This is a genomic window from Streptomyces sp. NPDC097981, assembly GCF_040302565.1.
GTDB lineage: Bacteria > Actinomycetota > Actinomycetes > Streptomycetales > Streptomycetaceae > Streptomyces.
The window spans coordinates 1-54,469 of record NZ_JBEORW010000041.1; the positions used below are offsets into that span (position 1 = coordinate 1).

The 54,469-nt window shown below is 71.0% G+C and carries 62 protein-coding genes and 3 pseudogenes (1 of these 65 cut by a window edge); 30 read left to right on the top strand and 35 right to left on the bottom strand.

What is annotated here, in order from left to right; genetic code table 11:
- On the top strand, positions 1-396 hold a 396-nt coding region (locus tag ABTY04_RS30895; protein WP_352216725.1), incomplete at its 5' end, for a transposase.
- A gap of 184 nt (positions 397-580) precedes the next feature.
- Here ABTY04_RS30895 and ABTY04_RS30900 read toward each other — a convergent pair.
- The 6 genes and pseudogenes from ABTY04_RS30900 to ABTY04_RS30925 all read right to left on the bottom strand — a co-directional run bounded on the left by ABTY04_RS30900 (position 581) and on the right by ABTY04_RS30925 (position 4,480).
- Complete coding sequence (locus tag ABTY04_RS30900) at positions 581-1,246, bottom strand: nitroreductase (protein ID WP_352216726.1); 666 nt, start codon at positions 1,244-1,246, stop codon at positions 581-583.
- Positions 1,207-2,445, bottom strand: coding sequence for an IS3 family transposase (locus ABTY04_RS30905; RefSeq protein WP_352216727.1), 1,239 nt, complete (start codon positions 2,443-2,445; stop codon positions 1,207-1,209). Before ABTY04_RS30905 ends, ABTY04_RS30900 begins: the two co-directional genes overlap by 40 nt.
- Positions 2,384-2,641 (bottom strand): transposase, encoded by a 258-nt coding sequence (locus ABTY04_RS30910; protein WP_352216728.1) that lies wholly within the window; start codon positions 2,639-2,641, stop codon positions 2,384-2,386. The genes ABTY04_RS30905 and ABTY04_RS30910 overlap by 62 nt, the downstream gene beginning before the upstream one ends.
- Before the next feature lie 71 nt (positions 2,642-2,712).
- Positions 2,713-3,232: pseudogene (locus tag ABTY04_RS30915) on the bottom strand (response regulator transcription factor); the annotation flags it as partial.
- A gap of 115 nt (positions 3,233-3,347) precedes the next feature.
- Positions 3,348-3,989 carry a CBS domain-containing protein gene (locus ABTY04_RS30920; RefSeq protein WP_352216729.1) on the bottom strand — a complete coding sequence of 214 codons (642 nt, stop codon included), beginning with the start codon at positions 3,987-3,989 and terminating at the stop codon, positions 3,348-3,350.
- A complete protein-coding gene (locus ABTY04_RS30925; RefSeq protein WP_352216730.1) occupies positions 3,956-4,480 on the bottom strand; it encodes a cyclic nucleotide-binding domain-containing protein in 525 nt (174 codons plus the stop codon). Before ABTY04_RS30925 ends, ABTY04_RS30920 begins: the two co-directional genes overlap by 34 nt.
- A gap of 188 nt (positions 4,481-4,668) precedes the next feature.
- Here ABTY04_RS30925 and ABTY04_RS30930 point away from each other — a divergent pair, with 188 nt between their 5' ends.
- Together ABTY04_RS30930 and ABTY04_RS30935 are read left to right on the top strand one after the other, a co-directional pair.
- On the top strand, positions 4,669-4,941 hold the full coding sequence (locus tag ABTY04_RS30930) for an SHOCT domain-containing protein (RefSeq protein WP_352216731.1): 273 nt from the start codon (positions 4,669-4,671) through the stop codon (positions 4,939-4,941).
- Positions 4,942-5,116: 175 nt separating this feature from the next.
- The gene (locus ABTY04_RS30935; RefSeq protein ID WP_352216803.1) at positions 5,117-5,590 is read left to right on the top strand and encodes a pyridoxamine 5'-phosphate oxidase family protein; all 474 of its coding nucleotides are present in this window, start codon (positions 5,117-5,119) and stop codon (positions 5,588-5,590) included.
- A gap of 61 nt (positions 5,591-5,651) precedes the next feature.
- On the opposite strand, the gene ABTY04_RS30940 is transcribed toward ABTY04_RS30935, so the two are convergent.
- Positions 5,652-6,641, bottom strand: coding sequence for an Acg family FMN-binding oxidoreductase (locus ABTY04_RS30940; protein ID WP_502996750.1), 990 nt, complete (start codon positions 6,639-6,641; stop codon positions 5,652-5,654).
- A 174-nt stretch (positions 6,642-6,815) separates the two neighbouring features.
- On the opposite strand from ABTY04_RS30940, the gene ABTY04_RS30945 reads away from it, so the two are divergent.
- Together ABTY04_RS30945 and ABTY04_RS30950 are read left to right on the top strand one after the other, a co-directional pair.
- Positions 6,816-7,328: a hypothetical protein gene (locus ABTY04_RS30945; RefSeq protein ID WP_352216732.1), complete on the top strand. Its 513-nt coding sequence runs from the start codon at positions 6,816-6,818 to the stop codon at positions 7,326-7,328.
- Between the two features lie 27 nt (positions 7,329-7,355).
- Positions 7,356-7,778 carry a hypothetical protein gene (locus ABTY04_RS30950; RefSeq protein ID WP_352216733.1) on the top strand — a complete coding sequence of 141 codons (423 nt, stop codon included), beginning with the start codon at positions 7,356-7,358 and terminating at the stop codon, positions 7,776-7,778.
- Between the two features lie 330 nt (positions 7,779-8,108).
- Here the strand turns inward: ABTY04_RS30950 and ABTY04_RS30955 are convergent, their stop codons facing one another.
- A complete protein-coding gene (locus tag ABTY04_RS30955) occupies positions 8,109-8,921 on the bottom strand; it encodes a hypothetical protein (protein ID WP_352216734.1) in 813 nt (270 codons plus the stop codon).
- Here ABTY04_RS30955 and ABTY04_RS30960 point away from each other — a divergent pair.
- Positions 8,914-9,231, top strand: a complete 318-nt coding sequence (locus ABTY04_RS30960) for a hypothetical protein (RefSeq protein WP_352216735.1) — start codon at positions 8,914-8,916, stop codon at positions 9,229-9,231. The genes ABTY04_RS30955 and ABTY04_RS30960 overlap by 8 nt on opposite strands.
- An 84-nt stretch (positions 9,232-9,315) precedes the next feature.
- Here the strand turns inward: ABTY04_RS30960 and ABTY04_RS30965 are convergent, their stop codons facing one another.
- From ABTY04_RS30965 to ABTY04_RS30980, 4 genes are all read right to left on the bottom strand, one after another.
- Positions 9,316-9,930 carry a CBS domain-containing protein gene (locus tag ABTY04_RS30965; RefSeq protein ID WP_352216736.1) on the bottom strand — a complete coding sequence of 205 codons (615 nt, stop codon included), beginning with the start codon at positions 9,928-9,930 and terminating at the stop codon, positions 9,316-9,318.
- 10 nt (positions 9,931-9,940) lie between these two features.
- On the bottom strand, positions 9,941-10,072 hold the full coding sequence (locus tag ABTY04_RS30970) for a hypothetical protein (RefSeq protein ID WP_352216737.1): 132 nt from the start codon (positions 10,070-10,072) through the stop codon (positions 9,941-9,943).
- A 100-nt stretch (positions 10,073-10,172) separates the two neighbouring features.
- Entirely contained in the window at positions 10,173-10,409 is a 237-nt protein-coding gene (locus tag ABTY04_RS30975) for an MBL fold metallo-hydrolase RNA specificity domain-containing protein (protein WP_352216738.1), read from the bottom strand.
- 332 nt (positions 10,410-10,741) lie between these two features.
- A complete protein-coding gene (locus tag ABTY04_RS30980) occupies positions 10,742-11,209 on the bottom strand; it encodes an MBL fold metallo-hydrolase (RefSeq protein ID WP_352216739.1) in 468 nt (155 codons plus the stop codon).
- Positions 11,210-11,412: 203 nt separating this feature from the next.
- Here ABTY04_RS30980 and ABTY04_RS30985 point away from each other — a divergent pair, with 203 nt between their 5' ends.
- The 11 genes from ABTY04_RS30985 to ABTY04_RS31035 all read left to right on the top strand — a co-directional run bounded on the left by ABTY04_RS30985 (position 11,413) and on the right by ABTY04_RS31035 (position 23,099).
- Positions 11,413-11,715, top strand: a complete 303-nt coding sequence (locus ABTY04_RS30985) for a pyridoxamine 5'-phosphate oxidase family protein (RefSeq protein WP_352216740.1) — start codon at positions 11,413-11,415, stop codon at positions 11,713-11,715.
- Between the two features lie 525 nt (positions 11,716-12,240).
- Entirely contained in the window at positions 12,241-14,652 is a 2,412-nt protein-coding gene (gene ppsA / locus ABTY04_RS30990; RefSeq protein WP_352216741.1) for a phosphoenolpyruvate synthase, read from the top strand.
- 85 nt (positions 14,653-14,737) lie between these two features.
- Entirely contained in the window at positions 14,738-15,193 is a 456-nt protein-coding gene (locus tag ABTY04_RS30995) for an Hsp20/alpha crystallin family protein (protein ID WP_352216742.1), read from the top strand.
- Positions 15,194-15,314: 121 nt separating this feature from the next.
- Complete coding sequence (locus ABTY04_RS31000) at positions 15,315-15,701, top strand: flavodoxin domain-containing protein (protein WP_352216743.1); 387 nt, start codon at positions 15,315-15,317, stop codon at positions 15,699-15,701.
- A 95-nt stretch (positions 15,702-15,796) separates the two neighbouring features.
- Positions 15,797-16,366 carry an Rv1733c family protein gene (locus ABTY04_RS31005; RefSeq protein WP_352216744.1) on the top strand — a complete coding sequence of 190 codons (570 nt, stop codon included), beginning with the start codon at positions 15,797-15,799 and terminating at the stop codon, positions 16,364-16,366.
- A 121-nt stretch (positions 16,367-16,487) separates the two neighbouring features.
- Positions 16,488-19,253, top strand: a complete 2,766-nt coding sequence (locus tag ABTY04_RS31010; protein WP_352216805.1) for a cation-translocating P-type ATPase — start codon at positions 16,488-16,490, stop codon at positions 19,251-19,253.
- On the top strand, positions 19,250-19,909 hold the full coding sequence (locus tag ABTY04_RS31015) for a potassium channel family protein (protein ID WP_352216745.1): 660 nt from the start codon (positions 19,250-19,252) through the stop codon (positions 19,907-19,909). The genes ABTY04_RS31010 and ABTY04_RS31015 overlap by 4 nt, the downstream gene beginning before the upstream one ends.
- A complete protein-coding gene (locus tag ABTY04_RS31020) occupies positions 19,906-20,562 on the top strand; it encodes a potassium channel family protein (RefSeq protein WP_352216746.1) in 657 nt (218 codons plus the stop codon). The genes ABTY04_RS31015 and ABTY04_RS31020 overlap by 4 nt, the downstream gene beginning before the upstream one ends.
- Before the next feature lie 307 nt (positions 20,563-20,869).
- Entirely contained in the window at positions 20,870-21,595 is a 726-nt protein-coding gene (locus ABTY04_RS31025) for a hypothetical protein (RefSeq protein ID WP_352216747.1), read from the top strand.
- Positions 21,596-22,047: 452 nt separating this feature from the next.
- Entirely contained in the window at positions 22,048-22,515 is a 468-nt protein-coding gene (locus ABTY04_RS31030; RefSeq protein WP_352216748.1) for a hypothetical protein, read from the top strand.
- Positions 22,512-23,099, top strand: a complete 588-nt coding sequence (locus ABTY04_RS31035; protein ID WP_352216749.1) for a cytochrome b N-terminal domain-containing protein — start codon at positions 22,512-22,514, stop codon at positions 23,097-23,099. Before ABTY04_RS31030 ends, ABTY04_RS31035 begins: the two co-directional genes overlap by 4 nt.
- Here ABTY04_RS31035 and ABTY04_RS31040 read toward each other — a convergent pair.
- From ABTY04_RS31040 to ABTY04_RS31085, 10 genes are all read right to left on the bottom strand, one after another.
- Positions 23,088-23,720, bottom strand: a complete 633-nt coding sequence (locus ABTY04_RS31040; protein WP_352216750.1) for a V-type ATP synthase subunit D — start codon at positions 23,718-23,720, stop codon at positions 23,088-23,090. The two genes, ABTY04_RS31035 and ABTY04_RS31040, sit on opposite strands and share 12 nt — an antisense overlap.
- Positions 23,721-23,725: 5 nt before the next feature.
- Complete coding sequence (locus ABTY04_RS31045) at positions 23,726-25,108, bottom strand: V-type ATP synthase subunit B (protein ID WP_352216751.1); 1,383 nt, start codon at positions 25,106-25,108, stop codon at positions 23,726-23,728.
- Positions 25,105-26,883 carry a V-type ATP synthase subunit A gene (locus ABTY04_RS31050; protein WP_352216752.1) on the bottom strand — a complete coding sequence of 593 codons (1,779 nt, stop codon included), beginning with the start codon at positions 26,881-26,883 and terminating at the stop codon, positions 25,105-25,107. Before ABTY04_RS31050 ends, ABTY04_RS31045 begins: the two co-directional genes overlap by 4 nt.
- Entirely contained in the window at positions 26,871-27,398 is a 528-nt protein-coding gene (locus tag ABTY04_RS31055) for a V-type ATP synthase subunit E family protein (RefSeq protein WP_352216753.1), read from the bottom strand. Before ABTY04_RS31055 ends, ABTY04_RS31050 begins: the two co-directional genes overlap by 13 nt.
- Positions 27,395-27,616, bottom strand: coding sequence for a V-type ATP synthase subunit F (locus tag ABTY04_RS31060; RefSeq protein ID WP_352216754.1), 222 nt, complete (start codon positions 27,614-27,616; stop codon positions 27,395-27,397). The genes ABTY04_RS31055 and ABTY04_RS31060 overlap by 4 nt, the downstream gene beginning before the upstream one ends.
- A 2-nt stretch (positions 27,617-27,618) precedes the next feature.
- Complete coding sequence (locus tag ABTY04_RS31065; protein WP_352216755.1) at positions 27,619-28,041, bottom strand: ATP synthase subunit C; 423 nt, start codon at positions 28,039-28,041, stop codon at positions 27,619-27,621.
- Complete coding sequence (locus ABTY04_RS31070) at positions 28,038-29,444, bottom strand: V-type ATPase 116kDa subunit family protein (protein ID WP_352216756.1); 1,407 nt, start codon at positions 29,442-29,444, stop codon at positions 28,038-28,040. The genes ABTY04_RS31065 and ABTY04_RS31070 overlap by 4 nt, the downstream gene beginning before the upstream one ends.
- Positions 29,431-30,282 carry a hypothetical protein gene (locus ABTY04_RS31075; RefSeq protein ID WP_352216757.1) on the bottom strand — a complete coding sequence of 284 codons (852 nt, stop codon included), beginning with the start codon at positions 30,280-30,282 and terminating at the stop codon, positions 29,431-29,433. The genes ABTY04_RS31070 and ABTY04_RS31075 overlap by 14 nt, the downstream gene beginning before the upstream one ends.
- A 77-nt stretch (positions 30,283-30,359) precedes the next feature.
- Positions 30,360-30,665, bottom strand: coding sequence for a hypothetical protein (locus tag ABTY04_RS31080; RefSeq protein ID WP_352216758.1), 306 nt, complete (start codon positions 30,663-30,665; stop codon positions 30,360-30,362).
- Positions 30,666-31,064: 399 nt separating this feature from the next.
- A complete protein-coding gene (locus ABTY04_RS31085; protein WP_352216759.1) occupies positions 31,065-31,511 on the bottom strand; it encodes an OsmC family protein in 447 nt (148 codons plus the stop codon).
- 190 nt (positions 31,512-31,701) lie between these two features.
- Here ABTY04_RS31085 and ABTY04_RS31090 point away from each other — a divergent pair, with 190 nt between their 5' ends.
- Positions 31,702-32,583, top strand: a complete 882-nt coding sequence (locus ABTY04_RS31090; protein ID WP_352216760.1) for a universal stress protein — start codon at positions 31,702-31,704, stop codon at positions 32,581-32,583.
- A 158-nt stretch (positions 32,584-32,741) separates the two neighbouring features.
- Here the strand turns inward: ABTY04_RS31090 and ABTY04_RS31095 are convergent, their stop codons facing one another.
- The 4 genes from ABTY04_RS31095 to ABTY04_RS31110 form a co-directional block, all read right to left on the bottom strand.
- On the bottom strand, positions 32,742-33,764 hold the full coding sequence (locus ABTY04_RS31095) for a 1-phosphofructokinase family hexose kinase (protein ID WP_352216761.1): 1,023 nt from the start codon (positions 33,762-33,764) through the stop codon (positions 32,742-32,744).
- Between the two features lie 244 nt (positions 33,765-34,008).
- On the bottom strand, positions 34,009-34,722 hold the full coding sequence (locus ABTY04_RS31100) for a CBS domain-containing protein (protein WP_352216762.1): 714 nt from the start codon (positions 34,720-34,722) through the stop codon (positions 34,009-34,011).
- Positions 34,723-34,730: 8 nt separating this feature from the next.
- Entirely contained in the window at positions 34,731-35,201 is a 471-nt protein-coding gene (locus ABTY04_RS31105) for a Crp/Fnr family transcriptional regulator (RefSeq protein WP_352216763.1), read from the bottom strand.
- Between the two features lie 94 nt (positions 35,202-35,295).
- Positions 35,296-36,714 carry an MBL fold metallo-hydrolase RNA specificity domain-containing protein gene (locus tag ABTY04_RS31110; RefSeq protein ID WP_352216764.1) on the bottom strand — a complete coding sequence of 473 codons (1,419 nt, stop codon included), beginning with the start codon at positions 36,712-36,714 and terminating at the stop codon, positions 35,296-35,298.
- A 153-nt stretch (positions 36,715-36,867) separates the two neighbouring features.
- Between ABTY04_RS31110 and ABTY04_RS31115 the strand changes: the two are divergent.
- The 3 genes and pseudogenes from ABTY04_RS31115 to ABTY04_RS31125 form a co-directional block, all read left to right on the top strand.
- Positions 36,868-37,005: pseudogene (locus ABTY04_RS31115) on the top strand (hypothetical protein); the annotation flags it as partial.
- 36 nt (positions 37,006-37,041) lie between these two features.
- Complete coding sequence (locus ABTY04_RS31120) at positions 37,042-37,248, top strand: hypothetical protein (RefSeq protein WP_502996752.1); 207 nt, start codon at positions 37,042-37,044, stop codon at positions 37,246-37,248.
- A gap of 42 nt (positions 37,249-37,290) precedes the next feature.
- Complete coding sequence (locus tag ABTY04_RS31125; RefSeq protein WP_352216765.1) at positions 37,291-37,791, top strand: flavodoxin domain-containing protein; 501 nt, start codon at positions 37,291-37,293, stop codon at positions 37,789-37,791.
- Positions 37,792-38,151: 360 nt separating this feature from the next.
- Here ABTY04_RS31125 and ABTY04_RS31130 read toward each other — a convergent pair whose 3' ends face one another.
- The 6 genes from ABTY04_RS31130 to ABTY04_RS31155 all read right to left on the bottom strand — a co-directional run bounded on the left by ABTY04_RS31130 (position 38,152) and on the right by ABTY04_RS31155 (position 42,361).
- Positions 38,152-38,403, bottom strand: a complete 252-nt coding sequence (locus ABTY04_RS31130; protein ID WP_352216766.1) for a hypothetical protein — start codon at positions 38,401-38,403, stop codon at positions 38,152-38,154.
- Positions 38,404-38,557: 154 nt separating this feature from the next.
- Entirely contained in the window at positions 38,558-39,436 is an 879-nt protein-coding gene (locus ABTY04_RS31135; protein ID WP_352216767.1) for a universal stress protein, read from the bottom strand.
- A gap of 101 nt (positions 39,437-39,537) precedes the next feature.
- The gene (locus tag ABTY04_RS31140) at positions 39,538-40,137 is read right to left on the bottom strand and encodes a CBS domain-containing protein (RefSeq protein WP_352216768.1); all 600 of its coding nucleotides are present in this window, start codon (positions 40,135-40,137) and stop codon (positions 39,538-39,540) included.
- Positions 40,138-40,149: 12 nt separating this feature from the next.
- Positions 40,150-40,752 carry a CBS domain-containing protein gene (locus ABTY04_RS31145; protein ID WP_352216769.1) on the bottom strand — a complete coding sequence of 201 codons (603 nt, stop codon included), beginning with the start codon at positions 40,750-40,752 and terminating at the stop codon, positions 40,150-40,152.
- 41 nt (positions 40,753-40,793) lie between these two features.
- Entirely contained in the window at positions 40,794-41,663 is an 870-nt protein-coding gene (locus tag ABTY04_RS31150; protein WP_352216770.1) for a universal stress protein, read from the bottom strand.
- Positions 41,664-41,695: 32 nt separating this feature from the next.
- On the bottom strand, positions 41,696-42,361 hold the full coding sequence (locus ABTY04_RS31155) for a CBS domain-containing protein (protein ID WP_352216771.1): 666 nt from the start codon (positions 42,359-42,361) through the stop codon (positions 41,696-41,698).
- A 265-nt stretch (positions 42,362-42,626) separates the two neighbouring features.
- Between ABTY04_RS31155 and ABTY04_RS31160 the strand changes: the two genes are divergently transcribed.
- The 4 genes from ABTY04_RS31160 to ABTY04_RS31175 all read left to right on the top strand — a co-directional run bounded on the left by ABTY04_RS31160 (position 42,627) and on the right by ABTY04_RS31175 (position 49,066).
- Entirely contained in the window at positions 42,627-43,535 is a 909-nt protein-coding gene (locus ABTY04_RS31160; RefSeq protein ID WP_352216772.1) for a universal stress protein, read from the top strand.
- Positions 43,532-44,395 carry a universal stress protein gene (locus ABTY04_RS31165; RefSeq protein ID WP_352216773.1) on the top strand — a complete coding sequence of 288 codons (864 nt, stop codon included), beginning with the start codon at positions 43,532-43,534 and terminating at the stop codon, positions 44,393-44,395. Before ABTY04_RS31160 ends, ABTY04_RS31165 begins: the two co-directional genes overlap by 4 nt.
- A 7-nt stretch (positions 44,396-44,402) precedes the next feature.
- On the top strand, positions 44,403-47,252 hold the full coding sequence (locus ABTY04_RS31170) for an HAD-IC family P-type ATPase (RefSeq protein ID WP_352216774.1): 2,850 nt from the start codon (positions 44,403-44,405) through the stop codon (positions 47,250-47,252).
- Positions 47,253-47,338: 86 nt separating this feature from the next.
- Entirely contained in the window at positions 47,339-49,066 is a 1,728-nt protein-coding gene (locus tag ABTY04_RS31175) for a sensor histidine kinase (RefSeq protein WP_352216775.1), read from the top strand.
- A 53-nt stretch (positions 49,067-49,119) separates the two neighbouring features.
- Here ABTY04_RS31175 and ABTY04_RS31180 read toward each other — a convergent pair.
- Positions 49,120-49,508 (bottom strand): annotated as a pseudogene (locus ABTY04_RS31180) (Crp/Fnr family transcriptional regulator).
- Between the two features lie 284 nt (positions 49,509-49,792).
- Between ABTY04_RS31180 and ABTY04_RS31185 the strand changes: the two are divergent.
- From ABTY04_RS31185 to ABTY04_RS31195, 3 genes are all read left to right on the top strand, one after another.
- Positions 49,793-50,032, top strand: coding sequence for an SHOCT domain-containing protein (locus ABTY04_RS31185; protein ID WP_352216776.1), 240 nt, complete (start codon positions 49,793-49,795; stop codon positions 50,030-50,032).
- Between the two features lie 57 nt (positions 50,033-50,089).
- Entirely contained in the window at positions 50,090-50,545 is a 456-nt protein-coding gene (locus ABTY04_RS31190) for a pyridoxamine 5'-phosphate oxidase family protein (protein WP_352216777.1), read from the top strand.
- 143 nt (positions 50,546-50,688) lie between these two features.
- Positions 50,689-51,333 (top strand): helix-turn-helix domain-containing protein, encoded by a 645-nt coding sequence (locus tag ABTY04_RS31195; RefSeq protein WP_352216778.1) that lies wholly within the window; start codon positions 50,689-50,691, stop codon positions 51,331-51,333.
- On the opposite strand, the gene ABTY04_RS31200 is transcribed toward ABTY04_RS31195, so the two are convergent.
- Positions 51,302-52,675: a nicotinate phosphoribosyltransferase gene (locus ABTY04_RS31200; RefSeq protein WP_352216779.1), complete on the bottom strand. Its 1,374-nt coding sequence runs from the start codon at positions 52,673-52,675 to the stop codon at positions 51,302-51,304. The two genes, ABTY04_RS31195 and ABTY04_RS31200, sit on opposite strands and share 32 nt — an antisense overlap.
- Before the next feature lie 255 nt (positions 52,676-52,930).
- Between ABTY04_RS31200 and ABTY04_RS31205 the strand changes: the two genes are divergently transcribed.
- Together ABTY04_RS31205 and ABTY04_RS31210 are read left to right on the top strand one after the other, a co-directional pair.
- Positions 52,931-53,389: an Hsp20/alpha crystallin family protein gene (locus ABTY04_RS31205; RefSeq protein ID WP_352216780.1), complete on the top strand. Its 459-nt coding sequence runs from the start codon at positions 52,931-52,933 to the stop codon at positions 53,387-53,389.
- Entirely contained in the window at positions 53,386-53,889 is a 504-nt protein-coding gene (locus ABTY04_RS31210) for a flavodoxin domain-containing protein (protein WP_352216781.1), read from the top strand. Before ABTY04_RS31205 ends, ABTY04_RS31210 begins: the two co-directional genes overlap by 4 nt.
- A 37-nt stretch (positions 53,890-53,926) precedes the next feature.
- Here the strand turns inward: ABTY04_RS31210 and fdhF are convergent, their stop codons facing one another.
- Positions 53,927-54,469, bottom strand: the 3' end of a protein-coding gene (gene fdhF, locus ABTY04_RS31215) for a formate dehydrogenase subunit alpha (protein ID WP_352216782.1). It continues 2,214 nt past the right edge of the window; the window shows 543 of its 2,757 coding nt (coding positions 2,215-2,757); its start codon lies beyond the right edge, outside the window; its stop codon occupies positions 53,927-53,929.

A 54,469-nucleotide genomic window follows, 5' to 3' on the forward strand; every position in this document is an offset into this window, starting at 1 on the left:
GAGCTGACCATCCGGAAGACCAGCTGGCTGATCACCGCGCATCCCGACAAGGTCAACGAGAGCAATACGCTCAAGCTCAAGCAACTGCTGTCCCGATGCCCCGAGTTGGAAGCCGTCGCCGACTGCGTGCGCACCTTCGCCCAGATGATGACCGAGCGACGCGGAAACGACCTCGACAGCTGGCTCACCCGCGCCGAACACACCGGACTGAAACCGCTGCGGAGCCTGGCCCGCGGCCTACGGCAGGACTTCGACGCCGTCACCGCCGGGCTCACGCTGGAATGGAGCTCCGGCAGAGTCGAGGGCAACGTCAACAGGGTCAAGCGGATCAAGAGGGACGGGTACGGCCGGGCCGGCTTCGACCTCCTCCGCCGACAGATCCTCCTCGCGGACTGACGGCCGTGACGCTCCGCGATCGGACCACAAGAAGTGGATCAGAACCGAACTGAGTGGCCGTTGACAACTCCGTTCCGGGGGCCCGTGCTGGTGGCGGGCGGCAGTCTGGGCTGTAGATCGTTTGTCGGGGAGGTCTTCGCCGGGTCCGGGGCGTCCGCGCGGATGGCCCGGACCCGCTTGGCGGTCACACTCCGATGAAGCTGACCGTTTCTGTCATGTCCGCCCGGCCGGTACGTAGCGGTGGCACGCCTTCCTTCTCGTAGCCCACCGCGACACCACAGAACAGTGCGAGCCTGCCATCGACTCCGACTGTCTGGCTGACGGTCTTGCGATACATCGTCCACATCACCTGGGGGCAGCTGTGCAGCCCTTCCGCCCTCAGCAGCAGCATGACCGTCTGCAGGTACATCCCCGCGTCCGCCCACTGTCCCGGCCCCATCGTCCGGTCGAGGTAGCAGAACAGCACGACCGGTGCCCCGAACGCGTCCGAGTTCAAGGCGGCGATCTTCACGGGCCTGTCGGGGTCGTCGCGCTCGATTCCCAGGGCTTTGTACCGCTGGGCGGCCGCGGCGGAGAAGCGGTCCAGATAGGGCGAGGTCAGGTCGGCCGGGTACATCGGGTACTCCCGCTCATCACCTGGGTCTCCTGCCAGTGCCCTGGCCGTCGCGCGCTTCTTCAGTTCGGTCAAGGGCTCACCGGTCACGACATACAGATGCCACGGCTGGAGGTTCCCGCTCGATGGAGCCCGCGTCGCCGCAGCGAGCACTCGTTCGAGTACCTCTTTGGAAACGGGCTCATCGCTGAACGCCCTCACGGCCCGGCGACTGTCGACGGCCTGATACACATCCACGTCTTCTCGTGCTCTCTCTCGACGGCAACCACCTCCATCCTCTTCAAGCGCGTGCACGCAGTTTCACCCGGGGCTGGTGCTGCTGGCGGGGGTCTGATCTGTAGATCGCCTGTCAGCGGGCGACTTCGAGGTTGGTCCGGACGAGCAGGGCACGCAGGAGCTGGGTGGCGCGGGCGGGTGAAGTTTCCCCGTGATCTCGGACACGTGATCGTTATGCTGCGAGGGCGTGCTGGTGCCGCTGCCTGGTCTCGGCCGGGGTGAGGTAGCCGAAGGTTCCGGTGCTTGCGCAGGCGGCGGCGGTTGTAGAAGGTCTCGATGAAGTCGAAGACCTCGGCGCGGGCGGTGGCCCGGTCGGGCCAGGTACGGGTGCCGATCTCCTCCTTGAGTAGAGCCCAGAAGCTCTCGGCGGCGGCGTTGTCGAAGCATGATCCGGTGCGTCCGCAGCTCTGCCGCATCCCGAACTTCCCTATGCGTTCACGGAACTGGGCTGAGGTGTATTCGCTGCCGCGATCGCTGTGGATCACGCAGCCGGGCTCGAGTCCGCCCCGGCCGTGGGCCATGTCGAGGGCGTCGACGACGAGCTCGGCGCGGTGGTGGTCGGCCATGGCATAGCCGACGACCTCGCGGGTGGCCAGGTCCAGCCAGCAGGCGAGGTAGAGCCAGCCCTCGGCGGTGGGCAGGTAGGTGATGTCGCCGACCAGCCGGGTGCCGGGCCGGTCGGCGTGGAAGTCGCGGCCGATCAGGTCCGGGGCCGGCTTCGCCTTCGCATCAGGCCGGGTCAGCGAACGTCGCCTGCGCCGGGTGACGCCGCGGATGTCGCGTTCACGCATCACGCGGGCGACGCGCTTGCGGTTCACCAGTCGGCCCAGGCGGCGCAGTTCGGCGTGGATGCGCGGGACCCCGTAGGTGTGCCGGGAAGCGATGTGCACCACGGTGATCTCATGGGCGAGCGCGTCGTCGGCGGCCTCCCTGGCACGACGAGCGGCCTCGCCTTCGTGCCAGGCGTAGTAGGAGGAGCGGGCGACCTTCAGCACCCGGCACAGCAGGACGATCGGATAGGTCGCCTTCTCCGCATGGATCAACCGGTACAGCTCGCTCACCGGTCGTTCTCCTTCACGAAGAAGGCCGTCGCTTTTTTCAGGATCTCGATCGTCTGCTGCTGTTCGCGGACCCCTTGCGCAGCCGCTTGAGCTCCTCACGCTCGACGCTGGTCAGCTCACCGGACTCGCCCTCGCCCCGGTCCGCCTTCGCCCGGCGGTACCAACCGCGCAGGGACTCGGAGCTGATGCCGAGTTCCCGGGCGACCGCGGTGACCGTCTTGCCCGAGGAATCGACGAGCGCGATCGCGTCCCGCTTGAACTCCCCGGTGTACCGCTTCGTGTACTTGCTTCCCACCTGGTGCTACTTCCTCTGGAACCTCAAGATCCCAGTCTTCAGGTGTCCACGATCAAGGGGAAGCTTCACGGGTGGTTCTTGACCGTCTTCTCGGACAGGTAGAGCCGCTCGGCGATCTGGCGGTTGGTCAGACCCTCGCCGACGAGTTCCAGCACGGCCCGTTCGCGTTCGGACAGGGCCGAGAGCCGCGCGTCCTCCGACGGCTTCATGGCTTCCGGGTCCCGTAGTGAGTGGATGAGCCGCGCGGTTGTCGCGGGGTCGAGCATTGACTGCCCGCCGGCCACCGTTCTTACGGCTGAGACGAGGTCGGACCCCTTGATCTGCTTGAGCACGCTCCGGCATCCGCGAGCGCAGCTCGCGGCAGACGGCGATCCCGTCGCCGTCGGGCAGCCGCACGTCGAGCACGGCGACGCGCGGGCGCAGCGTGGGGCCGCGAGCCAGCGCCTGCTCGGCTGTCGACACCTCGCCCACGACCTCGATGTCGGGCTCCGCCTCCAGCAGGTCGCGCAGTCCGCGGCGGACGACCTCGTGGTCGTCCAGGAGGAATACCCGGATGGGCGCCTCGGCGGAAACAGCGGGTGCGTCAGGCATGTCCGGCCCTGTGCTCGGTTCTCTCTTGGTGCATCTCATGCGAATTGTCTCAGGAACGGCCCTGAAGCGCCGTGTGGAGCGGGCATCGGAGGCTCCCGTCCGATGCGCCGGCCCGTCATGCGGCGGCGGCCGGCCCTGACAGCTCCATACGGACATCCACCACACCTTCGACGGCGCGTGCGGCGCGGGTCAGTAGCGGCACCAGCGCATGGTCCTGGAGCTGACCGCGGAGGGTGACCACCCCGTCAGCGACCGCCACTTCGATGCGCACTGGGGGCGCCAGCTCCCCGAGGACCGCGTGGCGGATTTCCTCCTCCAGCTCCTCGTCCGGCCGCAGGAACACCTTGAGGAGGTCGCTGCGGCTCACCACGCCCTCCAGCATCCCGATGCTGTTGACGACCGGGAGGCGCTTGACGCCCTTCCTGGCCATGATGCGGGCGGCCTCGGCGATCGTGGCATCCGGGTGGACGGTGACCGCCGGACTCGACATGAGCTCCTCGGCGAGGACGGCTCCGGCCTTGGACGCCTCCTCCAGTTGCTCGGGCAGCCTCGGGTCGTCCCGGCGGTACTCCTCCTTGGGCAGCAGGTCGGCTTCCGAGACGACGCCGACGACGCGGCCCTCGCCCTCCAGCACCGGAAGGGCACTGACCTTCCACTGGTGCATCAGCTCGATGATCTCCTTGTACGTGGCCTCGCGGCCCACGGCGACGGCGGTCTGGGTCATCACGTCGCTGACCGTGTACTGGGATGTGGGCATGATCGACTCCTTCGTCGTGGTGCTGACCACACCGTGCTGCCGCTGCCGTAGGGGGCGTAGAGGTCGAGGAGGCGGACGCGCGTGGCGTGCAGCCGGTGGGCGAGTACGACCGCTACCCAGTGGCCTATCGCCGAGCCGAAGGCGGGGTCGGCGTCCATCGCCATCCGTACGGCCTGCGCGTCGAACTCATAGGCCCGCACGGGCGTCGTCGTCTCGGCGCCGAGATGCCAGCTGTACGGGCGGAACAGCCACGAACAGCCCACCAGCTCGCCCTGGCCCAGGCTCTCGATCACCGCCGCTCGCCTCCCGGGCACATGGAGGTCCAGTGCGACGGTGCCCGATCGGACGATCCAGAACCGGTCGGCACGCCCGCATTCTTTGAAGAGACGTGTTCCCGCGGGCACGTTGACCTCCCGGGCGGGGCTCATGAGCCGGGCGCGCTGGTCCGCTGACAGGCCGGCGGCGATACGGGTGGGGGGAGTGAGCCGCATGACGGCCTCCGTTCGAGTCCGCCTCCAGTCTCGGCTGCGGGGCGTCCGTCGGGGATGGGCCGACCGGCCCCTCCTCGTGGCCCCGTACGGCCCATGTGCCGCGCCCCCGGTGGGCAGATCCTGACGTCATTCGGCACCGTCCGCCGACAGACCGGGACGGACCGTTCCGCTAGGCAAGGTGGGAAGCGATGTATTGGCGCGATCAGGACATGAGTGGCTGGGGCTGGTTCGCCAGGTCCTTCACCACGTTGATTTTCCTGGCACTGATCGTCGCGGTGGCAGTGCTGCTCGCCCGCAGTGTCCAACGACCGGCCGGAGGCCCGCGGGAACCTGCTGGTGCCTCGCCGGAGCAACTGCTCGCTGAGCGGTTCGCTCTGGGGGAGATCGACGATGAGGAGTACGAGCGGCGCCTGGCGGCGCTGCGCAGGCACGGGCCACGCCGACCAGGCCGAGGCGGATGAGCGCGTGCGACCGTAAGGGATGCCAACCGACCCTCGGGCTTTGGTCACTGATACCTGTGTACCGCTTGGCCCCGTGACGGGGCCCATGTTCTGGCGCGGCACGCCACTTGGGCGAGACGTTGAGGAAACACGGTCGCCCGACCAGGCTTCAGCGCATGAGCGAGGGGTGGGGACGATGAAAGGCAAGGACGAGCGCTTGGGCGAGTGCCACCCGCAGGTGGTGGCCCCCCGCCGGATACGGCAGCTGGCCCGTACCGAGGCGCTGCTGCTGGGGACGGTGTCGCTGGGACGCATCGTGTTCACCCAGCAGGCCCTCCCCGCCGTCCGCCCGGTCAACCACCTCATGGACGGCGAGGACATCATCGTCCGGGTCCACGACGGAGGGGCGCTCGCGTCCCTCCCGGCTTCCTCCGATGCCCCGGGTGTAGTGGTGGCCTACGAGGCGGACGTGATAAACCCGGAGACCTGCTTGGGGTGGAGCGTGGTCGTCACCGGGTACGCCTCCTGCGTCGAGGACCAGCAGGCCGCCGACCGATACGCGGCCCTCCTGCGGCCCTGGGATGCCGATGCCGTGCGAGGGGCGGCACTGCGGATTCAGCCGGACCTCGTCACAGGGTTCCGGCTCGTACCCGGCCCTGAGGGCGCCTGAACGCGGCCGGTCCGCAGGCCCGGTGGACAGGGACGGTTGGAGCGGCGGGGCCCGCGTCGGGCTACGGTTCGATCGTGAGCACCTCTTCCACCGGGCGGCGCGGTGTCGCCGGCCCCGGCTCTCCGTAGCCCAGGCGCAGGACCATCTGCACGAATCCTGTCTCCGAGTGTGGATCGCGCACGGCCCAGCGCAGTTCCGGCGATTCGAGGGCGTGGGACGTGAGGGAGGTCGCCAGCCCGTCCAGCGTCGCCTCCAGCAGGACGCGCTCCATGGCCTGCCCGGCGGTCAGCCAGTCCTCGGGCCGGTCACCGCCGGTTCCGAGGAGGGCCAGATGTGGGGTGCTCTCGAACGTGGCGGCCTCTCGGTCGGCTGCAGGGCGTCTGCCCGCGAAATCCCGTACTGGGGCTTTCCCGCCTCGCTTGCGAGGTCCGAAGGCGTACTCGGGGATCCCGTCGGACGACGTGACGGCGTCGTTGCCGAGGCGGGTCCAGCGGCGGATGTCCTCGAACGCGTCCGGGTCCAGTGAGTCGCGACCCTCGGCGTCCTGGACCAGGCCCAGTACCGACTCGACATGCCAGGCACCCGGAAAGACCAGCCGTGCCCCCTCACGGAGAGCGGCTGCACAGAGGGCGTCTTGGATGGCCGCGGGTACTTCCTCTTCCGAGAACGGGTAGCGGCTGGTGTGCCGACGGCGGATCGCGGGGTACAGCTCGGCGAGCTCGGTCCCGGGTCGCACCGGCTCCGTCAGCCGGACCGTCGCGAGCAGGTCCGGGTCCGCCGGATCGGGCAGCAGCCGGGTGTCCGGCTCCCACCCCGCGTGAGCGGCCGCGACGCGCAGGTTGAACAGGGCCGCTCCGCAGCCGATGTGTAGAGCGCGGTTGGTGGGGTCGGTGTGCGGCATCGCGCGTTCCGTGTCCGCCCGGACGCGGAACGCGCGGTCGGCCGTCGAGAAGTGGAACTTCCACGGCTGTGCGTTGTGCATGGACGGGGCGGCCGTGGCGTCCTCGACGAGGGCCGCTACAGCGTCCATCTCGAGCGGCTGTGCTGGCACGGGGGCCTCCCTGGGGGACCGGCCGGCCGGGGACGACGGCGGCCCACCACTTCCACGGTAGCCGCGGCGCGCCCACACAGCAGCGCCGGCCCTCGGCGCTAGCGTCAGCGGCGAAGACCGCAAGGACCGCGAAGACCGCAACGGCGGGTCCGAGGGCTGAACAGGAGACGGACCATGAGCTTCACCGGGCGCGAGTGGTGGACTCTCATCCACGGAATGATCCTCGGGGCCGCCTTCCTGCTCGCTTTCGCCGGCGGGCTTGCCGAGCTGTACAGCCTCAAACCCGCGCTGATGACGCGCGAGGGCGTGATGGAGCGGATGCGGCGAGTCCGGATCGGTGTCACCGCCATGGCGGTGACGGCGTGGGCCACTGTGATCACCGGCACCTGGGTCGTCTACCCGTGGTACCGGGAGAAGAACCCGGACAGCCCCAGGTCGAAGCTGCTCGCCGACCCGAGCACGGCGGACTGGCACGAATTCGGCATGGAGTGGAAAGAGCACATCGCCTGGTTCAGCCCGATCCTGGCGACCACCGTCGTCTTCATCGTCTGGTACTACGGCCCCGGCCTCATCCGGCACAACCGAGTTCGCCACACCACCGTCACCTTGTTCGTCCTCGCCTTCGCCTTCGCCGCGGTGGCAGGGGCATTCGGCGCCTTCATCACCAAGGTGGCACCCGTCCGATGACCAGGTTCCGAGAAGGAGGCCGCAGACATGGACACTGAGAACGCCGCCGCGCCCACCGGACGCGGAGGGGAAGAGGTCTTCCCCCACAGCGAAAAGGCGGAGGGGCCGATCTCGGCCGCGATCATCGCCGCGGGCATCGGAGCCGCCACGCTGGGCCTGCTCACCACGCTCGCCGAGGCCAGCACCGACGTTTCCGACGGCTTGAAGTGGAGCGACTCGGTCGGCCCGCTGTCCGGCAAGACCATCCTGGCCGTCGTGGTGTGGCTGCTGGCATGGGCGATCTTGTACGCCGTGCTGCGCAACAAGCCGTACGAAAGCACGCGCGCCCTCGTCATCGGCCTTGCCCTCATCGCCTTGGGGGGTGCTGGGAACCTTCCCTCCGTTCTTCCAACTCTTCGCCTGAGCGGATCGGCCGCGGGGGTGAGGTCGGATCAGCGCTACACCATCTGACCCACCCACCACCGCGGGCCGAATGCCCACAGCAGCGGCCCCCTCGCTCGACGGGGCGGCGCGAGACCATGTCCAGCAATCCACACCGAGTACCTTCGCCTTCGGTACAGGCGGGAAATCGATGCGGTGGATCAGCCGCAGGAGCGTGGCTGCGCTCACCGGGACCGCCAGGTGGTCGGAGAGGCGTCCGTCGGCCCGGCCTCCGAGGGCCAACGCGACCTGTTCCAGAAGGCGTTGCAGACTGGCGGTCCGCCGTCCATAGCGGAAGGTGAGCCGCTCGACCTGCTCGGCGAACGTCTTCGGGTGCAGCTCCAATGAGGGTGCTGTCGATCAGGCGGTGGGTATGACCTGGTCGCGGTAGCGCGTCTGGTGGTTGCGGATGAACTCCTGCTGCTGGTGCCAGGCCCAGTAGGTATCGAAGTCGCCGTTGGCGCGGACGGCACGCAGCTTGAGCACGGCTTCAGCTCCGGACAGGCCCCAGCGGGCGCCGGTGATGTCCAGGCGGTCTTTGACCAGGTGCCGGCATGCTCCCTCGATAATTCCGGTGGCGATCGGCCAGCCGCGTTCCAGGGCGATGTCGTAGCGCAGGTGTTCGGCCTTGCTGGTCAGGTAGTTCACGGCCTCGTCGATGCCCTTGCGCTGGGCGCCGCGCAATCCGGCGAAGCGGGCGGCCGCCTCGAGCGCGGCGGTGGTCTGCTGCACGCCGCCGCCCAGCAGGGCCCGGGCGTGGCGGGCGACCCAATTCTCGGCGGAGGCATCGCCGGGCTCGTGCAGGCACCAGGCCGCTCGCCACAGGTATTCGAGCACATGGATCAGGTCGACGATGATGTGGACGTCCACGCCGCGCTGCTGTGCTTCGGCCTTGATGAGGTCGATCTGATGGCGGGCCCCGTCGACGAGAACGCCCCAGGGGCGGCGGTGGCCGGGGTCGCGGTGCTCGGCCTGGTCGAACACGGCGGCCACCACCTGGGCGGCCGTGTCGGTCACCGAGCCGCACAACCACTTCGACCTGGCCTTCGGCCCTCGACGGCGCCCGGGCGGCGCGGCATGGGCGGCGTCGTCTTGCTGGTCGGGATCGGCGACGATGTCATCGACCGCGCGCGGCGCGGGTTCGGCATCGTAGACGGCTCCCAGGGTGGCCATCCGTTTCCTGCCGTGTTTCTCCCCGGACGCCAGCCGGGTCTTCATCGCGTTGCCGGCCCTCGGTCTGCTCGCCACGCTGGCCGAGGCCAGCACAGGCGTGAAAGACGCCTTGCAGTGGAGTGGTTCGGTCGGTCCGCTCTCCGGCAAGACCAGCCTGGCAGTGGCGGTCTGGCTGCTGGCCTGGGCAGTACTGCACGCCGTGCTGCGCAACAAGCCGTACGAGACCGTGCGTGCCCTCCCCACCAGCTTGGTGCTCATCGCCCTGGGGGGCCTTGGCGCCTTCCCGGAATTCTTCCAGCTCTTCAGCTGAGAGGGACGCCCGGTCGGTCCATCTGGCCCCTTTGCGTTCCCCGACCCGAGGCGGAGGCGAGCGCTTCCAGGCGGTTGTGCACGCTCACGACTCCCTCTGCGGCCTGAGCGAGGCGGGTGGCCGCGGGGATGCGGTGTGCGTCGCGTACCTGGCCGGTGAGCGTGAGGCTCCGTGCGTGACATCGACCTTGACGGTCTTCCGCGAGACGGGGAAGAGCTGCTCGATGGCCTCGTGGCTGATCTCGGCGGCGAGTGCGTCGTCGGAACGCAGGAAGACCTTGAGGAGGTCGGCGCGGCTGACGATGCCCTTGAGGGGGCCGCCGGTGTCGACGGCCGGGAGGCGCTTGATGTGCCGCTCGGCCATGAGACGGGCGGCCTGGGGAAGCGCGGCACCGGGCTGGACGGTGACGGCAGGGGTCGTCATCAGGTCCTCGGCACACGTGGAGCCGGCCTTCGAGGCGTCGGCGAGTCGGCGCATCTGCCCGATCATGCCAGGGCGGTGTTCGTGGAACTCCTCCTTCGGCAGGTGGTCGGCCTCGGAGACGACGCCGACCACCCGTCCCTCGCCCTCGATGACGGGGAGGGCGGTGACCTTCCACCGTTCGATGGCGGTGACGATCTCCTTGAATTCGGCACTGCGGGTGACTGCCACGACCTTCTTCGTCATGACGTCGGCGACGGTGTACGGGGTGGAGGCCATGGTGCGTTCCTTAGCGGGCGTAGGCGAGCGGCAGGCCGCTGCCGCAGGGGGCGAACAGGTCGGGGATGCAGGTACGGGCGGACGCCGGAGGTCGGGTGATGACCGCGGCCACGGCGATCGACTTGGGTCGCCACGTGCGCACGGCCTCCGGCGGGTACGCCCACCCGGCGGGAACGGACCAGCACGGTCTCGCTGGATTGCGGCGACGTCGCGCCCAGAAGAGTTCTCATGGTGGTCATGACCTACCTCCGGCCGATTTCCCTCAGACTCGCGCCCCGGTCAGCGGACAGGACGGCCTCCCCGGACTTGGGTACGACGGCCGTCCAGCCCAGCTCGCGGTCGATGCGGTCCCGGAGGGTCTCGGCTGCGGTTTCCTCGCCGTGGATGAGGTAGGTGGTGTGGGGTGCGGGGGTGTCGCGCAGCCAGTCGATGATCTGGCTGGCGTCGGCGTGGGCCGAGAAGTGGGGTACATCGGTCACTTCCGCGCGTACGGGGACGTACTCGCCGAACATCTTGAGGGCGCGGGCGCGGGCGCGGGCGCCGTCGACGAGGTCGCGGGCACGGGTGCCGGCGGCTGTGAAGCCGACGATGACGACGGCGTTGCGGGGGTCGGGCAGGAGCCGGTGGTGTTGTTGATGTCGATCGACTCCTGGACGGTGCGGGTGGCCAGGAACGGCTCGGGACTGATCGCGGCTTCGCCTTGGCCGAGGATCTCGGGTGGCCGAGGATCTCGGGCCGCAGCTCGGGGGAGCGGGACCGCACTGCGTCGCGGTAGACGTCCAGCTTGAGCTCTAACGTCCGACGCCGAACGTCAAAGCTCAGGGTAGGGCGGCCAGGGCCAGGGGCTGTCGACGTACACCGGCACGTGGCGTGGCAGGATGCCGTCGCGACGCAGGCCGGCGAGCTCGTGCAGGACGACCTCGGTGCGGTCGATCGCGAAGGCGGGGATGACGACCGTCCCGCCCCGCGACAGCGTCCTGGTGATCACGGAGGGGAACTCGCGCTGAGCCGTCTCCTGGTCGTGTCTGCGGCCGCCGTACGTCGACTCCATGAGCAGCACGTCGGCGCCGGAGAACGGTTCCGGAGGCAGCAGGAGGGGGTGTCCCGGCCTGCCGAGGTCGCCGCTGACGGCCAGGGTGTGGCCTTCTTCGAGGGTGAGCCGGGCCCGGGCGGAGCCGAGGAGGTGGCCGCCGTGGTGGAGCGTGAGCTTCGTCCCGGGGATGATCTCGACTTCGCTGCCGACCGGTACCGGATCGAAGAACTTCACGGTGTTCTCCACGTTGGTGTCGTCGTAGAGCGGCCTGGCGGGCCGGTGCTTGGACCAGCCGTGCTCGTTGGCGTGCTGCGGGCCTCCATCTGCAGGCGTGCGCTGTCGCGGATCACGATCCCGGCGAGGCGGGCGGTGTGGGTACTGGTCAGGGTCGGCCTCCGGAAGCCGTGCCGGACCAGGCGCGGCAGGTAGCCGCAGTGGTCCAGGTGGGCGTGGGCGACGACCACGGCGTGGCTGCCGGTGGCGTCGCACGCGAGCTTCTCCCAGTTGCGGCGGCGCAGGTCGCGACAGCCTCCGGGACGGAGGTGGCCTTCGAGGTCGACCACATGGACGATGCCACGAGGCAGGGCTGGAGCGTCCTGGCCGTGGGTGAGGTGGTAGGCGTCACCGATGCCGCGGCCATGCAGCGGCTCGATGCCATTGCGTACTCTCTGCCTTGGGCCGGCGGCGACCGTACGCACTGGATGACAGTCACGCCGACCCGGATCACCGGACGCCGTGTGGTGCAGCCGTGAGCACCCTGCGGTCGGTCGTCTTCGACACGGACAGGGGGGTGGTACTCGGCTCGGCAGCACCACGCACAGCCGCCTGGAAGGCCGCCGTCGACAGATGCCTGGACAACTGGTCTGTGTATGGAGCAGCGGTTCCCCCTTCGACTCGACCTCCGTGCCGCCGTCCGACGGATCGGCCTGCGCCGTTTGCCTCTGCTGGTTCCCGGATGCGCCGACAGCATGGGTGGGTGTACCCGTTCTCTTGCCGGCCCTTGGCATGGGCTGACCGGCCCCTCCCGCGTACGGCCCATTCGGCCCCTTGCTCCTGCCCTCTCGGCACTGCGTCCACAGCACCCCGCAGCGTGACCGTGGAGTCCGGACGCCGCTCAGGGCGCCGCTTCCCGAAGGGGTGAGAAGGATGCAACGCACTCGGATCCAGACCCGGACGAAGCAGCCTCACAAGCCCGCGCCGCTGGACCTGCGCACCCCGTCGGGCCGCCCGATTCCCTACTGAGCCCCGCGATCACCGCACGTACGACGGAGGACGTCATGGCCACCACTCGACGCGTCATACCGTTCGCAGAGCTCGGCCGGCAGGACGTCGGCCGCGTCGGCGGGAAGAACGCCTCCCTGGGAGAGATGATCACCCACCTAGGGGCGGCCGGGGTGAGAGTCCCTCCGGGATTTGCCACAGCGGCCGACGCGTACCGGGAGCTGCTGGACGGACACGGACTGCGCGGGCGTATCGACGGCCAGCTCGGGCGCTTGCACGAGGGGGCGGCGCTGGACGACGTGGGGGCGGCGATCCGGTCGATGATCCTGGCCGAGCCGCTGCCGGCCGGGCTGCGGACCGAGATCGTCTCCGCGTACGAGCAGCTGGCCCGCGACCTGGCCCGCGACGAGCCGGAGGTCGCCGTGCGCAGCAGCGCGACCGCCGAGGACCTGCCGGAGGCGAGCTTCGCCGGACAGCAGGAGACCTACTTGAACGTCCGGGGGCCTGCCCGGCTGCTGGAGTCGGTGCACGGCTGCTTCGCGTCCCTGTTCACCGACCGCGCGATCGACTACCGCGAGCGGATGGGCTTCGATCACATGTCGGTGGCCCTCTCCGTCGGTATCCAGGTGATGGTCCGCTCGGACCTTGAAGGCGCGGGTGTGATCTTCACGCTCGATCCGGAGAGCGGATTCCCCGAGGTCATCGTTGTCAGCGCCGCCTGGGGGCTCGGTGAGACCGTGGTCAGCGGGCAGGTCGACCCGGACGAGTACACCGTCTTCAAGCCGAGTATGAAGGACTCCGGCACCGACCCGGTGATCGACGTCCGGATCGGCGCGAAGCGGCGGAAGGCGGTCTACGGGGAAGGAGGCCTGACCCGGACCGTCGACACGACCGGTGAGGAGCGTTCACGGCGCGTCCTGACCGATCCGGAAGTCCGGCTCCTTGCCGACTGGGCGGTGACCGTCGAGGAGCACTACGGCTGTCCCATGGACCTGGAATGGGCCAAGGACGGCTTGACCGGAGACCTGTGGATCGTGCAGGCCCGGCCTGAGACAGTGCAGTCGCTCCGTCGTACGTCGACGCTGCGCCGCTGTCGGCTGTCCGCCACCCCGGGCGAGGCCCTCGTCGATGGCATCGCGGTCGGTGAGGCCATCGGCCGCGGACCTGTGGTCGCTCTGGACTCGCCCGCCGGCCTCGACCGCTTCCCTGCTGGCGGGGTGCTGGTCACCGGCATCACGGACCCGGACTGGGAGCCGATCATGAAGCGGGCCTCCGCGATCGTCACCGATCACGGCGGCCGGACCTCGCACGCTGCGATCGTCAGCCGCGAGCTCGGCGTCCCGGCGGTCGTCGGGACGGGCCTGGCGACCCGGGTACTCGGCGACGGCCAGGACGTGACCGTCTCCTGCGCCGAGGGCGCCCGCGGCCACGTGTACGCCGGCCTGCTCGCGTACGAGGAGACGGAGATCGACCTCGCCGACCTGCCGGCCACCCGGACGCGCGTGATGCTCAACCTCGCCGACCCGTCTGCCGCGTTCCGCTGGTGGCGCCTGCCCGCCGACGGAGTCGGGCTCGCCCGGCTGGAGTTCATCGTCGCGCACCAGGTCAAGGCCCACCCCATGGCGCTGCTGTACCCCGAGCGCCTCGATGGCGCGGACCGCCGTGCGATCGAGGAGCTCACCGAGGGCTGCCTCGACCGGGGCCAGTACTTCGTCGACCGTCTCGCCCACGGTGTGGCGCGGATAGCGGCCTCCCGGTGGCCGGCTCCGGTCGTCGTGCGGACCAGTGACTTCAAGACCAACGAGTACGCGCGGCTGCTCGGCGGCCGGCCCTTCGAGCCGGTCGAGGCCAACCCGATGATCGGCTGGCGCGGTGCGAGCAGGTACTACAGCGACGGATACCGGGAAGGCTTCGCCCTCGAATGCCGGGCGCTGCGCCGGGTCCGCGAGGAGATGGGGCTGACGAACGTGATCGTCATGATCCCCTTCTGCCGCACCCTCGAAGAGGCGGACCGGGTCCTGGAGGTCATGGCCGAGGAGGGTTTGCGCCGGGGTGAGAACGGGCTCAAGGTTTACGTCATGGCGGAGATCCCCGCCAATGTCATCCTGGCCCAGGACTTCGCCGAACGCTTCGACGGGTTCTCCGTCGGCAGCAACGACCTTACGCAGCTCACCCTGGGCGTCGACCGCGACTCCGAAGCCCTCGCCCACGTCTTCGACGAGACCGATCCCGCAGTCACCCGCAGTATTGAGATCCTCGTCCCGCGCGCCCATTCCGTCGGCCGCACAGTGGGCCTCTGCGGCCAGCGCCCCAGTGACGACCCCGCCTTCACCGAGTTCCTGGTGAAGACCGGCATCGACTCGATCTCCGTCGCCCCGGACAGCTTCGCCGCCGTCAAGCAGCATGTGGCCGCAGCCGAAGCGGCTCGCGAAGGACAGGGCCGAACGGCCCCATCAGGGACCCAGTAGCCCCAAGCGCGGAAGCGGCCCCCGGACGAGATTGAAGAAGAGAACGAAGACAGCGCCGCAACGGCGCTGGACGAGGAGGCACACCATGGACGGACAGATGGAGCGGAGGCACAGCCTCTTCCCCGACTTCACGGACTGGTTCGGCTCGGACTTCCTCCGCTTCCCCCTGTGGCGGCCAGCTGCAGGCAAGCACGTGATCCCGATCGAGGTCACCAGCCACGGCGGTCAGTACGTGCTGCGTGCCGAGCTCCCGGGGATGGACCCGGAGAAGGACATCACCATCACGGTCGAGGGCGACACCCTCACCGTCAGCGCCGAGCACACGGAGAGCAAGGAGGAGAAGGACCACTCGGAATTCCGCTACGGCTCCTTCTACCGCAGCGTCCGCCTGCCGGCCCGGATCCCGTCCGACGCAGTCGAAGCGGCCTACGAGGACGGCGTCCTCACGGTACGGGTCGCGATGCAGCCGGAGCCCGCGGAGACCGTCCGCAGCATCCCCGTGAAGCGAGCCGCGACAAAGGAGAACGGCGAGCCGTCATGACGCAGAAGCGAGTGCTGGTCGCCGACGGGAGCAAGCACGGCGCGCCTGCCGGAATCGCGGCGGAGATCGGCAGGTCCCTCCGCGAAGACGGCCTTGACCCGTCGTGCTTCCCGCCGACGGCGTGGACGACGTACGCGGATTCGATGCGGTGGTGCTCGGCGGCGGATCGCTGTACGCGGGGCACTGGAGCGGCAAGGCCAAGCGCTGCGCCGAACGTAATGAGTACTACCTCCAGCTCCAGCACCGCCCGGTGTGGCTCTTCAGCAGTGGTCCCGTCGACGCCTCGGCCGAGCAGGGGGACACCCCGCCCGTGCCGGCAGTCGCCCACCAGACGGAGCGCCTCGGCGCACGGGAGCACATCACCTTCGGCGGCACCCTCACCACCCATACACTGGGACTGATCGCCCGTGCTCTGGTCCGGGCGGGCAAGGGAGGCGACTTCCGCTGCCCCGAGCGGATCCAGACCTGGGCCCACCACATCAGTGCCGAACTCGCGGCTTCCCAATGAAATGAATGGTTCGGCACGCTACAGGGTGGAGGCGCACCGTGTGCCACGCCGACTCATCCGGCTCCCCGTTCATGCGGTCCGGTAACCAGAGCGCCGTGAACCCGCTGCGCCGGCCGGCTGACCGTACGCGCAGTCGCTGGCTGGTCGCCCTCGTGTTGTCCTCGCTGGCCGCCGTCGTCTGCGGCGTGCTCACAGGATTCGCCGTGTGGGACGCCGACAGCCGGGTGGCTCAGCAGCAGGCCCAGCACCGGCACCGGATCACTGCCACCACCGTCAGCGCCGCCGAACCCGGCATCAGCGGCCGGTCCGGGGGCCCGGCCGACGCTGTAGCGCAGGCAGTCTGGCACTACCCGGCAAAAACCAGGCATACGGGGAAGGTCGACGTCCCACTCCAGACTTCTGTCGGCCGTTTGGTGCCGGTCTGGGTCGACGATGCGGGCGCAACCGTACCGGCCCCCCGATCCGCGGGAGACAGAGGTGTCTCCTCGGTGTTCGCCGGCGTCTCTGTGGCCTGCGTATCGGTGCTGTCGGCCGGTGCGGTCGTTCATCTCAGGCTCCGCCTGCTCGAAGCGCGCAACCTGGCCCAGTGGGAACATGACTGGGAGCGCGTCGAACCGAAGTGGTCCGGTCGGCTGCGCAGCGAACCGGGATCCGATGATGACTGAAGCGCCCGCTGCCCGGTCACACGCCCTCCAAGGACAGCAGCCGCTCAGTGGAGCCCCCGTACTGACGCCCGGAGACGCGGGCCGCGGGCCGGCGGCCCCGAGCGGAACGCGCGGCCCCGCGGTGCAGACGCTGGCGACAGCAGAGGTTTTCGCCGCGTTGCACACCTCGCCGCGCGGACTGGCGTCGGAGGAGGTCGCGGCACGGCGGGACCGGTTCGGGCCCAACGAGCTGCCGCCCGCCGGGCGGAGGGAGCTGTGGCGAGACCTCGCCCGCCAGTTCACCGATCTCTTCGCCGTCGTGCTGCTCGTCGCATCGGCCATCACGTTCCTGGCGTACGGACTTCAGGAGCCCCGGGACGTGGGCACCCTGCAACTGGCCGTGGCGATTCTGGGTGTCGTGGTGCTGAACGCAGCCATCGGCTTCGCCCAGGAGTACTCGGCCGAGCGGACGGCGGAGTCGCTGCAGGCGATGGTGCCGCACACCTGCCGGGTGCTCCGCGACGGTGAGCGGCAGGAGCTGCCCGCACGGGACCTGGTGCCCGGAGACGTCGTCGTCCTGGAAGCCGGGGACGCAGTATCGGCGGACTGCCGCCTCACCGAGGCGCACGAGGTCTCGGTGAACAATGCAGCCCTGACAGGGGAGAGCGACGCCGTCGGGCGGACCGGTGACCCGGTGGCGACCGGCCCAGTGCTTCAGGCCCGCAACTGCATCTTCATGGGCACCGACGTCGTGGCAGGCTCCGCGAAGGCGGTGGTGTTCGCAACCGGTGCGGCAACGGAGTTCGGACGCATCTTCCGGCTCGCCGCGGCAGCGCCACGGCAGAAGACCCCGCTGCAGCGCCAGGTCGCCTCGATGGCCCGCCGGGTGGCGGGAACCGCGCTGGCGACCGGGGCAGCCCTGTTCGCAGTGCGCTTGCCCACCGGACAGCCGTTCGTCGAGTCCTTCGTGTTCGCCCTCGGCGTGATGGTCGCCCTGGTACCCGAAGGGCTGCCCGCGACGCTGTCCGTGTCACTGGCGATCGGCGTACGGCGCATGGCCCGCCAGCATGCGCTGGTCAAGCAGCTGCTGGCCGTGGAGGCACTGGGGTCCACCACCGTCGTGTGCACGGACAAGACCGGGACACTCACCCAGGCCGAGATGACCGTCGTGCAGGTGTGGGCCGGGGGCGTGCCCCACGCCGTGTCCGGGGTGGGGTACGCGCCGGTCGGCAAGGTGGCGGACGCACAGTCGGTGCTCGAACTGCTCCGAGCTGCGGGACTGTGCTGCAACGCCCGGCTGGTCCCTGCCCCGGCCAACGCTGGGAGGCACCCCCAGCCGGATCGCGCGGGCTGGCGAGTGCTCGGCGACACCACCGAGGGAGCCCTGTTGGTGGCCGCGGCCAAAGCCGGACTGGACCTGGCTCACGAGGAGGCCACTGCGCCGCGCGTGGCGGAGTTCCCCTTCGACTCGGCTCGGAAGCTGATGAGCACCGTGCACGCCAACGCTGACGGCGACTACCGCGCCTACGTCAAAGGCGCGCCACAGGAGCTGCTCGCCCGCTGCGCCTCCATCGAGTGGGGAGGCGAGCGGCAGCCGCTGACCGATGAGCTGCGCGCGGCGGTGACCACTGCCAACGACCAACTGGCCTCCCAGGGGCTGCGGGTGCTGGCGGCGGCATGGCGTCCCCTGGCCGACTCCCACCCCGTCCAGGACGAGGTCGAGTCGGGGCTGACGCTGCTGGGGCTCGTCGGCATGCTCGACCCGCCGCGGCCGGAGGTCAAGGACGCTGTCGATGCCTGCCGCCTGGCCGGGATCCGTATCGTCATGGTCACCGGCGATCACCCGCTGACCGCGGAGGCCGTCGCCCGCCGCGTCGGGATCGTGCGGCAGCCGACCCCTACCGTGGTCACCGGCGCCCGGCTGGACGCGCTCGACGACGACGGCCTGGACGGCCTGCTCGCCGAGTCGGGCGAACTGCTGATGTGCCGGGTCAGCCCCGAACACAAGATGCGGGTGGTTACCGCTCTGCAGCGGCGCGGCGAGGTCGTCGCGGTCACCGGCGACGGTGCCAATGACGCTCCGGCTCTCAAGCATGCGGACATCGGTGTCGCGATGGGCGCCTCCGGCACCGACGTCGCCCGGGAAGCCGCGGTCATGGTGCTGCTGGACGACTCCTTCGCCTCCATCACCACCGCAGTGAGACTCGGCCGTTCCGTCTACCAGAACATCCGCAAGTTCCTGATCTACCTCTTCAGCCACAACATCGCCGAGCTCATGCCGATCCTGGCCGCGACCTTCGCGGGATTCCCCCTGGTCCCGATCACCGCCGTACAGATCCTGGCGATCGACCTCGGCTCCGACGTCCTGCCCGCCCTGGCGCTCGGCGCCGAGCCGCCGGAACCCGACGTCATGGACAGGCCCCCGCGCTCCAAGCACGAACGGCTTTTCTCCACGGCCGTGGTGGGACGCATCCTGTTCCTGGGCGGCATCCAGGCACTCGGCGTGTGCACTGTCTTCTTCTGGCACATCCAAGCATCCGGAATCCCGTACTCCGACTTCACCAAGGACACCACCGTCTACCGGGAGGCGATCACCATGGTGCAGGCCGGGATCGTGGTCAGCCAGTTCTTCAACGCGCTTGCGGTGCGCTCCGACCGGCAGAGCGTGTTCCGTATCGGCCTGCTGTCCAACCCCTGGCTGATCGCAGCCGGATGCTTCGGAATCACGCTCATGGTGGCCATCAGCTACCTGCCACCGCTGCAGGCCCTCTTCAACACCGCACCGCTGGCCGCCGCCGACTGGGCAGTCCTCACCGGATTCGGCGTACTGCTGCTGGCCGCCGAGGAGACTCGCAAGTGGTGGCTGCGGCGCTGCCGGCCTGTGAGGGGGAAAGGAGAACAGCGATGAGAATGATCATCGCAGGCTGCGGGCGCGTGGGCTCCACGCTCGCCGTCCAGCTCGTCGCCGAAGGCCACGACGTACGGTTGATCGACCTTCTGCCCAGGGCGCGCAGGCTGCTGCCCGCCGGCTTCCCAGGCGAGTTCCACGAGGGAAACGGCTACAACCGCGCGGTACTCGAAGCCGCCGGAATCGAGCACGCCGACGCATTCGTCGCCGTCACCTCCGGCGACAACAGCAACATCGTCAGCGCGCGAACGGCCAAAGAGACCTACCGGGTTCCCATCGTCCTCGCCCGTATCTACGATCCCCGCCGCGCCGACATCTACCGCGAACTCGGTATCCCCACCATCGCCAGCGTCCGATGGACCGTCCACCAGATCCACCAGATGCTGCTGCACCGCCATCTCACGCCCGAACTCACCTTCGGCAACGGCGAAACCCTGCTGATCCGCTCCGGACTACCCGCCTACCTCACGGGGCGGCGGTTGGCCGAATTCGACGTCGACGGAGAGATCCGCGTCGTGGAGGTCACCCGCGCAGGGCGGTCGCTGGTGCCCGCCCACAGCACCCCCGCCGAGACCGGAGACCTGGTCACCTTCGCTGTCGCCGCCACTGCCCTCGGCCGCCTGCGCGGCTTTCTGGACAAGGAACTGGGGACATGAAGGCACTCATCGCCGGCGCCGGGCGCCTGGGCACCCAGATCGCCCAAGTCCTCGCCGCCGCCCGCAACGATGTCACCCTCGTCGACGTCGACGAGGACCGCATCGCCGAGCTCGAAGGCCGCCTACCCGTACGTCTCGTGGCTGGAGACGCCTGCGAGCCCACCCTGCTTGAGCACGCGGGTGCACCCACCGCCGACCTGGTCATCGCCGCCACCGGCAACGACGAGGACAACCTCGTCCTCAGCCTCCTAGCCAAGCGGCAGTTCACCGTCCCCCGAGTCGCGGCACGCGTCAACGACGCGGAAAACACCTGGCTCTTCGACCAGAACTGGGGAGTCGATACCGCCGTCCCCGCCACCACCCCCCTGATCTCCCTCATCGAGGAAGCCACCGGCGCCACGGACACCGTTGCCCTGCTGCGCCTGAGCAAAGCGGGCGTTGACGTCATCGAGACCGCCATCACACCGCAGTCCCGCGCCGCAGGCCGCACGCTCGTGGAGATCCCTCTCCCCGCAGGCACCGTAATCGCGACCGTCATCCGCGACGGCCAACCCACCGTCCCCGCTCCCGAGATGCGGCTCCAGCCCGGCGACGAACTCCTCGTCGTCTCCCACGCCGCCACCGAACAGGAGATCCACGCCGCCTTCCAGTGACGGCCGCCCGCCCGAGCCAAGGGCGTACCCGAGTGGTGAGTGGGTCTCGCAGACAGCCTCGACGAAGTGGCTCACCTTGCCGCCGGAGGCCGGGTACCTGGCGGCCAGGCGGGCCGAGGCGATGCTGAGCAGCGGCCCGGAGCCGGCCGCCGTCGGCGACACCCTCCGTGACCTGGCGCCTCGCACGCGGGCGGCGGCCCAGGCAGAGAGGCAGCCATGAGCGCCCGAAGGCTGACTGATGAGAGGGGCAGGCCCACGGCGCCGGTCCGGCAGTCGCGGGCAGGTACCGGCCCGGAAGGTGATGATCATGCTCAGCAGGCGATCCGCCGCCGCGCTGGCGGCCCTCGCGCTGGCGGGCACGCTGGCCGCCGGATGCGCAACAAGCCGCAGCACTGCAAGCAGCACATCCTTCTCCCCGACCGTCCCCTCCAACAGCCATTGCTGGGGGCCGGGCACGTCGGGCGACGACTGGAACCACTGGGATTCGTGGGAGCCTGGGATGATGGGCGGCGGCTGCTCATGGGGGCACGGCATGATGGGCGGCCATTACTGGCTGCGCGGCGACGGCACCCCGGTGAAGACCTTGGCCCAGGCCCGCCAGCGCGCCGATGCCTTCGCCGACCGGCTCGGCCTGCGCGTCGGAGAGGTCATGCAGTTCTCGAAGAACTTCTACGCCGAACTGCAGACCCCGGCCGGAAAGCCAGCCACTGAGATCCTCGTCGACCCGGCAGACGGTGACACCGGGATCGAGTACGGACCGGCGATGATGTGGAACACCGACTACGGCATGCACCACCGCGGCCAGACCCCGGCCCGGATCTCCCCCGACCAGGCCCAGGACCGCGCCCAGAAGTGGCTGCGCGACCGGGGCCGCGACCTCACCGTCGGCGTAGCCGAGGGCTACCCCGGCTACTACACCCTGCACACCCTGCGCTCCGGGAAGATCGACGGCATGCTGTCGGTCAACGCCTCCACCGGCGCTGTATGGGACCACACCTGGCACGGCCGCTACATCGCCACGAGCCAGCGATGACCCACAGCAGGTCGCTCATCGGAGTCCCAATCCCCAGGCACCCCTGCGCTCGGCCGGCGCGCTTCTGCCACGGCGCGCCAGCGGGGCATGGCCGGGGTGTCCTTCCCGTTCCGCCCGCGGCAGCCGACATCGAGCGGCGATCCGCTCGGCTGTCAGGGGGACATCGGGGTGCGGCGGCGCGGGGACAGGTCTGCGGTGGTGAAGGTTTCAGCGGGGGGCCAGCAGCCTGGTGCCCTGCTGGCAAGCGGGCGGTCCCGGGCATCTGAGCCGAAAGACCCCTGGCCGCCGCGCGGGTCGATTCTTCGACAAGGAGGCGGATGCCATGACCTCTGGCGGAGGGGTGAGGTTCTCGCGGCGCGCCGTGCGTGCGCGCGGTGTCCGCGGGGGCTTGGCGGTGTTGCTCGCGGTGGTCATGTTGCTGGTGGTGGCGTCGACCGGGCCGGCGTGGGCGCATGGGGGAGGAGATCAAGCAGGCGAGGGTGCTCGTCGAGCAGGCCGTCGCGCTGATCGCCAACCAGGCGGGGGACGATCGGGTCGGCGAGCGCATCCACGACGCGGTGGAAGCGCCGGACCAGATGGGCGTCGATCAGGCCAAGGTCCGTGGCGCGCTGGCGCTCATCGACCAGCCGGGGGAAAACGCGCGAGCCACGGCGCAGGCGCGCACGCTGCTGCTGGCGGCGATCGGCGGCAGGCTACCCGGCGCCCCGACGGCGGGGCCTGCACTGGGCACCGACACCGGCACCAGTGTCATCCTGGACGAGTTCCGGCCCGCGCGCGGCATCAGCGACGGCGGTGATGTGGCGCTGCTGGTCCTGGCCGTGGCCGCGATCGCCGCGGGACTGTACCCGGCGCGACGGTGGCGCCCTCCGCACACCATCCACGAACTTGAGCGCAGCGCTGCCCCGAAGGGGACCCGATGACCAGCCGGCCCGTATCCCAGGACGGCCCCGCTTCGCGGCCGGAGCGGCCCGGACGGTGGCGTCGGGCCATCGACGCGGTCGATGAGCGCATGGGTATCAAGGCGCTGGCCTACCCGGTCCCTGAGCATGCCAACAACCTCGGTTGGAGCCTGGGAGGCCTGACCACGGTGGCGTTCCTGACGCTGTTGGTCACCGGGCTCTACGTCACGCAGTTCTACTCGCCGGTACCGGTGTCGGCCAACCAGTCGGTACGAGAACTGGTGACCCACGTGTGGCTGGGCTCCTTCGCCAGGGCCTTGCACTACTGGGCGGCCCAGGCGATGTTCGCCCTGGCCCTGCTGCATCTGTTGCGGGTGTTCCTGCACGCCTCGTACAAGAAGCCCCGTGAGGGCAACTGGGTGGTCGGCTCCGCCATGTTCCTGCTGACCTTCCCGGCTGTGTTCACCGGCACCGTCGTGCCGGCGCCGACTGCACCGAGTCCGGCGAGCAGGCGTCGGCCCGGCGCGCCATGCAGCCGGCATCTGGGCCGAACTCGCCCTACGGGGCGCCGGCCGAGACTCCGTCGTCGTGCGTCAGCCGTGTGACTCGCGCTCTTCCAGCACGCGGGCGGCCCACCGCCGCCGGACGGCGTCCTCGTGCTCGCTCTGCTCCAAAGTGAGGTCCGAGCGGGCGAGGGCCTCCTGTAGGCGCGGGATCCAGTGGCGCTGCAGAGCCCGCACGCGCTGGCGGGTGCTGAGCATCTCCGCGCCGACGATCCTGGCGGCCGCCTGGTTGCAGGCGTAGTCGGCGGCCGCCGTCACCGCGCGCCGGAAGGCGGCTTCGGCGTTGATCAGGGCGGTGTTGCCCGGTGCGGCAGCGGTCGGCGGCCGAGCCGGGACCGTGCAGGAGACCTCCGACGGGTGGTGCGCCCCCATCGACGTGGTCCAGCTGACGGTGACGTCCGCCGGCGCGAGACCGGCCGCCGCCGAATCCAGGGCGTGCTCCCCGCTCAGGACGAGCCCGCGCAGCAGCCAGGTTTCGGCCTCCCGCAGCAGCTCGTGCCAAGCGGCGGCAGCGTCCTGCTCGGCTTGTACGAGGTGCTGGTGCTCTGCGCGGAGGATGCTCAGCTTCCTCTCAAGAAGGTCGGCGCCGCGCACGGCGACCGCCAGGCTGCGCCGCAGACGCAGTCGCCCGGCACGTCCGGGTGGAATCCGGAGGGTGGCCATCGCCTTCACCCCCGCTCCGCGCCGCGGGCGTCGAGCAACTGGGCGGGGAGCATGGAGAGCTGACTACGGGGCAGGTCGAGCAGGACCTGCCAGGCTTTCTCCAGTGTCTCGTCGAGCGTTCGCCGTTCGTCGCGGCGCTGGTGCACGAAACGCCGCAGGAACGCCTCGTCGAAGTTCAGGTACCGGCGGTCGGTCGGGCTGAGCGCCGTCTGACCGACCAGGTCGGCGAGTTCGCGGACCTGCCGGACCCGGGCGAGGGCGGCGAGCATCTGGGCGGCGACGTCGAGGTGGTCGGGCCGGGTACGACCGGGACCGGCGCCCTTGCGCATCAGGCGGGAGAGCGAGGACAGGGCGTCCACCGGCGGGTAGACGCCGAGCGCGTGCGTCTCGCGGGACAGCACGATCTGCCCCTCCGTGATGTACCCGGTCAGGTCCGGCACCGGATGCGTGATGTCACCGGCGGGCATGGTGAGCACCGGGAGCACGGTGACGGAGCCGGCCCGGCCCCGGATGCGCCCGCAACGCTCGTAGAGAGAGGCCAGGTCGCTGTAGAGATAGCCGGGGTAGGCGCGGCGGGCCGGGACCTCGCCGCGTGCCGCGGAGACCTCCCGCAGCGCCTCGGCATAGCTGGTCATGTCGGTCATGACAACGAGCACATGCCTGCCGCCCTCAAAGGCGAGGTGCTCGGCAACGGTGAGCGTGATCCGCGGGGTCAGGATGCGTTCGATCACCGGATCGTCCGCGGTGTTGAGCAGCAGCACCAACTCTCCCGCGGCGGACCGCTCCTCCAAGGCGTCGCGGACGAGGGAGGCGTCGGCGTGGGTGAGTCCCATACCGGCGAAGACGACGCTGAACGCCGCTCCGGCTGCCGTGGACTGGGCGGCGATCTGGACGGCGAGTTCCAGGTGTGGCAGCCCTGCGACGGAGAACACCGGCAGCTTCTGGCCCCGTACGAGCGTGGTGAGCGCGTCGATGACCCCGACGCCTGTGAGCACCGGCTCCGCGGGGGGTTCCCTGAGCACGGGGTTGATCGGGTTCCCGGCGACCGCAGCGGTGGCGGATCCGAAGACCGGCGGTCCGCCGTCGACCGGTTCGCCGCGGCCGTTGCAGACCCGGCCCAGCCACCCGGGGCCGACCGGGATGCGCAGCGGCTGCCCGGCGAAGGCCATCCGGACCCGTGCCGGATCCATGCCGGCGGTGTTCTCCAGGACCTGTACGACGGCGAGCCCGCGATCCACCTCCAGTACGAGTCCGTGCCGCTCCTCGCCGGAGTCGAGCGTGATCCGGACGAATTCGTCCCAGCCGATGCCTGCCACCCCTTCGACGACGGCGAGCGGGCCGCGCAGTTCGCGGATCGCCGTGTACTCGATCTCGCCCCAGCCGGTCACGTCGCCTCCCGCAGCCCGGCGAGCGAGGCGAGCATGGTGTCCCGCCGGGTCGCGACGCCTGCGGCATCGTCCGGGCCGACGTCCTCGCGAGCGCGCAGCAGCGGCCCGAAGTCCACCTCCTCGATCACTGAGGCGGGGACGTCGGCCTCGACGAGCTCCCGGCACCGGTCGACGACCGCGTGGACGGCGTCGACCAGGGCCGCGGCCTTGTGCGCACCGCAGGAGGAGTCCTGGGCCGACAGCGCGCTCTGCTGGAGGACCCCCTCGCGGATCAGCCGGCCGCCGAGCACGCTGATCCGCTCCTGGGCGGGGAGCGCGGTGATGCCGATCAGGTCGACGAGGTCGGCCAGCCGGTCTGCCTCGGCCAGCAGTCCCGCCGTCCGGGCGCGCCGGGCGGCCCAGTCGGGGTCGCCGGCGTCCGCGTGGGCGGAGGTGAGGGTTTCCGCGTCGCGGGAGAAGGAGCCCGCCCAGGAGACAGCCGGGTAGTGCCGGGCATAGGCGAGGTCGCGGTCCAGGGTCCACAGGCAGCGCACGAACCGTTCGGTATGGGCGGTGACCGGCTCTGTCATGTCGCCGCCGGGCGGCGAGACCGAGCCGATGACGGTGACCGATCCCTGGTCACCGCCGAGCGTGGTCACCGAGCCGGCTCGTTCGTAGAAGGCGGCGATCGCCGAGGCCAGGCCGGCCGGATAGCCCTCTTCCGCCGGCAGCGCACCGGTACGGGAGGCGAACTCGCGCAACGCCTCGGCCCACCGGGACGTCGAGTCGGCGATGACCACGACGTCGAACCCCATGTCGCGGAAGTACTCGGCGACCGTGGCTCCGGTGTAGATGCTCGCCTCGCGGGCCATCATCGGCATGTTGGATGTGTTGGCGATGGTCACCGTGCGATCGGCGAGCCGACCTCCGGTCCGAGGATCTTCGAGCTCGGCCAGTTCGGTGATGACGTCAGCCATCTCGTTGCCGCGCTCCCCGCAGCCGACGTAGACGATGACGTCAGCGTCGCACCACTTGGCGATCTGCTGCAGCAGCACGGTCTTGCCGGTGCCGAAACCGCCGGGTACGGCAACCGTGCTGCCCCGGGCCACGGGGAAGAGCAGGTCGATCGCCCGCTGCCCGGTGTTCAGCGGCTGCCGTGCGGCGAGGCGCTCACGGACCGGGCGCGGGCGCCGGACGGGCCAGTCGCCGGTCATCCGGACCTCGGTGGAGCCGACGACGGCCAGCACAGCGTCCTCGCGGTGCTCCGCCTCGGGGGCGATCCGCTCCACCGTGCCACCGGCGCCCGGCGGTACGAGGATTCGCACGGGCACCGGTCCGGCTCCCCGGACCTCGCCGAGGACCCGGCCTTCGGACACCCGCTCCTCCGACGTCACCAGGGGTGTGAACCGCCACGAGCGGTTGCCGTCCCCGGTCGTGCTCGCGCCTGGGAGGAGCCATTCGCCGCTGCCTGCCAGCGGGCGCAGCAGGCCGTCGAAGATTCCGCCGAGCAGACCGGGGCCCAGCCGGGCGGACAGCGGAATGCCCATGGGGCGGGCCCCGTGCCCGGGAGCGAGACCTCCCGTGTACTCGTACGCCTGGACCGTGACCACGCCCCCTTTGATCGCCACCACCTCGCCGGGCAGGCCGGCATCGCCCAGGGAAACCAGGTCGTACATGGCCGTGCCGTCCGCATACTCCATTTCGACTATCGGGCCCGCGACCCGCAGGATGCGGCAGGGCGGCTCCGGCCGGCCGTCCGCGGCGGCCGCCTCCGGCGCGCTCCTCACGGTGCCCACAGCGTCTCCGCCTCCGCACCGAACCGGTCCAGCGCACGGGCGGCGAGGGCATCCAGGGTGCAGTCGGCCCGGCGGCCCGGCGCCTGGGCCACGAATCCCCCGTTGGGGTGCTCGGCGGCCTCGGCGTCCGGGCCGAGGAGCCGGCGGGCCCGTTGGCAGAGCCGGTCGCGGATCGCCGGGTAGTCCGTGGTGTGCCGCAGGTCGCGGATGCGTTCGGTGGTACGGCGGCGCAGCTCCTCGTACGCCTGCCTGCGCTCGCCGAGTTCGCGGGCGCGGGTGGTCCTGCGGACCCGGCTCAGCTCTGCGGTGCGCCGATGGGCCGCGTCTGCCTCGCCCTGGCGGCGGGCGTCGTCGAGGATCGCCGCTGCACGGTCCCTGGCCGCGTCCAGCAGTGCCTCGGCCTCTCGGTCCGCGCGGGCCAGCAGCTCCTCGGCGTCGGCCCGGGCCGAGCGCAGCAGCCGGTCCCGCACCGGTTCGAGGGCGGAGGCCATGTGATCCGGGGCCGGGGGCCTCATGCCGGCATCACCGCCGTGAGCGGCCGGGTGCTCTCCAGCAGTGCCGGGCCCAGGGTGTCGGCGGCAGCCGGGGTGACGATCACCAGGGCGACGTCCTGCGGCAGGTCTTGCCATGCCTGGCGTACGGCCTCCGGCTCCTCGGCGACCAGGACGGTCACACCGGCCAGGGCCAGCCCCGCCACCCGGGTCTGCTCTCCGATGGCTGCCACGCGCCCCATGGTCAGGCCTTCCCGACGAGGAGGATCGCGACGACGAGGCCGTAGATGGCGATGCCCTCGGCGAGTCCGACGATGACCATCGCCCGCCCGAACAGCTCGGGCCGCTCGCCCAGCGCCGCCAGCGCGGCGGCTCCGGTGTAGGCGACGGCGATCGCCGCGCCGATCGACGCCCCGGCGACCGCGATCGCGGCCCCGATCAGAGCCGCAGAGCCGGAACCCGTGGCCTGGGCGGCGGCCTGCGTGCCCGATGCCTGGGCGGGCGGGCCGCTCAGGGCCACGGTCAGCAGGGCCAGCGCGCCGACGAGCAGAGCCGCGTCGGCGGCGACGATCAGCCGGACGGCCGCCCGGCCGCGCCACCGCAGCAACAGGCGCGTGCCGAGGAAAGCCGCCACGACGACGGGCAGGGCGATGAGCCAGGCGATCACGACGCCACCTCCGTGTGCTGTACCGGAACGTGCCAAGGACGGAACGGACGGCCCTGGGTCTCGAAGACCCGGGAAAACAGTTCGTAGAACTCCAGCCGCAGTGCCTGCACCCCGGCCACCAGCGCCTCCAGCGCGAAGGCGAGGGTGTTGCCGGCGGTGAAGACAACCACGGCCCCCAGCAGCGCCGTGGGCCCTTTGGCTGCCAGTCCTGTCGTGCCGCGCCAGACGATCTCGCCCAGCGCGGCGTGGGTGAGCCCGAATGCCGCCAGCCGCGCGAAGGAGACGACGTTCGAGCCGATGCGCACCACGGCGTCGAAGAGCTGGACCCCTGTCTGCACGGCACCGCCGACCCCGCCCGCGGAGGCCGCGAACAGCCCCGAGCCCGCCAGGGCCAGACCGGCGAACGCCAGCACGGCACCGCCGAGCACGAGCCCGGTGCGCCCCGCGAGCACACCACCGGCCAGCACGGCGAAGCCGAGGAAGAGCACGGCGCCGGCGATGCCTGACGCCGCGTACAGCGCGTTCGCCGGCCCGCCCTCCCGCCAGCGGTTCACGATGCCCGCCCCGTACGCCAGAGCCAGGAGCGCGGCGCCGAGCCCCACCGCGGCGGCGAGCAGGCGCATCGGCCGGTCCAGCGGGTCCAGCCACAGCACCGGCAGCACGCCGGTCGGGCCGAAGAACTCGCCGTAGGCGACGCCCGCCGCGGTGCTGGTCAGCCCGGCTCCGGCCACGAACGGCCACAGGCGCCGCAGGCGCCCCAGCCGGCGGGGCCGACCCAGATACAGCAGCAGGGCGGCCAGGAGCAGCAGCGCCCCGTGCCCGGCGTCGCCGAACATCATGCCGAACATGACCACGTAGAGGATGCCGGCGGGCATGGTGGGGTCGATGTCTGCGTACGGCACCGTGCCGTACGTGCGTACCAGCGGGGAGAAGGAGCCGCGCACCGCGCCGGTGACGCGCAGCAGAGTCGGCGGATCGGTGCCGCCGGGAGTCCTCATCGGCACCAGAACGCCCCCGACGTCGGCGAGCCGTGCGGTCGTCGAACGCACGTCGGCGGCGGGGCACCATCCGGCGAGCGCCGCCACGGTCCCGCGCCGGACGGCACTGCCGATCCGCTCCTCAAGCTGCGCCTCGCCGGCCAGCAGGTCGGCCCGGCCCGCCCGTTCGAGGGCGTCGAGGTCCGGCGGGGCTGAGCACAGGAGGGCGCCCGCAGGCTCGGTACGCAACCGCTGCAGTCGGCGTGCCGCCGGGCCGGGGGCGGCATGCGCGGGGTCGTCGATCCGGTCGATCTCGACATTGCCCGCCTCGGCGATGCGGACCAGCGTCTTGCGCAGGGTCTCCTGCGGCGCGACGATCGCCACCCGCTGCATGCGGACCGGCCGCGCGGCCTCAGACCACGGCATCGACGGCCTCCAGCGATCCGCCACCCCGCGCGGCCAGTTCGAGGGCGCCCCGAACGCGCCACGCGTCGGCCGAGAGCACGGCGACGGCGCCCACAACGGGCGAGGAGCCGAGGCCGGAGCCGCGCATCAGATCACGTCCGTCCTGCTGCAGCCGGATCCACCACCTCGTCTCCGCGCGCCACAGATCCGCCGGTGTCTCAATGCCGTTCACCACCCAGCGCGCCGTGGTCGGCAGACGCCGCGCGAAGTCGGGGAACGACGCCGCACCCACCGCCTCGGAGCCGAGTACCCGGGCGGCCCGGCGTGCGGACGGCTCGGGCAGGGCCCGGTCGGCGAGGAACACCTCGCGGCCCACCAGCAGCGCGAGCCGACCCGCAGCCCACGGCACCGCCTGCGGTACGGCCGCCGCGGTCCGCTGGGCGGCAGCGATCCGCATACCGACCGCCACCGCCGCCGGAGAGTCGGCGCCCGGATCGCCCCAGACGGAACTGGCCAACGCGGCCCGCAGTTCGGCCGGCGAGCCGGCCTTGGACAACCTCGGCCATGCGGTGGCCAGCGCCCCCAGCCGGTACGGCCGGACAGGCGGACGATACTCCGCGCCCGACAGCACACGGGCGTGATCGTCGACGTTGGCCGTCTCGAACCCGGATGCGAGCAACCGAAGCATGGCCGCTCCCGCACGTGGCTGCCAGCCGGCGAGCACCCGCAGATGCCACAGCAGGGTCGCCGAGACCGCCCGCTGCGCGGCGGCCAGCCCGGCTTCCGTGTCGAGATCGCGGCGATACGGCGTAGCCGCCAGATACCTGAGAGCGTCGGCGAGCGTCGCGGCGCCGGCCACATCCCGGGCACCGGACACGCCCAGGCCCCTGGACACCATGGCCCTGGCCCGTGTCACGCCCGCTACCCACCCGGCGCTCACCGCGGTGAGCCCCTTTCCCGCCGCTCGTCGTCCGGGGTGGACAGGTCCTCGATCACCCCGGCCACCACGCGGTCCACGAGCGGGGGCAGGCGATGCTCCACCCGGTCCCGCAGGGCGGCGACATCGCGTTCGGCAGTCGCCAGCAGGGCCGCGGCCTCGGCTGCCGTGGCGTCATGGATCCGGGCGGCACTCTGTTCCCGTACGCGTGGGGCGGCGGCGCGGGCCTGGTCGACGGTTTCCGCGGCCATCCGTTCGGCTGCCTCGCGACGCCGTACGGCCTCCGCGGCTGCTTGCTCCCGCACCCTCCGAGCCTCAGCCTCCGCGCCCTGGAGAAGGGCGAGCTGTGGCTCCAGTTCGGCTGCGAGCTCAGCCGACCGGTCTGCGGGCACCCCTCCTGCAGCGGCAGGACCGGGCAGCCCGACCGGCCGGAACCGCATCAGGAAATCCCGGAATCCCGCCATCACATCGCTCCTACGAGTCGGTCTGCGATCCGAGTCCAGTGTCCCTGCCAGGAAAGTCCACGTCTTGTGGAGTTGGGCCGCCCGTTCCTCGATCAGGGGCCGGCCATAGGAAAACATGTGCACGAATGTGGCCGGCAGTCCGTCGTGGCGTACTGTCCGGCTGACCGCGCCGGACCGGTTCCGCGCCAGGGGCCACGTGCGCATGCGCCTCCCTATCCGCCTGCCTTGTGGCGGGGGCGGTTACGACGCGAGGTCGATGCCGATTTCCGGCGGCCGCTGGAGCGTGTTGTGGACGGTGCAGTGCGACGCGACGGCGAGAAGGCCCGCGCGCCGCTCTTCGGGCAGCTGAGAGGGCGGCACGATCACCATGCGTACCGCGGCCACCCGGGCGGGGCGGTCGGTGGCCATGGCGAATTCCGTCCGCACGCCCAGACCCTCGCACGACAGGCCGTGGCGGAGCAGGTAGCGCCCCGCGTAGAAGGCGACGCACGTGGCCAGGGACGCTGCGAACAGCTCGGTCGGCGTGGGCGCGGTGTCCGTTCCGCCCGCGTCCGTGGGCTGGTCGACACGGAGGCGGTGCCCGCGCACGTCGACCACGTAGACGTCACCATCGACGTGGGTGACATCGAGCCGGTGTGCGTCCCCGGGCAGCCGCGTACCAGACCCTTCCGGTGCAGTGTCGGTCATGGCCGTACCTCCGGTTCCGGTGGGTGCTGCCACTGTGGGCGATCCGTCGGCCTCGGGCATGGGCCCTTCGGGCAGCTGTCTGCCCCTGTTGGCCCCTCACACCATCGCAGCCGGAGCGCCAAGCTGGAGGTCGCACCCGGCCGAATGCATCCGGCCGTGCCGCGACGGCGCGTCGAGGAGGAGGTACGCCATGACGGTACAGGTCACCGTGGGCCTGGACGGATCCCGGGAAGGTTTCGCAGCGGCGGCCTGGGCCGCGCGCGAGGCCGTACTGCGCGAGGTTCCGTTGCACTTGGTCCACGTGGAGGAGTGGCCCGTCACGCCCGCGATCCCCTACCCGATCGCCGCCTACGGTGCGGAGCGGTCCGCGGGACTGCTCCGCGACACGGCAGAGCAACTCCGCAGGGACCACCCGGGGCTGGAGGTGACGACTGAACAGGCGCGTGGTCGCGCCGGCTCCCTGCTGAGTGCGGCCGCGGACGAGTCAGATCTCATGGTGCTGGGCTCCCGTGGGCTCGGCGGGTTCGTGGGGTTCCTGGCCGGGTCCGTGTCTCTGGCCGTCGTCCGCAGCTCCCACCAGCCGGTCGTCCTCGTACGCGCCGACACGGCGGACGCCTCCCCTGTGGCAGTGACGACCGGGCCGGGTGGCGGCGAGGTCCTCGTCGGCGCTGACCTCCGTCATCCGAACGCGCCCGTGCTCGCCTTCGCGTTCCAAGAGGCGGCGCGCCGAGGCGCAACGATTCGCGTCGTGCACGGATGGACCCTGCCGGGTCCGTCCGTGCACGCAATAGTGGCCGATCCAGGTATCGGCGAGACGGTCGGCGTCCAGGTCGCGTCCGCTCTGGCGGAGCTGGTCCGGCCCTTGCACAGGAGCTACCCGGACGTCCAGGTCATCGAAGAAGCCGTCGTCGGAGCCGCCGGAGTCCAGCTCGTGGAGGCCTCGAAGGGCGCGGAGCTCGTGGTCGTCGGGCGGCGCCGGCATCCGGCGCCGCTCGGACCCCACATCGGTCACGTCGCGCATGCCGTGATCCACCACTGCGCCGCACCGGTCGCCGTCGTTCCCTTCGGATAGTCCCAGGATTCTGCGACTTGGGCGCAGGCACCGCCCCAACGTCCTCCAGCGGCCCCGAGACGCTCGGCACTCGGCGGGTTCGGCAGTGAGCGGGACGCGTCGGGGACGAGGCGACCGAAGCCGGAGTCCGTATCGCCGGGGATGCGGCGAGACACCTCTCAGCCACTGCTGGCGGTCCGCACCTGCGAGCGGAGGGATCGCGCCACGGCCACGTCGAAGGGTTCGGTGCTGGGGGTGAGCATCGCTGCGGCGGCTGTGGCCACGCCCAGGGCGCAGGCGCTGACGGGATCCTCTCCGGCGGCCAGCTGTGCGGCGAGGGCAGCGACCATGCTGTCTCCCGCCCCTGCATCGCTCAGGGGCTCGCCGGGCAGCGGCGGCGTGTAGAGCTCGGTGTGGCCGTGGCCGGTCGAGCACAGTGCGCCCAGCGCTCCGAGGGTGGTGACGGCGACCTCGGCGGCCCCCGTGGCGAGCAGGCGCTCGTTGAGGGCCCGGGCGTCGTCGAAGCCCCTGACCGCCTGGCCGGTCAGGCTCTCGGCCTCCGTCCGGTTGCACCTGAACAGGAACACGCCCTCCGCGAGCGCTGCCCGAAGCGCCGGCCCGGAGGTGTCCAGGATCAGCCGGGATCCGGCTTCCTTGACGTGGCGGGCGACGGCCGCGAAATAATCGTCGCGCAATCCGCCGGGCAGGCTGCCGCTGGCCACGACGTACGGGCAACTGCCGACGAACCGCTCCAGCACTTCCAGGCACCGCTCTCCTTCGCGTTCGTGCAGTTGCGGGCCGGGTGGCACGACGTGGTAACTGCGGCGGGATTCGGCCTCGAACAGCACGAGTGCTTCGCGGGTGTCGTCGTCGATGTCGACGGCGACGTGATCGACGCCCTCTTCGTCCAGCAGCCGGTTGAGACGCAGTCCGACCTCGCCTCCGGCCGTGTGGACGGCGGTGGCCCGTCCTCCGAGCCGCACGATGTGACGTGCGACATTGATTCCTCCGCCCCCGACGGCCACCGACCTGACCCGCGCACGGTTCTTGCCGGTGCCCTCCAGGTGTTCGACCTCCCAGCAGAGGTCGATTGTCGGATTCATCGTCAAGGTGACGACGTCTGGACTGGCGGTTTGCTCCGGTACCCCCACACCGCCGGCAGTCCCGGCGGTTGAGGGGTCCGGCGCCGCAGCCGTGCTCATCGCGGTGCCCTGGTAGTCGTGCTGACCTCTGGCGGGCGCGGTGCCTGATCGGTGGGCCGGAATGGCGTGTGCGACGCCCCTGGCACACCAAGGAACTGGTGCCTGCGGCCGCAGGGCTCGTCCGGCTCGACCGCCCCGCCGATCCGGCGCCGCGACGGAAGCGTCATCGCCCTCACCTCCGTGGACAGCGAATGTCTGCCCCGAGTTCCATACTCGAACAGCCTCACATCAGGTGCATGCTGGCTCACGGCTGCGCCTCTCCCCGTCCCCGGTCTGCTCCTGGCGCAGCCGCTTTCCCCGAGGCCCGTGGTTCGGTGAGCGCCTCCAGCCGGGAGTGGACGTCGACAACGCCCTCGACGGACCGGGCCAGGCGCTCAGCCATGGGGATCAGGTGATCGTCCCGGACACTGCCCGTCAAGATGGCGATGCCGTGTGTGACGGTGACGGTGACCCCTTTGTGCGAGAGCGGGAAGAGGCGTTCGACGACGCTCTGGCGGATTTCTTCGGTGAGTTCGTCGTCGCTGCGGAGGAAGACCTTGAGGAGGTCGGCGCGGCTGACGATGCCCTTGAGGGTGCCGTCGGCGTCGACGACCGGGAGGCGCTTGATGTGGCGGTCGGCCATCAGACGGGCGGCCTGGGGGAGGGTGGCGTCGGGGCGGATCGTGACGGCCGGTGTGGTCATGAGGGTTTCGGCACGGGTGGAGCCGGCCTTTGCGGTATCGCCGAGGCGGCGCATCTGTTCGATCATGCCGGGGCGGTGCTCGTGGAACTCCTCCTTGGGCAGCAGGTCGGCCTCCGAGACGACGCCGACGACGCGGCCCTCGCCTTCGATGACGGGGAGGGCGGTCACCTTCCAGCGCTCCATAGCGGAGACGATGTCCTTGAAGCCGGTCTCGGGGGTGACGGCGATGACCTTGGTGGTCATCACGTCGGCGACGGTGTACGGGGTGGAGGTCATGGCGGTCCTCAGCGTGCGTAGGCGAGCGGGGTTCCGCTGCCGTGAGGGGCGAACAGGTCGAGGAGCCGGGTGCGGGTGGCGTCGAGCCGGTCGGCGATGACGCCCGCGACGGCAGTGGAGACGGACCGTCCGATGACCGAGTCCTCGCTGCACAGCCCCCGTACGGCGGCGGCGTCGAACTCTAGGGCGCGGACCTCGCAGGAGGCGGTGGCGCCCAAGTGCCAGGTGTAGGGGCGGAACATCCAGGACCAGCCGAGCAGTTCGCCGTAGCCGAGGGTGTCGATGACGGCGTTCTTGTGGCCGGGCACGTGGGTTTCGAGGCCGACCGTGCCGCATTCGGTGATCCAGAACCTTTCGGCCCGCTGGTGTTCCCTGAGGATGCGGGTGCCGGCCGGAAACGTGACCTGGTGGGAGTGGGCGAGCAAGGCTTCGCGGGCTTCTGGAGTCATCCGTTCGAGGATGCTGTGCATGGTGCTCATGGTGTGCCTCCAACCCTTCCCTCTCACCGTGCGCCGGGTGCTGCAGGGGCCGGGAGGGCCGCGCGGTGCAGACCACCGGACCGTCCGGCCCAGGTCAGCGGACCAGGACGGCCTCGCCCGGCTTGGGTACGACGGCCGTCCAGCCCAGCTCGTGGTCGATGCGGTCCCGCAGGGTTTCGGAGGCGGTCTCCTCGCCGTGGACGAGGTAGGTGGTGTGTGGGGCCGGTGCGGTGCGCAGCCAGTCGATGATCTGGCCGGCGTCGGCGTGGGCGGAGAAGTGCGGTACGTCGGCGACCTCGGCGCGTACGGGGACGTACTCGCCGAACATCTTCAGTACCCGTGCGCCGTCCACCAGGTCCCGGGAGCGGGTGCCGGCGGCGGCGAAGCCGACGATGACGACGGCGTTGCGGGGGTCGGGCAGGATGCGGTGGAGGTGGTGCAGGACGCGGCCGCCGGTGGCCATACCGGCCGAGGATACGATGATCGCCGGTCCGGTGGTGCTGTTGATGTCGATCGATTCCTGGACGGTACGTGCGGCAAGGAACGGCTCCGGGCTGATCGCGGTCTCGCCGGCGGCGACGATCTCGGGGCGCAGTTCGGGGGCATGGGACCGGACCGCGTCACGGTAGACGTCGAGGGCTGCCAGGGCCATGGGGCTGTCGACGTAGACGGGCACGTGGCGGGGCAGGGTGCCGTCGGCGCGCAAGGCGGCGAGTTCGTGCAGGACGACCTCGGTGCGGTCGATGGCGAAGGCCGGGATGACGACCGTGCCGCCGCGGGAGAGCGCGCGGGTGATGACGGACGCGAACTCTCGTTTGGCGGACTCGTGGTCGTGGCGCCGGTTGCCGTAGGTGGACTCCATGAGCAGGACGTCGGCACCCGAGAAGGGTTCGGGCGGCAGGAGGAGTGGGTGGCCGGGGCGGCCGAGGTCGCCGCTGACGGCGAGCGTGTGGCCGTCCTCCAGGGTCAGGTGCACCCAGGCGGAGCCGAGTATGTGCCCGCCGTGGTGGAGGGTGAGCTTCGTCCCGGCCATGATCTCGACCTCGCTGCCGACGGGGACCGGGTCGAAGAACTTCACGGTGTGGTCGACGTCGGCATCGTCGTAGAGCGGCTTGGCGGGCCGGTGCTTGGACCAGCCGTGCCGGTTGGCGTGCTCGGCGGCTTCCATCTGCAGCTTCGCGCTGTCGCGGAGCACGATCTCGGCGAGGCGGGCCGTGGGTGCGCTGGTCAGGATCGGACCTCGGAAGCCGTGCCGGACCAGGCGCGGCAGATATCCGCAGTGGTCCAGATGCGCGTGGGTGACGACGACGGCGTGGATGTCCCGGGCGTCGCAGGGCAGCTTGTCCCAGTTGCGGCGGCGCAGGTCCGCGACACCCTGGAAGAGCCCGCAGTCGACGAGGATCCGGGCGTGGTCGCTCTCGGCCAAGAATTTGCTGCCCGTGACCGTCCTGATACCACCGAGGAACCTCAGCAGGGCCGGGCGGGAAGATGGAGACAGGGCCGACTGAGACATGGCAGCGGCTCTCCTTTCGGGGACGGGTGCCGGCTTCCACCGTGGCATCCGCCATGATGCGCCGACGAGACCCGACCGGTCCCCTCGGCAGGGGCCGACCGGCCCAAGCGCTGTGGAGGGGCGGGGCGCAGCCTGACTGTGACCCCATACCGCGGAGACGAGGAGACGCAGAGGCTGCACCTCAACCCCCGCTCCGGCCGTTGGCTTCCCGACCACTCCCACCTCCAGCGCCACGTCGGGTCGGCCATCGCCTGGAATCTCTGGCAGTACGGTCTCGCCACCGGCGACACCTCCTCGTGCCGCGGGCCCAGGGCCGTCGGACGTCCCGTGGGGCTGTGCGGGCAGCGTTCCAGCGACGCCCCCGCCTTCGCCGCCTTCCTCGTAGGCATCGAGATCGACTCGGTCTCCGTCGCCCCGGACAGCTTCCCGGCCGGCAAGCAGCATGTGGCAGCAGGCGAGGAGCGGCGCTACGGCGGGGACCGAATGGTCCCTGCCGGGATCCGTCCGGCCCATGCGGAACCTCCGTCCGCGTGACAGTGTCATCAGCCCCACGAGGATGAGACAAGGAGTCCCGCCATGACCACCAAGAAGGTCCTGGTCGCCTACGGGACCAAGCACGGAGCCACCGCCGGTATCGCCGAGCAGATCGGCAAGGCCCTCCGCGAGGACGGCCTCGACGCCGTCGTCCTGCCCGCCGGCCGCGTCGATGACGTCTGCGGCTACGACGCCGTGGTGCTCGGTGGTGCCCTGTACGCCGGCCACTGGAGCGGCAAGGCCGCGCGGTGCGCCGAACGCAACGCCGAGTCGCTCCGGCATCGCCCGGTCTGGCTGTTCAGCAGTGGCCCCCTCGACCGTTCCGCCGAGGAACGCGACATCCCCCCGGTGCCCGCCGTCGCCCGCCGGATGCGGCTCATCGGCGCGCGAGAGCACAAGACGTTCGGCGGCAGTGTCACGGCCCGCACTCCTGGACTTCTCGCGCGCTCGATGCTCCGCCAGGGCAAGGGCGGTGACTTCCGTGCTCCCGAGCGCATCCAGTCCTGGGCGCACCACATCAGCGCCGAGCTCTCCGCCGCCTGAACCGGGTGGCCGGGCCGGCATGCACGCAGCGCGGAGGCACATCATGGACGACCGGACGAAGGGACAGGGGAGCAACCCGCTTCGGCGGAAGGCCGACCGCATCCGTACCCGTCTGCATGCCGCCTTCGCCGTGGCCTGCCTCATCGCCGTGTTCTGCGGTGTTGCCTTCGGACGGTCCGCCTGGACCGACGGCAGCCGAGTCGGTCGCCCGCCATCGGCACGACGTCCAAGCCGTCACGGTCGGCAGGGCCGCCTACCGGGCTGGTGACGGGCCGAGCGGGACGCGCGTCACCGTTGCCCCCGCCACGTGGCGCTATCCCGTTGAGAGCGTGCACACGGGGCCGGCCCGCCGTGGTCAGCTCACCGTCCAGCAGGAAAGGGGTGGCGGCTGGTGTGCCGACGCTGGACGGCATGGTGCAGCGCGGCGAGTTCGTGTTCCTCACCGGCATGTTCGTCGACGGTCGCCGTGGCCAGTAGCCATGGTTGTGTGTCGTCGGGCGGCAAACGCACTCGAACGCGGTGCCGGTGCCAGGCCGCGGAGACACGTAGGTTGAACAGTGCGGCGGCGCAGCCGAGATGGAGGGCGCGGTGATCCGGATCGGTTCGGGTCATGGCGCGCTCCAGGTCGCCGTGGAGCTCGATACACGAACTTCCAGGGCTGGGCGTTGTGCATGGACGGAGCGCTGATGGCGTCATCGACGATCCCGGTGACGACGGCGTGATCAAGATGTGGTGCGGTCACGGGACCGGTCCTGTCTGTGCGTCCTCAGCCGTGTGCGACGACGGCGACCGGGGAGGTGGCATGGTGCATCACCGCGTGGGTGATGGGGCCGACGTGAGTGCCGAGTGACGAGTGGCGGGTACGTCGGCCCACGACGACGAGGGCCGCACCGGATGCCGCCTCCAGGATCTGGACGGCCGGCTGGCCGATGACGGCGCGTGCGTCGACTGTGAGTCGGGGGTACTTCAGCTGCCAGGGACTCAGCAGTTCCCGGAGTGTGGCCTCCATCCCGCTGGCGATCTCCCCCTCGACGCCCGGATCGAGGGCGGGAGCGTAGGAGAACATGGGCGGTGGTGACCAGCCGTGGATGACGACGAGCGGGCAGGACCGCCGGTGGGCTTCCTCGCAGGCGAAGGCGAACAGCCGGTCGCAATTGCTGCGGAGGTCCACTGCGAGGACCACCGGTCCGCCTTCCCCCTCGTGCCCGGCTGTACTGCCAGGATCTGCGACCGCGCGGACGAGGACGACGGGCGTCTCCGTCCGGGGAATGGTGTCGGCGCTGGTGGAACCGACGAAGAACCCGGCGACCGCGCCGAGCCGGCGTGAGCCGAGCACGAGGAGGTCCGCGTCCGCTGCGGCTGCCGCCAGGGCGTCGGACACTGCGCGCCCGTCGACACGGCGGGTGTGGATGGCCAGGGCGGGGTGTGCACCTGCCAGTCGTTGCCGGGTGCCGACGAGGAGGTTGTCGGTCCAGCGTCTACGGGCTTCGGGAAGCGGTACGGCGAAGGGGGCGTACTCCGGCCAGTCCTCTGCATGGAGGAGATCGAGTTCGGCGCCGCGCAGTTCGGCTTCCCCGGCCGCCCAGTCGGCGGTGGTGATGTCTGCGCCCGATCCGTCCAGGCCTACGGTGACCTTGTTCGGCATGCTCTTCCTCCTCGGATGGGATACGGCTGCTTCCAGGTTCTGCTGCTTGCCGGGCGCCCCGGTAGGCCCGGCCGGTCCTACCGGGGACCGTTCGGCGCCTGTCAGCGGTCAGCGGTGGCCGGGGCACGGATGAGTCTGTTGTCGACGTCCACGACGCCGTCGACGCTTTGGCAGAGCCGGACGATCACGGGCAGGAGCTCGGGACGGGACACTGTGCCGCTGAGTGTCACCAGCCCGTCGTCCACCGCGACGGTGATCGAGGAGGGAGCGATGCCCAGAGTCCGGGTGAGGACGTCTTCCACGACTTCTTCCTGGATGGCGTGGTCGTGGCGGAGGAACAGCTGGACCAGGTCGCTCCGGCTGAGTACGCCGCTCACTCGTCCGTCCTCGTCGACGACCGGCAGGCGTTTGACTCCGTGCCGCCGCATCACCCGTGCCGCGCGGACCACGCTCCACTCGGGGCGGGCCGTGACGGCGGGGCTCGTCATGAGGTCCTCGGCGGTCGGTGAACCTCCGGCGGTGTGGCGGCGAAGGAGGTCGGCCTCGGACACGACGCCGACGGGGCGCCCGGTCTCGTCGACGACGGGCATGGCGGTGATGTCGAACTCCTGCAAGAGCCGGGCGATCTCCTTGAACGCCGTGCCGGGGCGGACCGTGATGGCAGTCGGTGTCATCAGTTCTGCGACGCTGCGGTGCCTCATGGGGGCCTTCCCTCAGGCAGCTACGGGGACCGTGAAGTCGGCTTTGACGTCGACGACTCCCGGTACGGTGCCGGCGGCGCGTACCACCACGTCTTCCAGCTTGGGATCCGTCAGGGAGCCGTACAGGTAGGCGACGCCGCTCGCGACGTGGACGTGGATCTCGGCCGAGCCGCGTGGGACGAGCTGGTACATGATCAGTTCACGGATCTCGGCCCCGATGTCGGCGTCTGGCCGGAGGTATACCTTCAGCAGGTCGCCGCGGCTGACGACGCCGATCAGGCGGCCGTCGCCGTCGACCACGGGCAGGCGCTTGAGGTGGCGGCGTGCCATCAGACGTGCCGCGGCCGGGATCGTGGCGTCCTTCGTGACCGTCACGGCCGGACGCGTCATCAGCCGCTCCGCGGTCGTCGCGCGGTCAGGATCGGTACCCCTGCTGTTGAGCAGCAGGTCGGCTTCCGAGACGACACCGGTCACCCGTCCGTCGACGGCCAGCACGGGGAGGGTGATGACGTTCCATATCCGCATCGTTTCCACGATGTCCTTGAACGCGGTGTCGTGATCGACGGAAATCACGGCGTGGGTCATGACGTCGTCGACGGTGCGCAGGTGTTTCATGGCTTTTCCTCTGCGATCGGTCCGCGGAAGGTCTGGGCTCCTCAGGCGTGGGCGATGATGGCCACGGGTGCTGCCGCGTGGTGCAGTACCGCGTGGGCGACGGGCCCGAGGTGTACGCCGAGCGGCGAGCGGCGGAGGTGGCGGCCGACCACGACCAGTCCCGCTCCTCGGGAGGCCTGGACGAGATGCTCACCTGCGGCTCCCATGAACACGCTGGTGGTGACCCGCACGTTCGGAAACTTGTGCCGCCAGGGCAGCAGCATGTCGTCGACCATGTGTGTGACGCTCCGTCCTACGTCCCGCTCGTTGTCCGGGTCGAAGAAGGGGACGTACGCGTAGGCGGGCGGCATCTTCCATCCGTGTACGGCTCGCAGCGGGCAGCCGCGTCGTTCCGCCTCTTCGAAGGCGAAAGCGAGCATCCGGTCGCCGGCCTCGTGGATGTCGACGCCGACGACCACTTCGGCGGCCGTACCGGTGCCGGGGCCGTCCGGATCGTTCGCGACGCGGACGAGGACGACCGGGGTATTGGTGGCGACCACGGTGGACAGCGCCACCGAGCCGATGAGGAAGCCGACCAGGCCGCCCAGGCCGCGCGAGCCCAGGACCAGCAGCGCGGCGTCGGCGGCCTCGGCCGCGAGGTCGGCCGCCGGTCGGCCCTTCGGGCAGCGGGTCGTGATCTCCAGGCGCGGATGACGCCCGTGCAGCTCCTGCGCCGTTTCGGTCAGGGCCTGGTCCGCCCACCGGTCCACGTCCTGTTTGCCCAGGCCGGGGAGGATCGGGTCCAGGGGCCAGTCGACGGCGTGGACGAGCCGCAGGGGTACCTGCCGCAGGACGGCCTCCTGCGCTGCCCAACGGGCGGCCGCCCGGCTCTCGGCGGAGCCGTCAACCCCGACCGCTACATGGTTCTTCACGATGACCAGCTCCTTCCTGCGGTGGCCCGGCGTCACCACGGCATCGCGTGACGAGCGGGCCCGGCCTGGGTGATCGCCGTGTCGTCGGTACGGGCGGTGACGTGCGAGGCGACGGCCACGACTCCGTCGACCCGTTCGACGAGGGCACGGAGGAAGCGCAGCTGGCTCTCGCGTTGCACGATGCCCTCCAGGGTGACGATGCCGTCCACGACGTGCACCTTGACGTCGCCCACCGGCACCCCCACGACGTCCCTGAGGGCGTCCTGCACGCGTCGGCGAATCTCCGCATCAGGGCGCACGAACATGCGCAGGAGGTCACGGCGGGTGACGATGCCGACGAGCCGGTCCTCCACGTCCACTACAGGCAGGCGCTCGATGCCACGGCGGGTCATCAGCCGGGCGGCGTCAGCTGCGGTCTCCTCTGCGCGGACGGTGATGGCGGGCGTGGACATGATGGCACTCGCTGCGGGAGGCGGCGTCGGCGTGCCGGTCTGCGGGCCGGGGTGGGGGAGTGGTGCCGCACAGGCCAGCAGATCGGTTTGGGAGACGACACCCACGACGCGGTCCTCGTCGTCCAGGACGGGTACTCCGGAGACGTCGTGCTGGGCGAGGAGCTTCGCGACGTCCTTGAACGGGGTGTCGGGAGTCACCGAGACAACCTCGTCGGTCATCAGGTCGGCAACCTTGATGTGCTGCATGAGGCCCTCCTGCGGTTCCGGTTCGTGGGAGGCCGAAGTCCTGCGTCCAGGTGCCCTTCACCCTCCGCCGGAAGGGAGGGGGAATCGAGGGCCGAACGGTCCCGTCCCGGGGCCGGAAGGGCCACCCGGCTGCGGCGGAACGGGCCGGGCCGTCGCGATGGGGACCTTTGGTCCCGGGAGCGGTCCCCGTGCGGCCCTCTTCCCGCCGCACCGCTGGTGTCAGCGTGGGTGGTGTCCCCCATCGGCTTCTCGGTTGGGAGTGACCGTGGAAAGCACCATCCGCACCCCGGACACCAGCTCGGTCATCGTCGGTGTGGACGGCTCGGAGTCGGCACGCCATGCTGCCCTGTGGGCCGCTGGGGAGGCCGTACGCCGCAGCCGTCCCCTGCACATCGTCTACGGTGCCAACACGGACGGCAGGGCCCTGTACCTGTCGGTGGAGACCATCGAAAGGGTCCGTGCCGCCGGCCGTGAACTCCTGGACGAAACGGCGAGGGCAGTGGCCGCGGAGTATCCCGGCCTGCACGTGACCACGGAATTCAGCCGCGCGGACGCCGTCACGAGCCTGCACCGGGCCGGTGGCCTGCGCGGCACCATCGTGGTCGGCAGCCGAGGCCTCGGCGGCTTCGACTCGCTCATGCTGGGCTCCGTGGGCCTCGACACGGCAGCCGGCGCGAGGACCCCGGTCATCGTCGTCCGCGGCGCCGACGGGACGGAGGAGCGGGGCACCGTCCTCGCCGCCGTCCGAGACGAGCACGACCTCGTGTGTGCCCGGTACGCCGCGAGGGAGGCTGAGCTGCGCAAGGCGTCGCTGCGGCTGCTGCACGTGTGGAACATCCTCCAGTCCGTCGGCAACGTCGTGACCATGCTCGACGACGCCGATGCGATCGCCGGCGAGCATTCCGCAGTCCTGGAGGCCGTCACGGACGTGGTCCACGAGGAGTTCCCCGAGCAGACCGTCGAGGGCAACGCGGAGAAGAGCGTCTCCGTGGCCGGAGTGCTTGTCGAGGCGTCCCGGCACGCCGACCTGCTCGTCATGGGTGGGCGCAGGGCACCCACCCCGCTGGGATTCGGCCGTAGCCTGGGCCGCGCCACCCACAGCGTGCTGCACCACGCCCACTGCCCGGTGCTCCTCATCCCCCGTGCGGGAACCGACTTCGGGAGCCGGGCATGACCGGCCAGGGGCAAGGCGCCCGTGACATCCTCATCGGCATCGACCCCGAACGGGAATGGCACCTTCCCCTGGCCTGGGCCGCCGACGAAGCCCACCTGCGGCACCTCCCGGTGCGCCTGGTGCTCGCCGTGCCGCCCCAGCACGACACCCATCACGTCGACGACACCCCACGGCAGACGGCCCTGCGGCGGGCAGGCACCGACAGGCTCGAACAGGCCCGCGACTGGGTCCGCGAACGGCATCCGGAGCTGGGCATGACCACCGATCTGCGGGGAGGCTTCCCCGCCGCGGTCATCGCCGGATCGGCAGGGCACGCACGCATGGTCGTGCTCGGCTCCCGCCACCTCGGCCGTGTCGCGGAAGTGCTCAGCGCCGGATCGCTCGTGGTGCCCGTGACCGCGCAGGCCCCGTGCCCGGTCGTCGTCGTGGGCGACGCTCCGCACACCACCCAGCAGCCGCCGTACATCGTCGCGGGAATCGACGGCAGCGCCGCCTCGACCACGGCGCTCCAGTTCGCCTTCGACGCGGCCGATCTGCGCGGCGCCGAGGTCCGGGCCATCTCCGTGTGGCAGCCGCCGGTCTTCCTGCTCCACGACGAGGAGGTCGCCCTGCAGGCCCACAGGGCCCTGCTGGCGGAGTGCACCGCGGGACTGTCCGAGAAGTATCCGGACGTGCGCCTCACCCACGAGGTGCCGATCGGCCACCCGGTGGAGGAACTGGCCGAGGCGGCCGAGCATGCCCTGGCTGTCGTCGTGGGCCGACGCGGCCGGGGCGGATACACCGGCATGCGCCTGGGATCGACCGTGCACGGCCTGCTGCACCGCGCCCACTGCCCGGTGATCACCGTCCCGGAGCGATGAGGCTGCCATGACCAGCCGCACCACCGACGAAGCGCCCGTACGGGCCCCGAATCCCGCTGGCCTGGCACAGGCCGAGGCCGAACGCCGGCTGGTCCGCTACGGCCGCAACGAGGTGGCGCCGCCCCCGCCGACGCCCCTGTACCAGCGGGTGCTCGCCCAGCTCCGGGACCCGCTGATCATGGTACTTCTCGGGGCCGCCCTCCTCACCATCGCGATCGGCGACCACCCGGACGCCGTCGTGATCGGGCTGGTGATCGTCGTCAACACCACCGTGGGGGTCGCCCAGGAGGTACGGGCCGACCGTGCGGTCGCAGCGCTCTCCGCCCTCTCGGCCCCCCACGCCCGGGTGCTGCGCGACGGCACCGCGCACGAGGTGGCCGCGGCGCTCGTGGTCCCGGGGGACACCCTGCTGCTGGGCGAGGGCGACATCGTCGCCACGGACGCGGATCTCGCTGAGGCGTCCGCACTCCTGATGGACGAATCCATGCTCACCGGCGAGTCGGAACCGGTCGGCAAGGCCGCAGGGGAGACCGTGTCCGCCGGCACCACCGTCGTACGCGGACGCGGCACCGCCACCGCCACCGCCACTGGGTCGGCGAGTGCCCTCGGGCGCATCGCCGTGCTGCTCGACGGCGGTCACGAACCGACGCCGCTCCAGCGCCATCTCGCCTCCCTCGGCCGCGTTCTCGCCGTCGTCACCATCGCCCTGTGCGTGCTGTTCTTCGCCTGGGGCCTGTTCCGGGGGCTGGCACCCGGCACCATGGCCGTCACGGCCATCAGTCTGGCCGTCGCCGCGGTCCCCGAGTCGCTGCCCGCGGTGGTCACGCTGGCCCTCGCCCTCGGGGCCCGCAGGATGGCGGCGCGGGGTGCGCTCGTCCGCCGGCTGCCCGCCGTCGAGACCCTCGGCTCGGTGAGCGTCCTGGCCACGGACAAGACCGGCACCCTCACCGAGGGCCGCATGGTCGTCCAGCGCCTGTGGACGCCCTCCGGCAGCGCCGACGTGTCGGGCAGCGGCTACGAGCCGCACGGCGAGCTGACCCGCGCGGGACGTCCGCTGACGCCTGAGGAGCTCCGCCCGCTGCGGGAGCTGCTCACCACAGCGGCCCTGTGCAACGACGCGGGCCTCAAGCCTCCCGGACCCGGTTCCGACGCCTGGAGCGCCGTGGGCGATCCCATGGAGGCCGCCCTGCTGTCAGCCGCTGTCAAAGCAGGCTGCCCCGGTCCGGCCGAGTTGCACCGGGCATGCCCCCGGATCGCGGAGGCCCCCTTCGACAGCCTCCGCAGGCGGATGACCACGCTGCACCACCTTCCCGACGGGAACGTGCTGGTCTGCCTCAAGGGCGCACCTGAGGCCGTCCTGACGTCCCTCGTTCTCGCCGATCCGCCGGAGCTGTTGTACCGAGCCCGCCAGGAGGCCGCCGCTCTGGCCGCCCAGGGGTTCCGCGTGCTGGCGGTGGCGGGCACGGAACGGCTGGTGTGGGACCGACCCGCCGCGGAGGCCGAGCAGGAACTGCTGCTGCTCGGGCTGGTCGCCATCAGCGACCCGCCGAAAGCCGCCGCGGCCGCGACCCTGGCGTCCTGCCGGGACGCGGGCATCACCGCCGTCCTGATCACCGGAGACCACCCCGCCACGGCACGTGCGATCGCCGAGCGCACCGGCCTCGTCAAGGACGGTAGGGCCGGAGAGGTCCTCACCGGCCCCGAACTGGCCGCCGCACCGGACACTGACCTCACCCGCGTACGGGTCTTCGCCCGCACCGACCCGCAGCAGAAACTGGACATCGTCCACGCCTGGCGGGCCCACGGCGCCGTCACCGCCATGACCGGTGACGGGGTCAACGACGGCCCGGCCCTCCGCCAGGCCGACATCGGCGTCGCCATGGGCGCCCGCGGTACCGAAGTGGCCCGGCAGGCCGCCGACCTCGTCCTCACCGACGACGAGCTCGGCACCGTCGTGACCGCAGTTGAGGAAGGCCGACGCGTCTACGACAACATCCGCCGCTTCCTCGTCTACGCCATGGCCGGCGGAGCCGCCGAGATCCTCGTGATGCTGATCGGCCCGCTGCTGGGCCTGGCCCTGCCGCTGCGCGCGGGCCAGATCCTGTGGATCAACCTTCTCACCCACGGCCTCACGGGCGTGGCCATGGGCGCGGAGCCCGTCGCTCCCGAGGCCATGCACCGCCCGCCCCGTCCGCCCGGCCAGCACATCCTCGCCGCGGGAGTGTGGCAGCGACTCCTCATTCTCGCGTCCGCCGTCACGGCACTCAGCCTGCTCGCCGGTATCGCTGCCCGCGCCGTCGGCCTGCCCTGGCAGAGTGTGCTCTTCCTGGCCTTGCTCTCGGCCCAGCTGGGAGTCGCCCTCGGTCTGCGCGCCCAATTGATCACCAGGAAGAACCTGTTCCTGCCCGCCTCCGTGGCCGGATCCGCCGTCCTGGCGATGGCCGCCCTGCACGTCCCCTTCCTGCAGTCGCTGCTCGACACCGAGCCCGTCGGTTTGACCGGCGTCTGGCTCGCCGTAGCCGCCGCAGTCTCCGCCTTCGCAGCCGCCCGGCTCTTGCGGGGCGCATTCCGTAGAAAGGGCAAGCTGATGAACGCCTATGCACCGGATCCCGGGCCCGGGATCCACGCCGAGGTCGGCGACCAGATAGTCGTCGGCGGCCCCACCGTCGGCCAGCCCGGCAGGGACGGCGAGGTCGTGGCCCTGCACCACGACGACGGCACCCCGCCCTACGACGTGCGCTGGTCCGACACGGGCCGCACGACCGTGTTCTTCCCGGGCCCCGACGCCCATGTCCGGCACCTGCACGAAAGGGCGTCCAGCCCTGCCGGAGGAGGCGGTCACGGGGAACGGGGATAGCCGTCGGCTGACCTGGAAGCTCCCTCCGGCCGGAGCTACGGTGGACCCGTGGTCCTCTCACCGTTGCGGTCGGCCGGAGGTGGGGCATGAGCGCAGGCGACGGGTCCGCCGGGTCGGGCGTGCCGCGGCTGCGGCTGGATGAGCTGCTCGACGAGCTCCAAGTACGGATCGACGAGGTCAGGGGAACTCGTGACCGGCTGAACGGGCTCCTGGAAGCCGTTATGTCCGTCGGCCGGGAGCTGGACCTGCCCCAGGTGCTGCGCGGCATCGTCGAGGCCGCGGTGGTCCTCGTGGACGCCGAGTACGGCGCGCTGGGCGTGATCGGTGACGACAGGAAGCTCGCCCAGTTCCTGCCGGTCGGCATCAGTGCCGAGCTGCGCGCGCAGATCGGTGACCTGCCCTCCGGCCACGGGATCCTCGGCGAGCTGATCCGCCACCCGGAGCCCCTGCGACTGTCTGAGCTGTCGGAGCACGCCGCCTCGTACGGCTTCCCGGCCCACCACCCGCCGATGCACTCCTTCCTGGGCGTACCCATCCGGGTCCGCGAGGACGTCTTCGGCAACCTCTACCTCACCGAGAAGCGCGGCGGCGCCGATTTCGACGCCGAGGACGAGGCGGTCCTGTCCACCCTCGCCGTCGCCGCCGGCATCGCCATCGAGAACGCGCGCTTGTTCGAGGAGGTCCGCCTGCGCGAGCGGTGGCTGGCGGCCAGTGCGGACATCACCAGCGCCCTGCTCTCCGGCCTGCCGCAGGACGAGGTCCTCGAAGGGATGCTGGAGCGGGCCAAGGACATCACCGGCGCCGACATGGGCGTCTTCTACCTCATCGGAACCGGCGGCGAGCTGCGCGGCTCCCTCGCCCTCGGAGAGGCCGCCGAGGCGCACCAGGGGATCGTTTTGCCCAGCACCCGGGGCACCCTCGTCGAGGCCGCCTTGGCCCAAGAAGGCCTGATTACCGTCACCGACATCGAGTCCGACGCCCGTGTCACCGTGCAGCCGGAACGGTGGAAGGGATTCGGCCCTGCCGTCGCCGTCACCGTCGGAACGAAGGAGAAGCTCAGCGGCGTCCTGCTGCTCGCCCGGCGCCACGGCGGGCCCGCGTTCGCCCCCGTGGAGGTCGCCGCACTGCCCGGGTTCGCGGGCCAGGCCGCCCTGGCCCTGGAGCTTGCCGACCGTCGGCGCGACGCCGAGCAGATGAGCCTGCTGGAGGACCACGACCGCATCGCCCGCGACCTGCACGATCTCGCCATCCAGCGCCTCTTCGCCACGGGCATGACCCTCCAGAGCGCCCAGCGCTTCGCAGAGCACCCCGAGGTATCCGAACGGCTCGCCCGCGCGGTCGACGACCTCGACGCCACCATCAAGATCATCCGTTCCACGATCTTCGGCCTGCGTGAGCATGAACCCGGGACCGGCTCGAAGCTGCGCTCCCGGGCCGTCCAGACCCTGGACGAGGCCGCACCCGGCCTCGGCTTCGCCCCCGCACTGCGCATGGAAGGTCTGATCGACACCGACGTGCCGCCAGCCGTTGCCGACGCAGCCCTCGCCGTCCTCGGCGAAGCACTCAGCAACGTCGCCCGACACGCCAAGGCGACGCGCGCGGAGGTCTGCGTCGCCGCGGCCGACGGCGTGCTGACCCTCACCGTGACCGACGACGGGGTCGGCATGCCGGAGGGCGGCCTGCGCAGCGGCCTGCGCAACCTCTCCGAACGGGCCGAGAAGCTCGGAGGGCGGATGGAGATCACTGGGCGGAGCGATGGGACGCGAGGCACCCGCCTGGAGTGGGAAGTTCCCCTCGCCCCGCCGACGCTGTGACTGACGCCCGCCCTGCTTCAGCAGCCGGTGCTCCGGTCAAACGGGCCTCAGCCTCACAGGAAGCTGCCGCTTCCACAGGGGGCGTACAGGTCGAGCAGGCGGAACCTGGTCGCTTGCAGGCGGTGGGCGAGGACCTGGCCGACCCAGTGGCCGAAGGCGGGGTCGGCGTCCATCAGCATCCGTACGCCGCCGCGTCGAACTCGTACGCGCGTACGGGAGTCATCGCCTCGGCGCCGAGGCGCCAGGTGCGCGGCTTGACCAGCCACGAGCAGCCGACCAACTCGCCGGCGCCCAGGCTCTCGACGACCGCCGCGCGTCGGCCGGGCACATGGACGTCCAAAGCCACGGTGCCGGACCGGACGATCCATAACCTGTCGGCGTGGCCGCCCTCACGGAAGAGACGGGTTCCCTCGGCGAAGTTCACCTCTCGGGCCATCTCCATCAGGCGGGTGCGGCAGCCGGCAGTGCCACGGCGATTCGGGTGGGGGCCGGAGTGCTCATGGACTGCCTCCTGTCGTACGTGCGTCTCCGGTCTCGGCCTGCCGTCGGCTTCCCGGCGTGGGCCCTGTGGCCCCCTTCCGGCCCCGAACGGCCCATGCCAGGACCCGTCCCGCCCGGGAACCTTGGAAATCGGACGGCCTGTTCGCAGCCGCCGACCCCGTCGAACCTGGCAGGTGCGAGATGTACTGGAACGGCCACGGCATGGGCGGTTGGGGATGGTTCGCCATGTCACTCACCACGCTCCTCGTCTGGGCTCTGATCGTCGCAGCGGCCGTTCTCGTGGCCGGCGCCTACAAGCGGGAGGGCGCGGACCGGCGGGCACCTTCCGCCCCGGAAGCCGGACTCGGCAACGGGGCCGAGGGACTCCTCGCGGAGCGGTTCGCGAGAGGAGAGATCGACGACGAGGAGTACGCGCGGCGGCTCGCGGTGCTGCGTAGCCATACCCCGAAACTGCCGCTCCCCTGAAATGACCTCTTGAGGGCGAGGCCCGACGACCCGAAGCCGGATCGAGGGGTGCCGACGATGAAGAGCCGATCACCCGACAGTGTCAGTGAGTCCGCAGCCGCGGTCCCGGTCCGGGAGGTGGAGGAACTGACTGCGGCAGAAGCGCTGGAGCTGCTCGGCAGCGTGGGGCTGGGGCACATCGTATTCACACAGCACGCCCTGCCCGCGGTACGCCCGGTCAACCATTTGGTCGAGGGCGGCGACATCATCGTCCGGCCCCACGAAGGGGCGACGCTGGCAGCCCTGATGGGAGCGGAGGAAGGCACCGGCGTGGTCGTCGCGTACGAAGCCGGCACCATCGACCCCGAGACCCATCTCGGGTGGAGCGTGGTGGCCACCCGCTACGTCACCGCCGTTACCGACCCCCGCGAGCTGGAACGCTACGCGCACCTCCTCCAGCAGTGGGTCGGAGGCACGTTCCCCGGCGCCGTCCGCATCATGCCGGCCCTGGTCACCGGGTTTCGGCTGCGGTGAGGGGTTGTCGCACGTAGTGGGGACCGACCGGCCCATGCGGTGCGGCCGGGAATGCCCCAGCCTGGCGGTACGGGACGGGGAAAGAGGGCCCGTCCCGCACTCGCAGCATGCGGCTCCTCGGCCGCTGGAGGAGGGCCGACACCATGACCACAGACCTGGGGCGGCGTCTCGCCGCCCGTCGAACAGCGGCCGGCATGAGCCGTGAGGAACTGGGGGAGCGCTGCGGTGCCGACGCGCACTACATCGCCTCCTTGGAAGACCATGTCGCCCTCCCCACGGTCGGGACGCTCGTCCACCTCGCGGACGCACTCGGCACGACCGTCGACGCCCTGGCGGGCACGGGCCCCGCTCACGATCCTGGGCCACCGGCGGGCACACCCCGCACCGACGCCCAGCCGGTTGTCCTGGACGAGGAGGAGTGCCGACGGCTGCTCGGCGTCCGAGGCATCGGCCGGATGGCCGTCTTCACCGCCGACGGTCCCGCCGTCCACCCCGTGAACTACCTGGTCATCGACGGCGAGATCGCATTTCGGACCGGGGTCGACACCGTGCTGGCGCGGGCCGCAGGCACCGAGGCCGCCATCGAGGTGGAGCGGATCGATGAGGTGGCGGCGAGAGGGTGGAGTGTGCTGGCCGTGGGGGTGCTTGAGACGGCACCCGATCCCGATGTACTCGAGCGCCTGGCCAGGGCCGCCCACGCCGAGCCCTGGGCGGGCGGCGCGCGGACGCACTGGATGAGACTCGCTCCGCACCGGCTCACCGGTCGCCGGGTGGAGTACCGTCCATGACGCGACGGCCGTGTGGGTCACCCATCTGCGAGAGCAGACGTTTCCGTACCTCCCCGGTGAGCCGCGACAGCCGCTCCGAGGTGGTCGGGGCAGGAGGCCAGGGGGCGCGGATGCGCCTGGCCTCCGGCGCAAGGGCGACGAGGTCGGCCTCGAAACGAGAGTGCGCGGCGTTGAGCGCGTCAGGCGGGCCGGTCCTGTGGCCGTTCCGCATCACCGGGCCCAGCAGCGGCTCCATGAGCGGCGGAGCCGCTTCGTCGCGCAAGGCGATCACATCCGGTTGTCCGGGCCGGCGGTACACCTGCTTGGCCGCCGGGGCGGTGGCCTTCGCCGACGACAGCTTCATCACCGGCCGCCCGTCGTAGGCCACCAGTTTGTATGCGGCGTCCAGATAGGGTGCGTCAGCTGCGACGCCCACGCGGGTGCCCACGGCGAAGACGTCGATCGGTGCCCCGGAACGCACGAGGCCGTCGATCGCGTACTCGTCCAGGCCGCCACTGGCGACGATCTGCACGTCCGAAAGGCCCGCGGCGTCCAGCCGGGTGCGCGAGCGGCGGGCCAGCTCTGCGAGGTCTCCGCTGTCGAGTCGGATCGCGCACCCAGGACCACGCCGCAGCTCGGCCAGGACACGGGCAGCGGTCGCCACTCCCCGGTCGGTGTCGTAGGTGTCGACGAGAAGGGTGACCGGCCCGGTGTGGGTGCGGGCGAAGGCGCGGAACGCCTCTTCCTCGGACGGGAAGGACTCGATGTACGAATGCGCCATGGTGCCCAAGGCGGCCAAGCCCAGCCGGACCGCGGCGTCGACGTTGCTTGTGCCGGCGAAACCGACGAGGCCCCCGAGCCGGGCGGCCTGGAAGCCGGCCTGCGGCCCGTGGTTGCGGCGCAGCGAGAAGTCGACCACCGGTCGCCCACGGGCTGCCAGGACACAGCGTGCCGCCTTGGAGGCGACGGCCGTCTGGTGACAGACCTGGCTGAGCAGGTACGTCTCGACGAGCTGGGCCTGGGGGAGGGGCGCGGTCACCTCCAGCAGCGGCTCGCCGGCGAAGACCAGGCGCCCCTCGGGGACCCCACGCACCTCGCCGTCGAACCGCAGCCCGACCATCGGAGCGAGATCCACAGGGGGCCGGTGAAGGGCTTCGGCGAAGACCCGGGCGTCCTCCGCCGTCACCTCGAACCGGGCCAGGTAGTCGAGCGACGGCTCCAGGCCGGCGGCGACCAGGAATCCCCGCCCCGGTGGGAGGTCCCGCACGAAGAGACTGAAGGTCGCCTCGGCGCGCATGCCTTCGCTGAGGTACGACATCGCCATCGTGACCTCGTACAGATCTGTGGTGGTCACCTCGGACATGGCTACAGCGTGCGCCGCCCGGACGCTCCACGGCCTGGGCCACCCGGGCCTGCGGTAGGGACCGGGCGGCCCTACCGGGCGTCGTCGTACGCGGCCTGGGCGGTGCCCGGCAGCACGAGCGGCCCGGCTGGGGGCCGAACGGTCCCTGGGCTGCCCCGACAGGCCCAAGCGGATCGTGGGCCGGCGGGCCGACAGTGGTGTCAGAACCCGCACGAAGGCGCCCGTCGCACGGCGCCGGAAACCCAGGAGCACCCCATGTCAGGCACGCAGATGGAGCGGAGGCGCAGCCTCTTCCCCGACCTCACCGACTGGTTCGGAGCCGACTCCCCCCGCTTCCCGATGTGGCGGCCGGCCCTCGACACGCACCCGATCCCGATCGAGGTGACCAGCAGCGCCGGCACGTACACACTCCGAGCGGAGATGCCCGGATTGGACCCGGAGAAGGACATCGAGATCACCGTCGACGGCGACACCCTCATGGTCAGTGCGGAGCACACCGAAAGCAAGGAGGACAAGGACCACAGCGAGTTCCGCTACGGGTCCTTCCGCCGCAGCGTCCGCCTGCCCGGCCAGATCCCCACTGACGGGGTCGAAGCCGCTTACGAGGACGGCATCCTCACGGTCCGCGTCCCGATGGAAACCGAACCTCCGGCCGGCCGGCGCAGCATCCCCGTCAAGCGTTCCGAGGCCCCCCGGACGAGCGAGCAGTCATGACCGCCAAGAGGGTGCTGGTCGCTTACGGCAGCAGGCACGGCGCGACCGCCGGGATCGCCTCGCAGATCGGCACGGCCCTCCGCGAGGACGGACTGGACGCCGTCGTGCTGCCCGCCGACGACGTGGACGATGTCCGGGGCTTCGACGCCGTGGTCCTCGGCGGGTCCCTGTACGCCGGCCGGTGGAGCGGCAAGGCCCTGCACTGCGCGGAGCGCAACGAGCACTATCTCAAGCACCGTCCCGTGTTCCTGTTCAGCAGCGGCCCGGTCGACAGCTCCGCCGACCAGCACGAGATCGCGCCGGTTCCGGCCGTGTCCCGGCAGATGGAACGGCTGGGCGCACGCGAGCACGTCACCTTCGGAGGCAGCATCACCATGTACACACCGGGACCGATCGCCAAGGTCCTGGTCCGGTTCGGCAAGGGCGGCGACTTCCGCAACACCGAGCGGATCCGGAACTGGGCCCACCACATCAGCGGCGAACTCACCGCGGCCGCCTGAGCGGACGCCCCATGGGGCGTCCGCAGGCTTCCGGTGGTCACCTTCCGTCATTCTGGCGGGGCTCCTGCTCACGGGCCATCACGCGCACGGCGGTGACCTTGTACTCCGGGCAGGATGTGGTGGGGTCGGCGTGGCCGGAGGTCAGCCGGTTCACCCCGCTCGTCGGGAAGTGGAAGGCGCAGAACACCTGGCCCGGTGCCGTCTCCGAGGTGATACGGGCCGTGAGGCGGGCCCGGCCGTGGCGGCTCTCGACCGTGACGGCCGCGCCGTGCCGGATGCCGTGGCGGGCCGCGTCAAGGGGATGGACGTCCAGGTGGTCGACCGGGGCCAGGTCGAGGTTCCCGCTGCGGCGGGTCATGCTCCCGGAGTTGTAATGGGCCCAGCGCCGGCCGGTGACAAGGACGAGCGGGTAGGCGTCGTCGGGTGCTTCTCCGGGCGGCAGGTACGGCACGGCGGCCAGGTGGGCGAGACCGTCCGGGGTGGCGAAGCGCTCCTCGTACAACTTCGGCGTACCGGGTTTCGCGGGGTCTGGGCAGGGCCAGGCCACCGCCCCCTCGCGATCGAGGCGCTCGTGCGACAG

Coding starts and splice junctions, on each gene's coding strand:
- ABTY04_RS30920 (WP_352216729.1), bottom strand. CDS start 3,989: ATGCCCACATCCCAGTACACGGTCAGCGACGTGATGACCCAGACCGCC.
- ABTY04_RS30925 (WP_352216730.1), bottom strand. CDS start 4,480: ATGCGGCTCACTCCCCCCACCCGTATCGCCGCCGGCCTGTCAGCGGAC.
- ABTY04_RS30930 (WP_352216731.1), top strand. CDS start 4,669: ATGTATTGGCGCGATCAGGACATGAGTGGCTGGGGCTGGTTCGCCAGG.
- ABTY04_RS30935 (WP_352216803.1), top strand. CDS start 5,117: ATGAAAGGCAAGGACGAGCGCTTGGGCGAGTGCCACCCGCAGGTGGTG.
- ABTY04_RS30945 (WP_352216732.1), top strand. CDS start 6,816: ATGAGCTTCACCGGGCGCGAGTGGTGGACTCTCATCCACGGAATGATC.
- ABTY04_RS30950 (WP_352216733.1), top strand. CDS start 7,356: ATGGACACTGAGAACGCCGCCGCGCCCACCGGACGCGGAGGGGAAGAG.
- ABTY04_RS30955 (WP_352216734.1), bottom strand. CDS start 8,921: ATGGCCACCCTGGGAGCCGTCTACGATGCCGAACCCGCGCCGCGCGCG.
- ABTY04_RS30965 (WP_352216736.1), bottom strand. CDS start 9,930: ATGGCCTCCACCCCGTACACCGTCGCCGACGTCATGACGAAGAAGGTC.
- ppsA (WP_352216741.1), top strand. CDS start 12,241: ATGGCCACCACTCGACGCGTCATACCGTTCGCAGAGCTCGGCCGGCAG.
- ABTY04_RS30995 (WP_352216742.1), top strand. CDS start 14,738: ATGGACGGACAGATGGAGCGGAGGCACAGCCTCTTCCCCGACTTCACG.
- ABTY04_RS31015 (WP_352216745.1), top strand. CDS start 19,250: ATGAGAATGATCATCGCAGGCTGCGGGCGCGTGGGCTCCACGCTCGCC.
- ABTY04_RS31020 (WP_352216746.1), top strand. CDS start 19,906: ATGAAGGCACTCATCGCCGGCGCCGGGCGCCTGGGCACCCAGATCGCC.
- ABTY04_RS31025 (WP_352216747.1), top strand. CDS start 20,870: ATGCTCAGCAGGCGATCCGCCGCCGCGCTGGCGGCCCTCGCGCTGGCG.
- ABTY04_RS31030 (WP_352216748.1), top strand. CDS start 22,048: ATGGGGGAGGAGATCAAGCAGGCGAGGGTGCTCGTCGAGCAGGCCGTC.
- ABTY04_RS31035 (WP_352216749.1), top strand. CDS start 22,512: ATGACCAGCCGGCCCGTATCCCAGGACGGCCCCGCTTCGCGGCCGGAG.
- ABTY04_RS31040 (WP_352216750.1), bottom strand. CDS start 23,720: ATGGCCACCCTCCGGATTCCACCCGGACGTGCCGGGCGACTGCGTCTG.
- ABTY04_RS31055 (WP_352216753.1), bottom strand. CDS start 27,398: ATGAGGCCCCCGGCCCCGGATCACATGGCCTCCGCCCTCGAACCGGTG.
- ABTY04_RS31060 (WP_352216754.1), bottom strand. CDS start 27,616: ATGGGGCGCGTGGCAGCCATCGGAGAGCAGACCCGGGTGGCGGGGCTG.
- ABTY04_RS31070 (WP_352216756.1), bottom strand. CDS start 29,444: ATGCCGTGGTCTGAGGCCGCGCGGCCGGTCCGCATGCAGCGGGTGGCG.
- ABTY04_RS31085 (WP_352216759.1), bottom strand. CDS start 31,511: ATGACCGACACTGCACCGGAAGGGTCTGGTACGCGGCTGCCCGGGGAC.
- ABTY04_RS31090 (WP_352216760.1), top strand. CDS start 31,702: ATGACGGTACAGGTCACCGTGGGCCTGGACGGATCCCGGGAAGGTTTC.
- ABTY04_RS31095 (WP_352216761.1), bottom strand. CDS start 33,764: ATGAGCACGGCTGCGGCGCCGGACCCCTCAACCGCCGGGACTGCCGGC.
- ABTY04_RS31100 (WP_352216762.1), bottom strand. CDS start 34,722: ATGACCTCCACCCCGTACACCGTCGCCGACGTGATGACCACCAAGGTC.
- ABTY04_RS31105 (WP_352216763.1), bottom strand. CDS start 35,201: ATGAGCACCATGCACAGCATCCTCGAACGGATGACTCCAGAAGCCCGC.
- ABTY04_RS31110 (WP_352216764.1), bottom strand. CDS start 36,714: ATGTCTCAGTCGGCCCTGTCTCCATCTTCCCGCCCGGCCCTGCTGAGG.
- ABTY04_RS31125 (WP_352216765.1), top strand. CDS start 37,291: ATGACCACCAAGAAGGTCCTGGTCGCCTACGGGACCAAGCACGGAGCC.
- ABTY04_RS31130 (WP_352216766.1), bottom strand. CDS start 38,403: ATGACCCGAACCGATCCGGATCACCGCGCCCTCCATCTCGGCTGCGCC.
- ABTY04_RS31135 (WP_352216767.1), bottom strand. CDS start 39,436: ATGCCGAACAAGGTCACCGTAGGCCTGGACGGATCGGGCGCAGACATC.
- ABTY04_RS31140 (WP_352216768.1), bottom strand. CDS start 40,137: ATGAGGCACCGCAGCGTCGCAGAACTGATGACACCGACTGCCATCACG.
- ABTY04_RS31145 (WP_352216769.1), bottom strand. CDS start 40,752: ATGAAACACCTGCGCACCGTCGACGACGTCATGACCCACGCCGTGATT.
- ABTY04_RS31155 (WP_352216771.1), bottom strand. CDS start 42,361: ATGCAGCACATCAAGGTTGCCGACCTGATGACCGACGAGGTTGTCTCG.
- ABTY04_RS31165 (WP_352216773.1), top strand. CDS start 43,532: ATGACCGGCCAGGGGCAAGGCGCCCGTGACATCCTCATCGGCATCGAC.
- ABTY04_RS31170 (WP_352216774.1), top strand. CDS start 44,403: ATGACCAGCCGCACCACCGACGAAGCGCCCGTACGGGCCCCGAATCCC.
- ABTY04_RS31175 (WP_352216775.1), top strand. CDS start 47,339: ATGAGCGCAGGCGACGGGTCCGCCGGGTCGGGCGTGCCGCGGCTGCGG.
- ABTY04_RS31185 (WP_352216776.1), top strand. CDS start 49,793: ATGTCACTCACCACGCTCCTCGTCTGGGCTCTGATCGTCGCAGCGGCC.
- ABTY04_RS31190 (WP_352216777.1), top strand. CDS start 50,090: ATGAAGAGCCGATCACCCGACAGTGTCAGTGAGTCCGCAGCCGCGGTC.
- ABTY04_RS31195 (WP_352216778.1), top strand. CDS start 50,689: ATGACCACAGACCTGGGGCGGCGTCTCGCCGCCCGTCGAACAGCGGCC.
- ABTY04_RS31200 (WP_352216779.1), bottom strand. CDS start 52,675: ATGTCCGAGGTGACCACCACAGATCTGTACGAGGTCACGATGGCGATG.
- ABTY04_RS31205 (WP_352216780.1), top strand. CDS start 52,931: ATGTCAGGCACGCAGATGGAGCGGAGGCGCAGCCTCTTCCCCGACCTC.
- ABTY04_RS31210 (WP_352216781.1), top strand. CDS start 53,386: ATGACCGCCAAGAGGGTGCTGGTCGCTTACGGCAGCAGGCACGGCGCG.